Here is a 57,588-nt window from a genome sequence, read left to right as displayed (position 1 = left end):
GCTCGGTGGCGCGCATCGCTTTCGTCGGCGGCTGAATCGCGACTTGCGTCGCTCCTACGAAAACCGTCGTGCTCATCGTTGCTGCTGGCGGCTGGGCGGTCTTGTGGGAGCGATGCGAGTCGCGATGCGTCTTGTCGTCGGGTCACGCGCGTGGCTTGCCGTACCACTTGAAGCGCTCGATCACCTCGGCCATCTCCTCTTCCGACAGCAGCACCGGCTCGCCCAGCTGCAGGGTGCGCCAGTACTGCTCGCAGAGGGTCTCGAACTCGATCGCCATCGCCAGCGCGTGCTCGAGGTCGCGGCCGAGGACGACCATGCCGTGGTTGGCGAGCAGGCAGGCGCTGCGCTCTTGCAGCGCCGCCACGGTGGCGTCGGACAGCGCCTGGGTGCCGAAAGTGGCGTAGCGCGCACAGCGCACCGTGGTGCCGCCGAAGCGCGCGATCATGTAGTGGAAGGGAGGGATGTCGAGGCGCTGGCAGGCGAGTGCGGTCGCGAAGGGCGCATGCGCGTGCAGCACCGCGCCGGCCGCCGGGAAGGCGGTATAGACGTCGTGGTGCAGCGGCCATTCGGACGAGGGCGCGCGCGCGCCGGCGTAGCGGCCGTCGGCCTCCACGACCACCATGTCCTCGGTGCGGCAGCGCTCGGCGGGGATCCCGCTCGGGCTGATCAGCATGCGCCCGCCCTCGAGGCGCTGGCTGGCGTTGCCCGAGGTGCCGACGTTGAGCCGCGCCGCGCCCATCGCGCGCAGGGTGTGGAGCAGGCTGGCGCGCGCGTCGTCCGCGCCGCGCCAGCCGGCTTCCTCGTGGATGCAGCCGGGCGTGCCGGCGCTCACCGTGCCTGCTCCGGGTAGAGGCGGGCGAGCTCGCCCGGGCGGGCGATGCCGCGCTCGGTGACGATGCCGGTGATGAGCGCAGCCGGGGTGAGGTCGAAGGCGGGGTTGGCGGCGCGCGTGCCCGCGGGGGCGAGCGCGAGCTCGGCGGTGGCGCCGTCGGCGGCCTCGCCACGTACATGCAGGACCTCGTCGGCGCCGCGGTCCTCGATCGGGATGGCGGCACCATCGGCGCTGGCGAAGTCGAGCGTGGAGTGCGGTGCGGCGATGTGGAAGGGCACCTCGGCGACGCGGGCGGCGAGCGCCTTGAGGTAGGTGCCGACCTTGTTGGCGGTGTCGCCGTTGGCGGCGATGCGGTCGGCGCCGGTGATGACGAGGTCGACCTCGTGGCGCATCAGCAGCAGGCCGGCGGCGTTGTCGGCGATGAGGATGTGCGGCACGCCGGCAGCGCGCAGCTCCCAGGCGGTGAGCAGACCCTGGTTGCGCGGCCGCGTCTCGCTCACCACGACCTCGACCGCGATGCCCTCGGCCTGCGCCGCATACACCGGCGCGAGTGCGGTGCCGGCGCCGCAGGTGGCGAGCCAGCCGGCGTTGCAGTGCGTCATCAGCCGCACCGGGCCGGGACGGCGGGCGGCGATCTCGCGGATCAGGCGCACGCCGTGGCGGCCGATGGCGTCGCAGGTCGCGGTGTCGTCGGCGCGGATCGCCTCGGCCTCGGCCCAGGCCGCCTCGACGCGCGCAGGGGGCGGCAAGGGCTGCAGCGCGAGGCGCATGCGCTCGAGCGCCCAGTGCAGGTTCACCGCGGTGGGCCGGGTGGCACCCAGGGTGGCGAGCGCGTGCGCGAGCGTGGCGTCGTCGGCGCCCTCGTCGGCGAGCGCGAGCGCCACCCCGAAGGCCGCGGTGGCGCCGATCAGCGGCGCGCCGCGCACCTGCATGCTGCGGATCGCGTGCGCGGCCTCGGCAAGGGTGCGCAGCGCGACGGTCTCGGTGCGGAAGGGCAGCAAGGTCTGGTCGAGGACATGGACGACCTCGCCGTCGCGGCGCAAGGTGGGGATGGGTTGTTCGAACATCGGGGCGCTCTCGTGGAGGGGGGGCGGGGCGACTTAGAGCGCCACCAGTTTGGCGCAGGCGGCGGCGAGCGTGGCCTCGTTCTTGGCGAAGCAGAAGCGGATCACGTGTTCGTCGCGGCCGTCGGCGAAGAAGGCCGACACCGGGATCGCGGCGACGCCGACATTGCGGGTCAGGTGCTCGCAGAAGGCGGCGTCGCCCAGGTCGGAGATCGCCGCATAGCGCGCGAGCTGGAAGTAGGTGCCGTGCGAGGGCAGCAGCTCGAAGCGCGAGGCGGCCAGCGCGGCGCGGAAGAAGTCGCGCTTGGCCTGGTAGAACGCGGCCAGGCCGAGGTGGCGCGAGGCGTCGGCCATGTAGTCGGCGAGCGCGAGCTGTACCGGAGTGTTCACGGTGAACACGTTGAACTGATGCACCTTGCGGAATTCGGCCATGAGCTCGCGCGGGGCGAGCACGTAGCCCACCTTCCAGCCGGTGATGTGGTAGGTCTTGCCGAAGCTCGACACCACGAAGCTGCGTTGCGCGAGCTCGGGGTGCGCGGCGCAGGAGGCGTGCGCCGCGCCGTCGAAGACGATGTGCTCGTAGACCTCGTCGGCCACCACGACGATGCCGGTGCCGCGCACCAGCGCCGCGAGGCGGTCGAGATCGTCCCGCGTCCATACCGTGGCGGTGGGATTGTGCGGGGTGTTGATCATGATCATGCGCGTGCGCGGCCCGATCGCCGCCGCCACCGCGTCCCAGTCGGGGCGGTAGTCGGGGGCAGCCAGGCGCATGCGCACGACCTTGCCGCCGGCGAGCTCGATGGCGGGGACGTAGGAGTCGTACACCGGCTCGAACACGATGACCTCGTCGCCCGCGCGCACGCAGGCGGTCACCGCGGTGAACAGCGCCTGGGTGGCGCCGGCGGTGACGGTGATCTCGCGCTCGACGTCGTAGGCCGTGCCGTAGAGCGTCTCGACCTTGGCGGCGATCGCCGCGCGCAGCGCCGCGGTGCCGGCCATGGGCGCGTACTGGTTGTGGCCGGCACGCATCCAGTGCGCGACGCGCTCGAACAGCAGGTCGTCGGCGTTGAAGTCGGGGAAGCCCTGCGAGAGGTTGATCGCGCCGCATTCCTGGGCGAGGCGGGACATCACGGTGAAGATCGTCGTGCCGACGTGCGGCAGGCGGGACTCGATCGGCGCGGGGAAGTTCGGCATGGCGGCGGCTCGGTGCGGTGCGGACCGGCATTGTCGCAAACCGGCCGGGTGCGCGGTAGGCACGGCGTGCGCGGCCGAGGGCGCCGGGGGGCGCATGTTAGAATCCGGGTGTTCTCGACTTCCATCCGGCCCCCAACGTGCGCAACCTGCTCATCCTGATCCTTGTCGTGTTCGGCATCTGGTGGGCGCGCGGCGCGGTGCGCCGCCTCAAGGCGCGTGGCGGACTCGGGCGCAAGGCCGAGGACGGGCGCCTGGGCAAGCCAGAGGTCATGCTCGAGTGCCGACACTGCGGGCTGATCGTGCCCGAGTCCGAGGGCGTGCGCGCCGGCGAAACCTTCTATTGCTGCGACGAACATCGCCGTGCCGGCCCGCGACCCGATTGAAGCGGCCGCCTTCGCGGTCGATGCGGCCGACCGCGCGCGCCGGCGTGCGCTGCGTTACCTCAACGTCTTCCGGCTGATCCTGGGCGGTCTCTTCCTCGTCGCCGGCGAGGCGCTCGGCCTCGGCAGCGAGAGCCCGCGCCTCTACCTCGTGGCGGTGGTCGGCTACCTCGCCGCGGTGCTCAGTCTCGGTTTCCCCGACGCGGTGCGACGGCTCGGCTTCGAACGCGTCGTGACCCTGCTCGCGCTCGCCGACATCGTCGCGCTCGCGGCGATCATGTGGGTGAGCGGCGGCTACCGTAGCGGCATGCCGGTGCTGATGATGGTGATGCTCGCCGGTGCAGGCCTGATCGGCGAAGGGCGCATGGTGATGTTCTCGGCCGCGCTCGCCACCCTGGCAGTGCTGGTCGAGAACGCCTCGCGGCTTTTCGGTGGGGGGCAGTCGGTCGAGTTCCTGCAGGTCGGCATCTTTTGCGCCGGCTTTTTCGGCATCGCGGCGATCGCGCGCCTGCTCGCGCTGCGCGCCCAGGCCAACGCCGCGCTAGCGGCCGAGCGCGGCGTGGCGCTCGCCAAGCAGCAGGCGGTGAGCGCCCACATCCTGCGCGACATGCAGGACGGCGTGATCGTGGTCGGCGCGCGCGGCCGCGTCCTCCACGCCAACGCGCAGGCGCTCGAGATGCTCGGCCTGACCCGTGCCGGCGACGGGGCGCTCGACGGACTCGCGCTCGCCGATCTCGACGCCGGGCTGGAGGACATGCTGCAGCCGGCGGTGGGCGAGGACGGGCGTCTGATGCGGGTGGGCGCGGCCGGCCGCCTGCTGCGCTGCCGCCGCGTGCAGGGCGACCGGGGGAGCGCGGCCGAGGGCGACACCCTGCTGTATCTCACCGACTACGAGGAGATCCAGCGCCAGCTGCAGCAGATCAAGCTCGCCGCGCTCGGCCGCCTCACCGCAAGCATGGCGCACGAGATCCGCAACCCGCTGTCGGCGGTGACCCAGGCCGCCGAGCTGCTCGGCGAGGAAAAACGCGCCGACATGCAGGCGCGCCTGGTGCGCATCATCAACGATAATGCGCGCCGCATCGAGCGCATGATCCGCGACGTGCTCGCCCTCGGCCGGCGCGAGCAGACCATGCCCGAGGCCCTGCCGCTGGCCGCCTTCGTGCGCGAGATCCTCGATGCGCGCGTGTTCCGCGAGCCCGCCGAGGCGCAGCTGTACGAGCTTGCGATCGACCCTGCGCTGACCCTGGCGATGGACCGCGCCCACCTGCACCAGATCCTCGACAACCTGCTGTCGAACGCGGCCCGCCATGCCTCGGGCGCGCCCGGCGCGGTGCGCCTGTGGGCGGAGGCCCTGCCGCACGCCAAGGTCGTGCTGCACGTGCAGGACGACGGTCCGGGCTTCGACGAGGCGATGCGGGCGCACCTGTTCGAACCTTTCTTCACCACCCATCCCAAGGGTACCGGCCTCGGACTGTACATCGCGCGCGAGCTGGCCGAGGCCAACGACGCCACCCTGGCGCTCGCCCCGAGTACCCCCGGTGCCGACTTCATCCTCACCGCGAGCCAGCAGCCATGACCCAGGTCGACCGCCGCAACCGGCCCCGTGCCGCCGACGTCCTCGTCGTCGATGACGAGGACGACATCCGGGAACTGCTCGAGCTCTCGCTGATGCGCATGGGACTGGCCTGCGACACGGCGGGCTCGGTGGGCGCGGCGCGTGCGCTGCTGGCCGAGCGCAGCTACCGGCTGTGCCTGACCGACATGCGCCTGCCCGACGGCGACGGGCTGGAGCTGGTCGAGTACATCCAGACGCTGCGGCCGGGCCTGCCGGTGGCGGTGATCACCGCCTTCGGCAGCATCGAGACCGCGATCCGCGCGCTCAAGCTGGGTGCCTTCGACTTCGTCACCAAGCCGGTCGAGCTCAAGGCCTTGCGCGAACTCGTGCAGCACGCGCTCAAGCTGCACGCGGTGGAGCCGGTCGAGCATGGTGCGGCGTCGGCGGAGCGCAGCCTGATCGGCCACTCGGCGGCCTTCGTGCAGCTGCGCGCCCAGGCCGGGAAGCTTGCGCGCAACCAGGCGCCGGTGTTCATCCATGGTGAGTCCGGGACCGGCAAGGAGGTGATTGCGCGCTACATCCACGCGCTCGGTGCGCGCGCCGCCGGCCCCTTCGTGCCGGTCAACTGCGGGGCGATCTCGCCCGAGCTGATGGAGAGCGAGTTCTTCGGTCATCGCAAGGGCAGCTTCACTGGCGCCACCGCGGACAAGAGCGGGCTGTTTCAGGCCGCGGGCGGCGGCACCCTGTTCCTCGACGAGATCGGCGAACTGCCGTTGGCGATGCAGGTCAAGCTGCTGCGCGCGATCCAGGAGCGCGCGGTGCGCCCGGTGGGTGCGCATGCCGAGGAGCCGGTGGATGTGCGCATCCTCTCCGCGTCGCACCAGGATCTCGGCCGCCTGGTGGCCGAGGGGCGCTTCCGCCAGGACCTGTTCTTCCGCATCAACGTGATCACCTTGCGCGTGCCGCCGTTGCGCGAGCGCCGCGAGGACATCCCCGACCTGGCCGCCCACATCCTCGCCCGCCTCGCCGTGCGCGAGGGTGGGGCGCCGCGCCGGCTTTCCGCGGCGGCGCTCGAGGCGCTGCAGGCCTACGCTTTCCCCGGCAACGTGCGCGAGCTGGAGAACCTGCTCGAGCGCGCCTGTGCGCTGTGCGAGGGTGAGGAGATCGGTGCCGGCGACCTCGGGGTGGAGGACGATTGCGGCGCGCTCGCGGCGCCGGGGGGGGGCGAGAATGGTGCATCGCCGGCGACCGAGGCCGAAGTGGCCGGCGAGGGCCGGGATGAGGTCGAGCGCCTGCGCATCATCCGCGCGCTCGAGCAGACGCGCTGGAACCGGTCGGCGGCCGCGCGCAACCTCGGCATGACCTTGCGTCAGCTGCGCTACCGTTTGCAGAAGTGGGGAATGGACTAGCGGGCGCAGGCCGCGGACGCTGGTGCGGCGGGGCCGCCGCGGGTGGACGCCGGCGCATGGGCGTCTAGAATGACGTCATGAACCCGACCATCCTGCACCACGGCGCGCGCGACGGCGTCACCGGTTCCTGTCACCAGCTCTTCGTCGAGGGGCGCAACAGCCTGCTGGTCGACTGCGGCCTGTTCCAGGGCGCGGAGACCGCGCCCGACGGGCGCTCGGCCGCCGACCGGCTGGAGATCGATTTCCCGCTCGAGGGTGTTGGCGCGCTGGTGCTGACCCACGTCCACATCGACCATTGCGGCCGCCTGCCGTGGCTGCTCGCCGCTGGCTTCAAGGGGCCGATCCTGTGCAGCGAGCCCTCGGCACGCCTGCTGCCCACCGTGCTCGCCGACGCCTTCGCGGTGGGCGTGAGCCGCGACCGCGCCCTGATCGAGCGCTACCTCGGCAAGGTGGAGGCGCGCATCCGCGCGCTGCCCTACGGCAAGTGGCACCTGGTGTATCGCAGCCCGGACGCGAGCTGCAGGATCCGCCTGCAGCGCGCCGGCCACATCCTCGGCTCGGCCTACGTCGAATGCGAGCTCTCGGGCGCGGCGTGGCCGCAGCCGCTCCGGGTGGTGTTCTCGGGCGATCTCGGGGCGCCGCACGCGCCGCTGCTGCCGGCGCCGCGTCCGCCCTGGCGGGCGGACGTGCTGGTGTTGGAGACCACCTACGGCGACCGCGTCCACGAGAATCGCCGCGACCGGCGTGCGCGTCTGCAGGCGGTCGTCGAGCATGCGCTCGAGGACGGCGGCACGGTGATCGTGCCCGCCTTCAGCATCGGGCGCACGCAGGAGCTGCTCTACGAGTTCGAGGACATCCTGCATCGCCAGCGCTTGCGGCCCGGGCCGCATGCCGCAGCCTGGGGCGGGCTGCGGATCTTCCTCGACTCGCCGCTGGCGCAGCGCTTCACCGCGCTCTACCGCGAGTTGCAGCCGTTCTGGGACGCCGAGGCGCGCGCGCGCGTGCGCGCCGGGCGCCAGCCGCTGTCCTATGATCAGCTGGTGGCGATCGACAGTCACGAGGACCATCTCGCCAACGTGCGCAGGCTCGCACGCAGCCGCGAGCCTGCGGTGGTGATCGCCGCGAGCGGCATGTGCGCGGGCGGCCGGGTGGTGAATTACCTCCGCGAGATGCTCGGCGACCCGCGCCACGACGTGCTTTTCGTCGGCTATCAGGCGCGCGGCACGCCCGGCCACGCCATCCAGGCCTACGGGCCGCGCGGCGGCTACGTGGAGCTGGACGGCGAACGCGTGGACATCCGCGCCGGCATCCATACGCTGTCGGGCTACTCGGCGCATGCCGACCGCGACGATCTGACCCGCTTTGTCACCCGCATGCGCCATCTCCCGGGCGAGGTGCGCCTGGTGCATGGCGAAGATGGGGTGCGTGCGGAATTTGCCCGCCACCTGCAGGAGGCGACCGGCGGGCACGTGCGCGTGGTGGTGTGAAGACCTGCCGGCTCGGCGCACACCCTACTGCTGCAGGCGGCGCAGGTACTCGCGGGTGAACATGCGCTCGGGGAGGTCGCGCACGTTCATGTTCTCGTAGGTCAGCACCGAGATCTCGCCCTTCTTGAGCGCGTCCTCCATGACCAGCCGGGTGGGGCGGATCGCGCCGGCCATCTGGCGGAATTCTTCGTAGCGTGCGGTCTTGAGCAGACGACCGGAGAGTGCGTAGAACTCGGCCTTGAGCGGGCGCTGGTCGCGCTCGCCCACCCAGTAGCGCACGCGTGCATAGGTGACGCCGCGATCGACCGCCTTGAGGTCGAGCACCACCACGGGCTGGCCGTCGATCGTTTCGCGGCCGGCGATGGTCGGCGTGTAGTCGCCAGCCAGGTTGGCCCGTGCGAGGTCGCCGTTGGCCACCTGCCCGGTCAGGCGCTGGGCCAGCGACAGGCGCACCGGCTGCGACACGCTCGGCATGAAGATCCACAGGTCGCGGGCGCGCATCAGCAAGGCCTGGCCACGCTCGGTGGCCGGCTCCATCGTCAGCACGATGGTGTTTTCGTTCCCGCGCGAGAGGATGCGGTAGGTGCGCGAGTCGCCTTCTGCACCGTCGGTATAGTTGCGCACGACGACCTCGGTCTGGAAGCTCTCGCGCGGGAAGCGGATGGCGTCGGCGCGCTGGACCAGATCGATCGCCACCGCGTCGACCGGCTCGGGGGGTGCGGGCTCGGCAGGCGCGGGGGCGTCGGTCGCATGCGCCAGCGTCGGCAGCAGCAGGCTGCCGGCGAGGCAGGCGACGAATCGGCGGCGGGATCGTAAGCTTGGCGTCATGGGTGCTATCCTTTCGAAGTTATCTTCATTCTCGATCGTCCTGATGGCCATCGTCCAGATCGAACACGTGAGCAAGAGTTTTCGTCTCGGCGAGCAGATGGTGCTGGCGCTGGACGACGTCTCGCTCGAGATCGAGCCAGGGGTGTTCCTGGCGATCGCAGGGCCTTCGGGCAGTGGCAAGTCGACCTTGCTGAACATCATCGGCTGCATCGACACGCCGAGTTCGGGGCGGGTGGTCGTGGACGGTCACGACGTGTCGAACCGTACGCCCGACGAACTGGCCGACCTGCGTGCCCGTACCATCGGCTTCATCTTTCAGACCTTTAATCTGCTCCCTGTCCTGTCGGCCGCGGAGAACGTCGAGTATCCCCTGCTGCAGATGCCCGAGCTCACGAAGAAGGAGCGCGCGGAACGGGTGCGCCATTATCTCGGGGTAGTCGGCCTGAAGAAATACGCCGAGCATCGGCCGAACCAGCTCTCCGGCGGCCAGCGCCAGCGCGTGGCGATCGCGCGCGCGCTGGCCACGCACTCCAAGATCGTCCTTGCCGACGAGCCCACCGCCAACCTCGACAGCAAGACCGGCACCAGCATCCTCAAGCTGATGCGCGACATCAACCGCCAGTCGGGGACGACTTTCGTCTTTTCCACCCACGACCGCAAGGTCATGAACATGGCCGACCGGCTGGTGCGCATCGCCGACGGCCAGATCATCGCGCTCGGCATGAAGGCCGACGACCGCTGGGTGTTCGTCGATGGGCGGACGCCGCGCGACGAGGATATCCGCGAAATCTAGGAACGAGTGCAATGCCACTGTCGAAGAAGCTGCCTTGTCTGACCGTTCTTGCCCTTGTCCTGGGGGCCCTCTCCGTGCCGGCGACTGCGGCGGGGCCGCAGCTCGCGCCAAAACCGGTGTCGGTGGAGGTGGAAGAAGGGGAGCCCGCTGCCGAAGAACCCGTGACGGACGCGGACGCGGGTGAGGCCGACGCCGAACTCGACGCGCTGCTCGACGTCGGAGCGCCGGCGTCCGGTGCAGAGGGCGCGGACGGCCTCAAGTGGAACGGTTACACCGAACTCGGGGCGGCATACACATACCGGGATCCGGAGCGCTGGTCGCGCCTGCGCGCGCGTGGGGAACTCGGTGTCGCCGGGCAGCTGGCGCCGCGGGCGCGATGGAAGCTGAGCGCGCGCGCCGAGGCCGACGGTGCTTTCGACCTCGAGGACGAACATTATCCGGCCGCCGTGCGGCGCGACCGCCGCACGGATTTCGTGTTGCGCGAGGCTTATGTCGATCTGGGCCATGGCGACTGGGAATTCCGTGCCGGGCGGCAGCAGATCGTATGGGGCGAGATGGTCGGCTTCTTTTTCGCCGACGTCGTGTCCGCACGCGACATGCGGGATTTCCTGCAGCCGGAACTCGAGGGCATGCGGATCGGGCAGTGGGCGCTGCGCGCCGAGCATTTCGGTGCCGAAACGCACCTAGAGTTCCTGTGGGTGCCGAAGCCCTCGTTCGACGAGATCGGCGAGCCCGGCGACGATTTCTTCGTCTTCCCGTGGTTGCCTGCAGGTACGGTGCTGGACGAGGATCGTCCGGGGAAGGATCTGGATGGCTCGAACTGGGGTGCGCGCGTCTCGCGACTCGTCGATGGGTGGGATCTCAGCGCCTTCTATTACCGCAGCTACGATGTCTCGCCGACGCTATACGCCCTGAACCAGGGTGTGGCCCGCCTGCGACACGACCGGATCGGGCAGCTTGGCGGCACTTTCAGCAAGGATCTCGGCAGCTTCGTGCTGAAGGGCGAGGCGGTCCATACGCACGGTCGCAGCCTGAATACGTTCTCGAGCGGTCCGGGCCTCTCCATCGGGCTGCTGCCGACCGACATGGTCGACTATGCGCTCGGGGTCGATGTGCCCGCGGGCGACTGGCGCTTCAACGTGCAGTACTACGGGCGCTGGCTGGAGGAGCATGTTCCGGCCTTGATGGCCGATCGGCACGAGCAGGGCGTCACCTTGCAGGTCGTTCATGGCGCGGGCACGAACCTGGAGGCGGAAGTCCTCGCGCTGTCCAGCATTAACCGCTCGGATCACCTGATTCGACCGAAACTGACCTGGAAATTCGCCCCGGCATGGAGGCTCGTCGGTGGCGTCGACGTCTTCGGCGGGAATGGAAGGGGGTTTTTCAGCCGTTACGATCGGAACGATCGTGTCTATCTCGAACTGCGCCACATGTTCTGAGTGCCCCGGGCGGGCTCAGGCCGCCTTACCGGTCATCGCCTGGATCAACTGCCTGGACTGGACGGGATCCGGCAGCAGGCGATGAACCCGATCGCCGTTCATGTGCATCAGGCGTTCGTGGCGGGCGACGCGCTCCTCGAACTCGGACAGGGGCAGATGGAGGAGCACGGCCGGAGCGTTGACCCTGGGGCAGATCTTCTCCACGCCCACGCGACGAAAGCCGAATACGCGCTGATGGAATCCCGCATGGCGCGGATTGACCTCGGCGAAAATGTCGGTGACGCGCCGCGTCGCCTGGGTGATCACGAACACGGCCTGCATCACGCCAGCCAGCGCTTCGTGCGATCCGCGCTCGGGATCGATCGCCAACTGTGTAATTTCGCACACTCGACCCCCGGTCGCGCGCACGTGGTCGATCTCTTTGCTGTACAAAGTGTCCGCGAGCAATCCACCACCGTGATCGACGCGGATCGTCGCCGTCGCGACCGCTTCCCCGTCGAGGAGAGCGACCACGGTGATGTCGCGCGGGTCGATGTTGGCGTGCATCCCGTAGGGAAAAAGGCCGCGCGCCGAGTACATGCGCTCGATCAGCTTGGCCGTCTGGCGCTTGAGCGCTTCACTGCCGTTGGCGATGCAGACCTGGAAGCCGCTGCGTTCGAACGAAAGGCCGCGCAGTGCGGCGGTGTTCTCGTCGAACCACTGATGCGGCGACGTCTCCGGCGATTGGAATCCGGCGCCAGACAACGCTAGGTAGGCGAGGTCGCGTACGGGCGGGGGGCAGTTTGTGCCCCGCGAAGAGTGGATCTGGCGCATTGGAGTGGCCCAATTCGTTTACGTTCTGGGTGGTCTGGAGTGCGCGCGCGGCGAGCGCGGACGACTCCCATCGGATCAATGATAATCCGGAACGGGCGAGCCGTGAATCTAGCCGACTTCATGTCTCCTGAAATGTAGGCGCTTGTGTGCAATCCTGCCTGGCGTCGCGGCGGGCGGTGCCCGTACGATGGCCCTCGCATTCGCGTCGTCGTATATCATTCGCCGTCCGGGACTTACGAAGGGGCTTGTCATGTTCAGAAGCGTCAAAAGCGCATCATCCGCGGTGTTGCATTTCCTCGTTCTCGCTGTGGCGGCGGGACTGCTCGGTGGTTGTGCCTCTTCCTTCCCGCCTGCCCCCGCGTCCGCGGCCGATGCGGACTACAACTACGTGATCGGGCCCGGGGATAGCGTCAATATCGTGGTCTGGCGCAACCCCGAGCTGTCCACCTCCGTCCCGGTCCGGCCGGACGGGAAGATCACGGCACCGCTGGTCGAAGACCTGCCCGCGATGGGCAAGGATTCGAGCACGCTGGCCCGCGACATCGAGAAGCAGCTTGCGAAGTTCATCCGCGATCCGGTCGTGACGGTGATCGTCGGTGGCTTCGTCGGTCCTTACAGCGAACAGATCCGCGTGATCGGCGAGGCGGCCAATCCGCAGACGCTGGCGTACAAGCAGAAGATGACTCTGCTCGACGTGATGATCGCAGTCGGCGGGCTCACGGACTTCGCCGACGGTAACGGCGCGAGCATCCTGCGCACCGCCGAGGGCAACAAGCAATACAGCGTGCGCATCCGTGACCTCGTCAAGCGCGGCGACGTCTCGGCGAACGTCGAGATGCGCCCTGGCGACGTGTTGATCATCCCGCAGAGCTGGTTCTGACCTCCATCCATACACGCCCGCAAGCCGATCGCAGAAGGTCGGTGGCGGGCGCTCAGCACGACCGTGACCCATGGAAGAACTCGTAACACAGATCATCGGCTACCTGCGCGGCATGTGGCGGTTCCGCTGGTGGGGGCTTGCGCTCGCGTGGGTCGCAGGTATCGCCGGTAGCCTGGCGATCTACTTCATGCCGGACCACTACGAGTCGTCCGCACGCATCCACGTGGATACCCAGTCGGTGCTGCGCCCGCTGATGTCCGGGCTCGCCGTCCAGCCCAACATCAGCCAGCAGATCGACTTGCTCAGCCGCACGCTGATCAGCCGGCCCAACGTCGAGAAGCTGATCACCATGGCCGACCTCGACCTCACGGTGCAGAACGCACAGCAGCGCGAGGCCCTGATCACCTCGGTGACCAGCCGGCTGCGCATCCAGTCCGGCCGCGGCGACAACCTGTTCACGCTCTCGTACGAAGACGTCGAGCCGCATCGTGCGCAGCGCGTCGTGCAGTCGCTGCTGTCCCTGTTCGTCGAATCCGGTCTCGGCGGCAAGCGTCAGGATACCGACGCGGCACGGCGCTTCATCGAGGACCAGATCCGCAGCTACGAGCAGAAGCTGACCGACGCCGAGAACCGGCTCAAGGACTTCCGCCTGCGCAACATGGCGCTGCTGGGTACCGGCGCGCGCGATTACGTCACCCAGATCGCCGAGACCAACGAGCAATTGCGCGAAGCACGCCTGGAACTGCGCGAGGCCGAGAACTCGCGCGACGCGCTCCGCCAGCAACTCTCCGCAGCGCCGTCCGATGCGGGCGTCGCGCCGCCGCCGATGGTGGCGACGCCCGAGATCGATGCCCGCATCGACCTGCTCAAGAGAAACCTCGACGAGATGTTGCAGCGCTACACCGAGATGCACCCGGACGTGGTCGGTGCACGCCGCGTCATCGAGGATCTCGAGAAGCAGAAGAAGGCGCAGCTGGCCGAGCTGAGCGCGAGCATGGCGGGCAGTACCTTCGGTGCTCCCGGCGCCATGAGTGCGGGGGTCGAGCAGACCCGGCTCGCGGTGGCGCAGGCCGAGGCCCGGGTCGCGTCGCTGCGTGCGCGGGTGGCCGAGTTCGAGAGCCGCCTGGCGAGCCTCTCGGAGGACGCCAAGCGGATCCCCGAGCTCGAGACCGAGATGGCGCAGCTCAACCGCGATTACAGCGTCCACAAGAGCAACTACGACCAGCTGGTATCGCGGCGGGAGTCGGCGAACATCGCCGCCGAGATGAGCACCCAGTCGGGCATCGCCGACTTCCGCATCATCGATCCGCCCACCCTGCCCACCAAACCCTCGGCTCCCAACCGGCTGCTGCTGCTGCCGCTCGCCGCGCTGGTGGGTCTGGGGGCGGGGTTCGCGCTCACCTTCCTGATCAGCCAGCTGCGACCGGCGTTCAGCGATGCGCGCCAGCTGCGCGAGATCACCGGCCTGCCGGTGCTCGGCACCGTCTCCATGCTGACCACTTCGGAGCGTCGTCGTCGTCGCCGCAACGGGCTGTTCGCCTTCGGCAGCGGTCTGGTGGCGTACGCCGGGGTGTTCGCCGCGGTTACGGTCGCGATCGTGTTCCTGCAGAGTTGAACGGGGTGCCCGGATGAGCATTATCGAAAAAGCAGTCAAGCGCCTCGACCAACTCAAGAGTGCGGCGGGCGAGGGCGCCGTCGAATCCGCTCCGGTGCCGGAGGCGCTCGTCCTGCCCGAGGACAAGCCGCTTGCGCCCAAGGTGGAGTCGAATGCGCCGGTGGTCGCGACCCCCGCGCCGGTGCGCGCCCAGCCCAAGAGCGTCCATATCGATCTCGCGCGCCTGGCCGCTCGCGGCTTGGTCACGCCCGACCAGCCGCGCTCGGCCATTGCCGAGGAGTTCCGCCTGATCAAGCGTCCCTTGCTGGCCAATGCCGTCCTCGAGGGGCCGGCGGCGGTCGATAACGGCAACCTGATCATGATTTCCAGCGCGCTTCCTGGCGAGGGCAAGACCTTCAACGCGATCAATCTCGCGATCAGCATGGCGATGGAGCTCGACTACACGGTGCTGCTGGTGGACGCCGACGTGTCGCGTCCCTCGGTGCTGCGCGAGTTCGATCTGCCGCCGCAGCCGGGACTGATGGACGTGCTCGCCGGCGAGGTCGAGGACCTCTCCGAGGTCCTGCTCAAGACCAACATCGACAAGCTGTCCATCCTGCCGGCGGGCATGCCGCACCAGCGCGCGACCGAACTGCTCGCCTCGGACGGCATGACGCAGTTGCTCGAGCAGATGGCGCATCGTTACGCCGACCGGATCATCGTGTTCGACTCGCCGCCGCTGCTGGTCACGACCGAATCGCGCGTGCTTGCCACCCACATGGGACAGGTGGTCCTCGTGGTGGAGGCCGAGCGCACCACCCACGCCCACGTTCGCCAGGCGCTCGCAGCGATCGAGCCCTGCCCGATCCGCATGATGGTGCTCAACAAGTCGCGTGATCGCTCGGTGGGGGGCTACTACGGCTATGGATACGGATACGGATATGGGAAAGCGCCCGAAGCCAGTTCCGAGGCGGCCTGAGCCCCGGCGTACCGGCCTCGTCGCCGGTGCGTGCGTGCTCGCGCTCCTGTGCCCGGCCACCGGAGCGGTCGCGCAGTCGACCCGGGTCACGCCCACGTTCGACACTGAACTCACCTGGACCGACAACGCCGGCCTCGATCGCGAGGGCGGTCGGGACTGGCTGCTCGAGGTCTCGCCCGGCGTGTCGGTGAGCCGCAGCGCAGGGCGTCTCAACGGCAGCCTGAGCGCGCGCCTGCGCAACCTCGTCCATTCCTCTGCGAGCGAGGACGACTCCACTTACCTCTCCTTCGACGGCAGGGGCGCCTACGAGGCGCTGGAGGATCTGCTGTTCCTCGATTTCAGCGGGGGAATCACCCGCAACAACTATTCCGCCTTCAGCGGGCGGGCGCCCGGCGACCCGTTCGGTTTCGACAAGGACAACGAAGTCCGCTATTGGTCGATCACCCCGCGGCTCGAGTCCGACCTGCGCTTCGGCGAGGCTGCACGCGGTTCGGTGAGCTATTCGTCCAGCGGCGTGCGATCCAACAGCAGCGGTCTCGGCGACCAGAGCGCGGACACCGTGGAGGCCAGCCTCGCCGATCCGGGCGGCTTGCGGTTTTTCGGCTGGGGCCTGGCCTATGCCCGCACCGAAAGTGATGGCGGCACCGCCGCCACCGGCCAGCGTGGCGAGGAGTCGGTGCGTGGCACGCTGTACGCCAACGTCTCCCCGCAGCTGCGCCTGCGCGGCATCGTCGGGCACGAGTCCAACGACTACGCGGACGGCAGGAAGGACAGCAGCGGGATCGTTGGCGCCGGGGTGGACTGGTACCCGACCGACCGCACCTCGCTCGCCGCGACGGTCGAGGATCGGGTGTTCGGGCGCGGCTACGATCTCGCCCTCAACCACCGCATGCGCCGCGCGGTCTTCTTCCTCGGTGCGACGCGCGACGTCTCCTCGCTCGCACAGACGCTGGGCACGGTGGTGCTCGCGGATCGGGACTGCTTCATGCGCGTACGCGACATCGCCGATCCGATCGAGCGCGAGCAGGCCCTCAACGAATGTCTCACCTTCGGCGTGCTGCGCTCCAATGCCGCCTACGTCGAGCGCGCGTTCCGTGGCGGCGTCTCGCTGCTCGGGGTGCGCAACACCTTGAGCTTGTCCGCCAGTCGCAGCGATCGCAGCCGCATCGGTTCGACCACCGGCCTGCTTCCGGACGACGACCTGCGCGACACCGAGCGGGTGCGCATCACCACCACCACGCTCGCCTGGAGCCACACGCTCAGCGGCACGAGTTCGCTGTATGCCACGCTCGCGCGCTCGGATTCCGAGAGTGCGGCCGACGCCGACCTCGCACTGCGTCGCCTGACCGGCACGGTGGGCGTCGATCGTACGCTCGGCCCCAGGACGCGCGCGGGGCTGCGCTACCGATATGAAAAGACCGAGGGCGAGAGCGACTACACGACGAATTCCGTCACCGCCATCCTCGGCATGCGGTTCTGAACGGACACCCGATGTACGAAACCTTCTTCAAACTCAGCGGCAAGCCTTTCCAGCTCAACCCCGACCCGGCCTTCTTCTACGGCAGTCGGGGGCACCGGCGCGCGATGGCCTATCTCGAATACGGCCTGCACCAGAGCGAGGGCTTCATCGTCATCACCGGCGAGGTGGGTGCGGGCAAGACCACCATCGTGCGCAGCCTGCTCGAGCAGCTCGATCCGGCCAAGGTCGTAGCCGCCACCATCGTCAGCACCCAGATCGACGCCTCCGACATGCTGCGCATGGTCGCCGGCGCCTTCGGCGTACCCAGCCGCAACCTCGACAAGGCCGGCCTGCTGCTCGCGATCGAGACCTACCTCGTGTCGCTCGCCGCCGCCGACAAGCGCGCGCTGCTGATCATCGACGAGGCGCAGAACCTCTCCGCAGCCGCGGTCGAGGAACTGCGCATGCTGTCGAACTTTCAGCTCGAGGATCATGCGCTGCTGCAGAGTTTCCTCGTCGGTCAGCCCGAGTTCCGCGAGATGATGCAGCGCGCCGAGATGCAGCAACTGCGCCAGCGCGTGATCGCCTCCTATCACCTCGGCCCGCTCGACCTGCAGGAGACGCGCGGCTACATCGAGCACCGCCTGCGCCACGTCGGCTGGAACGAGGACCCGCGCTTCGAGCCCGGGTCCTTCAACGCGATCTACGGCCACACCGGCGGCATCCCCCGCACCATCAACACCTTGTGCGACCGTCTGCTCCTCGCCGCCTATCTCGGCGAGAGCCATGTGGTCACCGAGGCGCAGGTGCGCGAGGTGATCGCCGAGCTCAAGGAAGAGTTCGCGCCGCCGCGTACGCGCCCGGTGGCCGGCATGGGACGCGCGGTGCTGAGGGACGCCGAGCCCGCTGCGGCGATGCCGCCGGTCGAGGCGCTGGCAGTCGAGCGCCTGCGCGTCTCGCCCGAGCTTGCCGACCAGGTCGCCGGCATGGCCGGCAGCTACGACCTGCAGCGCATCGAGGCACGTCTGGCCGGCCTGGAGCAGTCGGTGTCGGCCACGCTCGCAGTGCTCAACCAGTTGCTGCAGGCGGTGCGCCGCGATGCCGCGACCGAGGAGGAAGGTCGATGAGCGCGCATCGCCTCTCGGCCGCGCCGGTGATCTGCATCGTCGGCGCACGTCCCAACTACATGAAGGTGGCGCCGATCATCCGCGCCTTCGCCGCCCACCAGCCGCCGATCCCCACGCTGCTGGTGCACACCGGGCAGCATTACGATCCCGCGATGAAGGACCGCCTGTTCGCCGATCTCGACCTGCCCGAGCCCGACGTCAACCTCGCGGTCGGCTCCGGCTCGCACGCGGTGCAGACCGCCGAGGTGATGAAGCGCTTCGAGCCGGTCATCGACGAGCATGGCGCGCGCGCGGTGCTGGTGGTGGGCGACGTCAACTCGACGCTCGCCTGCGCGCTGGTGGCGAGCAAGCGCCACATCCCGGTGGTCCATGTGGAGTCCGGTCTGCGCAGCAACGACCGCCGCATGCCCGAAGAGATCAACCGCATCCTCACCGACCAGATCTCCGACGTGCTCTACACCACCGAGCGATCCGCCCACGACAACCTCGTCCGCGAAGGCATCCCCGCCGAGCGTGCGGTTTTCGTCGGCAACGTCATGATCGACAGCCTGCGCGCGAGCCTGCCGCGCGCGGTGCCGGCCGACGTGCTGCTCGCCGCGGCCGGCCTGGACGCGAGCCGGATCGCCGGCGGCTACGGCGTCGTCACCCTGCACCGTCCGTCCAACGTCGACAGCGCCGACACCCTCGGCCCGATCATCGACGCCCTGCGCACGGTGAGCGAGGCGTTGCCGCTGGTTGTCGCGCTGCATCCGCGCACACGCAACAACCTCGAGCGCTTCGGCATGCTCGATCGCCTCGCCGGCTCCGGCTTCCTGATCCTGCCGCCGCAGGGCTACCTCGAGATGCTCGGCCTGATGTCGGGTGCGCGCATGGTGCTGACCGACTCCGGCGGCATCCAGGAAGAGACCACCGCGCTCGGCGTGCCCTGCGTGACCATCCGCGAGAATACCGAGCGCCCGATCACGGTGGAGCAGGGCACCAACACCCTGGTCGGCATCCGCCCCGAGGCGATCGTCGCCGCGGCGCGCGAGATCCTCGCCACCGGTGGCAAGGCCGGGCGGGTGCCCGAATACTGGGATGGACGCTGCGCCGAGCGCATCGCTGCCCATCTGCACGACTGGCTCGTCGAGCACGAGACGGTCCACGCCGCGCCGGGGGGTTGAGGTGGCCGCACGCATCACCAACGCCTTCACCTGCGACGTCGAGGACTACTTCCAGGTCTCCGCGCTCGCGCCGCATTTTCCGCGCGAGCAGTGGGACAGCGTGCCCTGCCGCGTCGAGCGCAACGTCGATCGCATCCTCGCGCTGCTCGACGGCCACGGCGCGCGCGGCACCTTCTTCACCCTGGGCTGGCTCGCCGAGCGCTATCCCGGCCTGGTGCGCCGCATCGCCGCCGCGGGCCACGAGGTGGCGAGCCACGGCTACGCGCACCAGCGCGCGAGCGACCTCACGCCCCAAGCCTTCACGGCCGACATCCGCCTGGCCAAGGTGATCCTCGAGGACATCACCGGTAGTGCGGTGACCGGCTACCGCGCGCCCAGCTTCTCGATCGGCGAGGCCAACCTGTGGGCGCACGACTGCATCGCCGAGGCGGGCTACCGCTACAGCTCGAGCGTGTATCCGGTCCGCCACGACCACTACGGCATCCCCGACGCGCCGCGCTTCCCGTGGCGCCTGCCCAACGGCCTGGTCGAGGTGCCGATCACCACCGTGCACATGCTTGGACGCAACTGGCCCGCGGGTGGCGGCGGTTTCTTCCGCCTGTTGCCCTATGCGCTGTCGCGCTGGCAGATCGCGCGCGTCAATGCCGCCGACCGCCGCCCGGCGATCTTCTACTTCCACCCCTGGGAAATCGATCCCGAGCAGCCGCGTGTGACCGCTGCCACGGCAAAGACCCGCTTCAGGCACTACATTAACCTGCAGCACACGGAAGCCCGGCTCGACCGGCTTCTCTCCGATTTCTCCTGGGGGCGCGCCGACGAAGTCTTCCGCGACGCCGCCTGAACCCGACTGGATCCGGATGCGCGCCATGGACCGATTGCCGATCGTCGTGAACCTGCTCAAGGCCGAGGACGCCCTGCGCTGGGACGAATTCGTGCGCCGCTGCCCGCAGGCCACCTTCTTCCACCTGTCCGCCTGGCGCGAGCTCATGGAAGAGGTGTTCGATCACCGCACCTTCTATCTGTATGCCGAGCGCGCCGGCGACATCGTCGGCGTGCTGCCGCTCGCCGAGGTGCGCAGCCGCCTGTTCGGTCATGCGCTGGTGTCGCTACCCTTCTGCGTCTACGGCGGCATCGCGGCGGCCGAGGATGCAGGCCCGGAGACGCTGTACGCGCTCGAATCCAAGGCCGAGACGCTGGCGCAGGCGCTCGGCGTGCAGCACCTCGAATTCCGCAACCTGAAGCCGCGCCACGAGGACTGGCCGCGCCAGGAACTCTACGTCACCTTCCGCAAGGAGATCCTGCCCGAGGTCGAGGCCAACCTGCTCGCCATCCCGCGCAAGCAGCGCGCCATGGTGCGCAAGGGCATCAAGAACGGCCTGGTCGGCGAGGTGGACGCGGGTGTCGAGCGCTTCTTCGCGCTCTACGCCGACAACGTGCTTCGTCACGGCACGCCGGCGCTGCCGAGGAAGTTCTTCGAGCAGCTCAAGAAGCGCTTCGGTGAGGCCTGCGAAGTGCTCACGGTGACCTCGCCCGAGGGCAAGCCGCTGTCGAGCGTGCTCAGCTTCTACTTCCGCGACGAGGTGCTGCCCTACTACGCGGGCGACGACCTTGCAGCGCGCGAGCTCGCCGCCAACGACTTCAAGTACTGGGAGCTGATGCGGCGCGCCTGCGAGCGCGGCTGCACGGTCTTCGACTACGGTCGCAGCAAGGTCGGCACCGGCCCCTATGCGTTCAAGAAGAACTGGGGCTTCGAGCCGCAGCCGCTGTCGTACGAGTTCTGCCTGTACAAGCGCGACAGCATCCCGCAGAACAACCCGATGAACCCCAAGTACCGGGCCTTCATCGCCCTCTGGAAGCGCCTGCCGATCGGCGTGGCGAACCGGCTCGGGCCGCACATCGTGCGCAACCTGGGGTAGGGCGGTGCAGGACAGCCGGCCGCCGCTCCTCTACCTCACGCACCGCATCCCCTACCCGCCCAACAAGGGCGACAAGCTGCGGTCGTTCAACATCCTGCGCCAGCTCGCCCGCACGCACCGGGTGTGGCTGGGCAGCTTCGTCGACCATGCGGACGACCGCCGCCACATCCCGGCGCTGCGCCAGTGGTGCGAGCAGACCTGCGTGATCCCGATCGAGCCGGGCATCCGCCGCCTCGCGAGCCTGCGCGGCCTGCTGCGCGGAGAGGCGCTGAGCCTGCCCTATTACCGCAGCCCGCGCCTGGCGCGCTGGGTGGATCAGGTGGTGGCGGAGAACGGCATCCGTTCGGCGGTGGCCTTCTCGGGGCCGATGGCGCAGTACCTCGACGTGCCCGGGCTGAGCCGCCGCGTGGTCGACTTCTGCGACGTCGATTCGGCCAAGTGGACGCAGTACGCCGCCGACCGGCGCTGGCCGATGTCCTGGCTGTACCGGCGCGAGGGCGAGCGCCTGCTCGACTTCGAGCGCCGCGCCGCAGCCGGCGTGGAGGCGAGCCTCTTCGTCACCGAGGCCGAGGCCGAGGTCTTCCGGCGCGCGGCGCCCGAAGTCGGCGACCGCGTCGGCGTCATGCAGAACGGGGTCGACGCCGAGTACTTCGCGCCTGCCAACGCGGGGGCTTCGCCCTATCCGGCGGGCGCTCCGGTGATCGCCTTCAGCGGTGCGATGGACTACTGGCCCAACGTCGACGCGGTGTGCTGGTTCGCCACCGAGCTCCTGCCGGCGATCCGTCGCGCCATGCCCGGCGTGCGCTTCTGGATCGTGGGCATGAACCCGGCGCCGGCCGTGCAGGCGCTCGCCGGCGAGGATGTCGTGGTCACCGGTACCGTGCCCGACGTGCGCCCCTACATCGCCCACGCCGACCTCGTGGTGGCGCCCCTGCGCATTGCGCGCGGCATCCAGAACAAGGTGCTGGAAGCGATGGCCATGGCGCGCCCGGTGGTGCTCTCGGCCGCGCCTGCCGTGGGTCTGGCGGCGCGCGACGGGGTGGAGTGCAGCATCGCCGAAGATGGCGACGAGCTGTGCCGGCGCGTGGTCGAGCTGCTTGGGGATCCGTCGCGCCGCGCCGCGATCGGCGCGGCGGCGCGGGACTGCGTGCTGCGCGCCTACAGCTGGTCGGCGCACCTGCGCACCCTGGACTGGCTGCTCGATGCGCAGGGCACGGATGCAGGCCTCGCGCAGGCGGTGCAGGCCCGCGAGGGCGCCGCGCCGAACGCGGCGGCGCTCGTGCGGACACCATGAAGGACGTCGCCCGGCCGCTGGTGCTGCACCTCGTGTACCGCTTCGACGTCGGCGGCCTGGAGAACGGGGTGGTGAACCTGATCAACCACCTCCCTGCCGAGCGCTTCCGTCATGCGGTGGTGGCGCTCACCGAATGCACCGAAGGCTTCTCGCGCCGCATCGAGCGCGCGGACGTGCGCTTCGTGTCGCTGCACAAGCCGCCCGGCCACGGCCTCAAGCTCTATCCGCGCCTGTACCGGCTGTTCCGCGCGCTGCGTCCGGCGATCGTGCATACGCGCAACCTCGCCGCGCTCGAGGCCGTCGTGCCGGCGCGGCTCGCCGGCGTGCCGGCGACGGTGCATGGCGAGCACGGCTGGGACGTCTCCGACCCCGGCGGCACGCGGCGCAAGTTCCAGTGGCTGCGGCGTGCCTACAGCCCCTTCGTGAACCGCTACGTGGCGCTCTCGGGCCACATCGAGTCCTATCTCGTCGAGCGCGTGGGCATTTCCCCCGCGCGGGTCGCGCGCATCTGCAACGGCGTGGACGCGCGGCGCTTCCACCCCCGCCTGTCGGCGCAGGCGCGCAGCCTCGCCGGTCTGCCGGAAGGCTTCGCCACCCCCGGCACGGTCATCGTCGGCACGGTCGGGCGGCAGCAGGCGGTCAAGGATCCGCTCGCCCTGGTGCGCGCCTTCGCGCTCGCGCGCACACACGGCGGGGTCGGGGGCAGGCTGCGCCTGCTGCTCGCGGGCGACGGGCCGCTGCGCGCCACGCTCGAGGCCGAGATCCGCAGCAGCGGGCTGGAAGACGCCGTCTGGCTGGCCGGCGAGCGTGCCGACGTGCCCGCGGTGATGCGCGCGCTCGACGTGTTCGCGCTGCCGTCGCGCGCCGAGGGCATCTCCAACACCGTCCTCGAGGCGATGGCGAGCGGGCTGCCGGTCGTCGCCACCGCGGTCGGCGGCAATGCGGAACTGGTCGTGCCCGGCGAGACCGGCGCGCTCGTGGCGGCCGAAGACCCGCGCGGCATGGCGGAGGCGTTGCTGTGCTACGCTGCGGATGCTGCATTGCGGCAAGAACAGGGCCTGGCTGCGCGCCGGCGCGTCGAGGCGGAGTTCAGCATCGAGCGCATGGTGGCCCGCTACGCCGAGCTCTACGAATCCCTTCTGCGCCCGCAGGGCGCAGCCTGACGAGGACACGCGATCATGTGCGGCATTGCCGGCCTCTTCGACACCCGTGGCAAACGCGACTTCGAGCGCGCCCTGATGCAGCGCATGAACGACGTCCAGCACCATCGCGGCCCGGACGAGGGCGGCTACCACTTCGAGCCGGGCGTCGCGCTCGCCCACCGCCGCCTGTCCATCATCGACCTTGCCACCGGCCAGCAACCGCTGTTCAACGAGGACGGCTCGGTGGCGGTGGTGTTCAACGGCGAGATCTACAACTTCCAGGAGCTCGTACCCGAGCTCGAGGCGCTCGGTCACGTCTTCCACACCCGCAGCGACACGGAGGTCATCGTGCACGCCTGGGAGGCCTGGGGCGAGGACTGCGTGCAGCGCTTCCGCGGCATGTTCGCGTTCGCGCTGCACGACCGCAACCGCGACACCTTCTTCATGGCGCGCGACCGCCTCGCGGTCAAGCCGATGTTCTACGCGCTGCTGCCCGACGGCACGCTCGCCTTCGGCTCCGAACTCAAGGTGCTGATGCAGCACCCGGCGCTCGACCGCCGCATCGACCCGCTCGCGGTCGAGGAGTACTTCGCCCTCGGCTACGTCGCCGAGCCGCGCACCATCTTCCTCGGCGCCAGGAAGCTCGGCCCCGGCGAATCGCTGTGCATCCGCCGCGGCCAGCCGATCCCCGCGCCGAAGCAGTACTGGGACGTGCGCTTCACCCTCGACAACGACATCGGCCTCGCCGACGCCACCGGCGAGCTGACCGAGCGCCTGCGCGAATCGGTGCGGCTGCGCATGATCGCCGAGGTGCCGCTGGGTGCCTTCCTCTCCGGAGGGGTCGATTCGAGCGCGGTGGTGGCGACCATGGCGGGGCTCTCGGACGATCCGGTCAACACCTGCTCGATCGCCTTCGACGATCCCAAGTACAACGAGTCGGCGTTCGCGCAGATGGTCGCCGACCGCTACCGCACCCGCCACTTCGTCGAGACCGTCAAGTCCGACGACTTCGACCTCATCGACACCCTGGCCGCGCTCTACGACGAGCCCTACGCCGACAGCTCGGCCATCCCCACTTACCGCGTGTGCCAGCTCGCGCGCAAGCATGTCACCGTGGCGCTGTCGGGCGACGGCGGCGACGAGAGCTTCGGCGGCTATCGCCGCTACCGCATGCACCTGATGGAAGAGAAGATGCGCGCCGCGCTGCCGATGGGCGTGCGCCGACCGCTCTTCGGCCTGCTCGGCCGCGTCTATCCCAAGGCCGACTGGGCGCCGCGCGTGTTCCGCGCCAAGACCACCTTCCAGGCGATGGCGCGCGACGCCACCGAGGCCTACTTCCACAGCGTCTCCATCCTGCGCGGCGACATGCGGCGCAAGCTGTTCAGCGCCGAATTCCGCAACAGGCTCGGCGGTTACGACGCGCTCGAGGTCTTCCGCCGCCATGCCGCAGCCGCCGGCACCGACGATGCGCTCGCGCTGATCCAGTACCTCGACCTCAAGACCTACCTGGTCGGCGACATCAACACCAAGGTCGACCGCGCGAGCATGGCGCACTCGCTCGAGGTGCGCGAGCCGCTGATGGACCACAAGCTGGTCGAGTGGCTGGCGACGCTGCCCTCCGGCCTCAAGATCCAGGGCAACGAGGGCAAGTACCTGTTCAAGAAGGCGATGGAGCCGCTGCTGCCCGACGACGTGCTCTACCGCCCGAAGATGGGCTTCGCGGTGCCGCTCGCGCGCTGGTTCCGCGGCCCGCTAAAGCAGCGCGTGCGTGACGCAGTGCTGGGCGAGACCCTGGCCGCTACGGGTATCTTCGAGCGCAGCTACCTCGAGCATCTGGTCGACGCCCACCAGTCCGGCGCGCGCGACTACAGCGCCCCGCTGTGGACGCTGCTGATGTTCGAGGCTTTCGTCCGCAACACCGCAGCCGGCGCCACCCTGCCGGTCGCGCTCGCCGAGGCGGTCTGAACGCGACGTTCCGAATACTCCATGCGCATCCTGCACATCCTCGATCACTCGATCCCGCTGCACAGCGGCTACACCTTCCGCACCGCGGCGATCCTGCGCGAGCAGCGCGCGCTCGGCTGGGAGACCTTCCACCTGACCTCGCCCAAGCAGGGCGAGACGACGGCCATGGTGGAGGAGATCGAGGGCTTGCGTTTCCACCGTACCGCCGTGCCGACGCCGGCGAGCAGCGGCATCGCCGAGCTGCGCCAGATCCGTGCGGTGCAGGCGCGCATCGAGCAGCTCGCGGCCGAACTGCGCCCCGACATCCTCCACGCCCACTCGCCGGTGCTCAACGCCATTCCGGCCATCCGCGCCGGGCGCAAGCTCGGCATTCCGGTCGTCTACGAGATCCGCGCCTTCTGGGAAGACGCCGCGGTCGATCATGGCACCACCACCGAGGGCAGCCTGCGCTACCGCGCCACCAAGGGGCTGGAGACCTGGGCGATCAAGCGCGCCGACCATGTGTTCACCATCTGCGAAGGCCTGCGCGCCGACATCGTCGGCCGCGGCATTCCGGCGGCCAAGGTCACGGTCATCCCCAACGCGGTCGACATCGAGTCCTTCCAGCTCTCGGGCGACGCCGACCCTGCCTTGCGGGAGCAGCTCGGCCTCGCCGGCACCACCGTGGTGGGCTTCGTCGGCTCCTTCTACGCCTACGAGGGCCTCGATCTGCTGCTCGAGGCCTTCCCCGCGCTGCTGCAGAAGCGCCCCGAGCTGCGCCTGCTGCTCGTCGGCGGCGGGCCGCAGGACGAAAACCTCAAGGCTCAGGCCCTGCGCCTCGGCGTGGCCGACAAGGTCGTCTTCACCGGCCGCGTGCCGCACAAGGACGTCAGCCGCTACTACGACCAGATCGACCTGCTCGCCTATCCGCGCCACTCCATGCGACTCACCGAGCTGGTCACCCCGCTCAAGCCGCTCGAGGCCATGGCGCAGGGTCGGCTCTTCGTCGCCTCCGACGTCGGCGGCCACAAGGAGCTGATCCGCGACGGCGAGACCGGCAGGCTGTTCAAGGCCGGCAGCGCCGAGGCGCTCGCCGCCGCCATCGACGACCTGCTCGCGCACCGCGAGCGCTGGCCGGCGATGCGCGCGGCGGGGCGGCAGTTCGTCGAGGACGTGCGCAACTGGACGAACAGCGTGGCGAACTACACGCCGGTGTATCGCAGACTGGTCGCGAAGCCTCGCGCCGCGGCATGAATTTCTCCGCGCTGCGCGTCCTGCTCGTCGGGCCGCTGCCGCCGCCTGCCGGCGGCATGGCCAACCAGACCCGCCAGCTCGCCGAGCTGCTGCGCGGCGAGGGCGCGTCGGTCGAGGTCGTGCAGGTCAATGCGCCGTATCGTCCGGCTTGGGTCGAAAGGCTGAAGGGCGTGCGCGCGCTGTTCCGGCTCCTGCCCTACCTGCTGCGGCTGTGGCAGGCCGCAGGGCGGGCGAACCTCATGCACGTGATGGCCAACTCCGGCTGGTCCTGGCATCTCTTCGCCGCGCCGGCGGTGTGGATCGGCTGGCTGCGCGGCGTGCCGGTGGTGGTCAATTACCGCGGTGGCGAGGCGGCCGGCTTCCTTGCCCGCTCGGCGGCGGTCGTGCGTGCCACCCTGCGCCGCGCGTCCAGCCTGGTGCTGCCGTCCGGCTTCCTGCTCGAAGTCTTCGCGCGCCACGGCATGGCCGGGCGCATCGTCTCCAACATCGTCGACCTCGAGCGTTTCCATCCCGCGACGGCGCCGCGCGCGGCCGGCGAGGGCCCGCATCTGGTCGTCGCCCGCAACCTCGAAGCCCTCTACGGCAACGACACCGCGCTGCGCGCCTTCGCGCGGCTGTGCGCGGCCTGGCCGGCGGCGCGCCTCTCGATCGCCGGCAGCGGGCCGGAGGCCGCGGCGCTGGCCGCGCTCGCACAGGAACTCGGCATCGCCGAGCGGGTCCGCTTCACCGGTCGCCTGGACCGCGAGCAGATGGCTGCGCTCTACCGTGACGCAGATCTCATGCTCAACCCGAGTCGGGTGGATAACATGCCCAATGCCATCCTCGAGGCGCTGGCGAGCGGCCTGCCGGTGGTCACCACCGACGTCGGCGGCATTCCCTTCATCGTCACGCAAGGCCACACGGCCATGCTGGTTCCACCCGACGATCCGCAGGCGATGGCCGACGCCGCGCACAAGGTGCTTGCCGACACCGGCCTGCGCGCCGCGCTGGTCGCCGCCGGGCGCGCCGAGGTGCAGCGCTACCGCTGGAGCTCGGTGCGCGCACAACTGCTGTCCGCCTACGCGGATGCGATTGCCGCGAAGAGGGCCACATGAACATGAAAGGAACCGCGATGCTTCAATCCGTGCGGCCGGGCGCGATGCCGACCCACCTGCAGGCGACCGACGCCCGCCCTGCGACGCTCGGTGATCCGCGCACGCGCAGGCTTCACCTGGCGGTGCTTGCGCTGGGACTGCTGTGGCTGCTGTTCTGGTATCGCGACACCTTCCTGGCCATGGTGGGCATCTGGGACCGCTCGGACACCTTCGCCCACGGCTTCGTGATCGCGCCGATCTCGGCCTGGCTGGTATGGCGGCGCCGGCACTTCATCGACCATGTACCGATCGCGCCCTCGCTGCTCGGCATCTGCGCCGGACTCGTCGCCGGCGCGGCCTGGTTGCTCGGCGAGCTCGCCAGCGTCGATGCGGTGTCGCAGTTCGCCTTCGTGGGCATGCTGGTGGGCTTCGTCTGGGCGGTGATGGGCAGCGCGGTGGTGCGCACCTACGCCTTCCCGATCGGCTTCCTGTTCTTCATGGTGCCGTTCGGCGAGTTCCTCTTCCCCACCATGATGCAGTGGACCGCCGACTTCATCATCTGGGCGGTGCGCGCCTCCGGCGTGCCGGTGTACGCCGAAGGCTTCCTGCTGGTGATCCCCTCCGGGCGCTGGCAGGTGGTGGAGGGGTGCAGCGGCGTGCGCTACCTGATGGCCTCGATCGTCGTCGGCAGCCTGTACGCTTACCTGAACTACCGCAGCACGCAGAAGCGCCTGCTTTTCGTCGCCGCCTCGATCGTGCTGCCGGTATTCGCCAACTGGCTGCGCGCCTACGGCATCGTGATGCTCGGCCACCTCACCGACAACCGCCTCGCTGCCGGGGCCGACCACCTGATCTACGGCTGGGTCTTCTTCGGCATCATCATCCTCGCGCTGTTCTGGATCGGTTCGCGCTGGCAGGAGGACGAGGAAGAGGCCCCGGCCATGCCCGTCGGCTCCGCGCGATCGTCGGGCGTACGCACCGGTGGCCTGGGCTGGCTGGCCGTGGCGGTGGTCGCGGTGGGGCTGTGGGTGCCGGTCCTCGGCCACCTCGAGCGCCAGGGCGAGCAGGGGCCGGTGCGCTTCGCCGCGCTGGAGGGGCAGGGCGCGTGGCAGCGGACGGAAGCGGGCGAATTGCCGCCGTGGTCGCCGAGCTATTCCGGCATGCGCGACACCTTCCGTTCGACCTGGCGCGCGGGGAGCGTTCCGGTGGGGGTGTACATCGGCTATTACCGCGACCAGGGACCGGGCAGGGAGTTGATCAATTCCGAGAACCGCGTGCTGATCAGCAAGGACCCGGTGTGGCGCATGACCGCCGCGGGTCCGGTCCGGGTGCAACTCGGCGACCAGGCGCAGGCGTGGCGCACGCTGGAGATGGCGAGCGAGCATGCACGCATGGTCGTCTGGTACGCGTACTGGATCGGCGGCCGGTGGACCACCAGCGATCATCTTGCCAAGGTCTATCTGGCGCTGAGCCGCCTGCGCGGCGAAGGGGACGATTCGGCGGTGGTCATGCTGCATGCGCCGCAGGGTCAGGGCGGGCACGCCGGCACGATCGCCGCGCTTGAAGACTTCGCACGCGAGATGGGCGGGCCCCTGCAGGCCATGCTGGATCGCACCGCGAACCCTTGAGGCGGAGGAAAACGAAATGTCCGGCCTCTACACCCGCCTGGTCTCGGGCCTGCTTTTCCCGCTCCACGAGCGCCTCAAGCAACACGACAGCGTCGCCCTGCGGCGCGGCCTGGAGGATAGCCAGTGGTGGCCGCGCGAGCGCATCGAGGCCCTGCAGCTCGAGCGCCTGCGTGCGCTGCTGGTGCATGCGCGCGACCACGTGCCCTATTACCGCGAAGGCTTCGCGCGCATCGGCTTCGACCCCGCGGCGATCGCCAGCCTGGCCGAGCTGCAGCGCCTGCCCTTCCTGGGCAAGGCGGAGATCCGCGCCAATACCGAAGCCTTGAAGGCCGACGACGCGGTCGGACTGGCTCGCTTCAACACCGGCGGCTCGAGCGGCGAGCCGCTCATCTTCTTCATCGGCGACCGGCGTGTGAGCCACGACGTCGCCGCCAAGTGGCGCGCGACGCGCTGGTGGGGCGTCGACATCGGCGATCCCGAGATTGTCGTGTGGGGCTCGCCGATCGAGCTCGGCGCGCAGGACCGGGTGCGCGCACTGCGGGATCGGCTGTTCCGTACCGAGCTGCTGCCCGCCTTCGAGATGTCCGCCACGAAGCTGGACGGCTTCGTCGCCCGCATCCGCGCGCGCCGCCCGAAGATGGTCTTCGGCTACCCTTCGGCGCTGTCCCATATCGGCCTGCACGCCGAAAGGCGCGGGATTCGCATGGACGACCTCGGCATCGAGGTGGCGTTCTGCACCTCCGAGCGCCTCTACGACCACCAGCGCGAGGCCATCGAGCGTGTCTTCGGCTGCCCGGTCGCCAACGGCTACGGCTCGCGCGACGCCGGCTTCATCGCCCACCAGTGCCCGCAAGGCGGCATGCACCTCACTGCCGAGGACCTCATTGTCGAGATCGTCGATGGCGAGGGCAGGGTGCTGCCGCCCGGGCAGGCGGGCGAGATCGTCGTCACCCATCTCGCCACCGGCGACTTCCCCTTCATCCGCTATCGCACCGGGGACGTGGCGGTGATGGACACCGCGACCTGCGCCTGCGGGCGCGGCCTGCCGATGCTGAGGGAGATCCAGGGACGCGCGACCGACTTCGTCGTCGCCCGCGACGGCACCGTGATGCACGGGCTGGCGCTGATCTACGTGCTGCGCGACCTGCCCCAGGTGGCGGGCTTCCGCATCGTGCAGGAGTCGCTGGAGCACACTCGGGTGCAGGTGGTGCCGGGCGTGGGGTTCGACGCCGACACTGTCGGTCGGATCGAGCACGGTCTGGCGGCCCGGCTCGGCGAGGGGGTGCGGATCGACGTGGAGCAGGTTGCCGAGATTGCGCCGGAGAAGTCCGGAAAGTATCGCTACGTCGTCAGCAAGGTCGACGCCTCGGAGGTGTCATGCGCGACCTGATCGTCACCCTCGCGGTGTTCGGCACGCTGCCCTTCATCCTCAGATACCCGTGGATCGGCATTCTCGCGTGGTCGTGGCTGAGCTACATGAATCCGCACCGGATGGCCTGGGGCTTCTCGACCTCGATGCCCTTCGCATTCATGGTCGCGCTCGCCACTTTCGTCGGCATCCTGTTCTCGCGCGAGAAGAAGGAGATCGTGTGGTCGCGCGAGACCTGGCTGATGCTGGTGTTCACCGGATGGATGTTCCTGACCACGGCTTTCTCGTGGTATCCGGGCCTGGCCTGGCCGCAGTGGGACAAGGTGTGGCGGATCATGTTGATGACCTACGTCACCCTGATGCTGATCCGCGACCGCGACCGCGTTCACTGGCTGGTGGTCGTGATCGCCTTCTCGCTGGCCTTCTACGGGGTGAAGGGCGGCATCTTCGTCCTGACCGGGGGCAGCGGAAACAACGTGCGCGGCCCCGGCGGCTCCTTCATCGAGGACCGCAACTCGATCGGCCTCGCCCTGCTGATGACGGTCCCGCTGCTCTGGTACATCCGCCTGCAGCTCAAGGTGGCCTGGCAGCGCCTGGGGCTGCTCGCCATGTCCGTCCTCACTCTGATCGCCGTGATCGGCACGCATTCGCGCGGTGCGCTGGTCGGGCTCGGCGCCATGGGGGTGTTCTTCCTGCTCAAGGCGCGCAACCGGCTCGGGGTCCTGATCGGGATCATCCCGGTGGTGCTGGTCGTGTTCTACGTGATGCCGCCGGAGTGGTTCGAGCGCATGCACACGATCCAGACCTATGATGAGGACGGCTCGGCACAAGGGCGCATCTACGCCTGGGGGAATGCCGTCTACATCGCCAACTCCAGCCTGCTCGGCGGGGGTTTCCGCGCGGTCACGGGCTTCGGAGGCACCGATTCGCACAGCAACTGGTTCGGTACGCTCGGCGAGCAGGGCTGGCCCGGTCTCGTCATGTTCGTGCTGCTGCACATCTTCACCTGGCGGTCGGCGACACAGATCATCCGCATGGTGAAGCCGCACAAGGAACTGACCTGGGCGCGGGACCTCGCCGCGATGATCCAGGTCAGCCTGATCGGCTACATGTCGGCCGGCTCTTTCCTGGGCCTGCAGTATTTCGACCTGTTTTACCACCTGATCGTGATCATCGTGGCGGTGCGTGCGATGCTGGAAAAGGAGCTCGCGGGGCAGTTCCCCACCGCCGCTCCGTCGACGCTGGGGCATCGGAAGACTCCCCCCATGACGGCTCGAAGCTTGGGGACGACCACCCCGCCGGCCTCAACCGGTCTGCGCAGTCAGGAGTTGGCGCGCAGCCAGAGCTCGAGTTCGACGAGCACCCAGATCATCACACCGTAGTAGCTCGCGTGGCCGCTGGCGTGCTCGCGGCGCAGCAGTGCGAGATAGTCGGGCTTGACAATGCCGCGTCTCCCCAGACTGTCGATTGCGTCGTCCGTCAGCGCCTTGAGCGGCGCATGGTCCTCAAGCCAGATCCCGAACGGCAGGCCGAAGCCGTGCTTGCTCTTGGTGATCGTCGCATCGGGCAGGAAGCCGCGCAATGCATCTTTGAAGAGCACGCGCAGGCGTCCCTTGTCCACCTTCTGACGCGGCGTCAGATGTCCGGAGAACTCGACGAGGTCGTCATCAAGGAGCGGGAAACGAACCTCCACGCCTGCCGCCTCGCACATCCGCGTAACCTTGCGCAGATCGTTGTCGGCGAGCGTGATCTTGTGGTCGAGGTGCATCATGCGCTCGACCATCTCCGGCGAGGCGCAACGGAAGTAGGCTTCGCGCGCCAGTTGAAGTGGGCGTCCGGTATCGACCGAGACGAGAAATTCCGGTTCGAAGATCTCCTGCAGTGGGTTGCGATGCAGGAAGTTGTAGGTTTCCATGCGGTCGGGCAGCGGAATGCGGGCCTGCCTGACATAGCTCTGCGCCTTTCGTACCGGCAGAATCGACTGGCCGAGCGGAAAATTCATCACCATCGGCTCGAGCAGTCTGCGCAGCGGTAACGGCACACGGTGGTAGTGCTCGAAAACACCCTGTTTGGCGTAGCGCTCATTGCCGCCGAAGAATTCGTCTCCGCCGTCCCCGGCGAGCACCACCTCGATACCCCGCTCGCGCGCCATCTTTGCGCAGAAGTAGGTGGGTGCGGCCGACGCGTTGCCGAAGGGTTCGTCGTAGGCGGCGGCGATCAAGGGCATCGCCTCGATCAGATCGTCCGCAGTCACGTAGTACTCGTTCGTTTCGGTTCCGAAATGGCGGGCGGTGAGGCGCGCGTATTCGAGCTCGTCGAAGCCTTCGGCCTCGAATCCGATCGAGAATGTCTTGGCCGGAACGCCGGCGACCTTGCCTAGCATGCCGCTTACGGTCGAACTGTCCGTGCCACCGGACAGGAAGGCCCCTGTGGGTTGTCGGGCGTCGTACTGGCGTGCCACAGCTTGTTCGGTCAGATCCAGGAAGCGCTGGCGCAGCATAGCGTCGTTGGCGCCCCCACCCGCATCGTAAGCCAGTTGCCAGTAGAAGGAGCGCTTTGCCGGCGTGCTACCGGTGAAGGTCGCGCATTCGGCGGGCAGCAGTTTCTCGACGCCAGAGAACGCGGTATCCGGACTGGGCACCATATGGCAGTAGAGATATTCGTAGAGAGCCTGCGGGTTCACCGCTGCTGCGGTCAGGGGGTGGCGGGCGACTGCGCGGGCGCTGGTCGAGAATACCAGCGCGCCACCGACTCGCGCGAAGCACAGCCGCTCGATCCCGGTGCGGTCGATTGCGAGCAGTGCGCAGCGCTGGCGGGTGTCGATCAGGACGAGGGCGAAATTGCCGCGCATGGCCTGCAGCATGTCGTTGCCGGATTTGCGCCAGGCGACGAGCGCGGCGGCAGCGTGACCTTCGGTTTCTGCCCGCTCGCGCAGATCCGCGTCGGGCCAGCGCGGACGGCCAAGGACCGCAGCCACGCAGCCTGCCCCGAGGTCGGTCGCGGTGGAGCAGGCGGGATAGGTGCACGCGATCATGCCGATCTCGCTCGCCTGGATCTGGACGTCGGTCAGCCCCAGCCCTTCGGCAGCCAGCATCGCGCGTAGCGGGTCGTGCGATGTGACCCGCTCGTCGAAATTCACCCAGCCGCACAGTACTCGTCGTTTCGTCATCGCTCTAGAATGCTCTGGCTCGTCGGAATGCCCTAATGGTAGCCGAGGTGAACGAAAGCAAGTGCAATGCGGATCACGTCGGGATGGGGTTATGGGACGCAGGATGGAAGTCTGGCGAAGCATCGGCCTACCAGGGCTCGGGATGGTCATCGCCGTGGTCATGCTCGTTGGTGTCGAAGCGCTGTTGCACTCCGACTCTTTCATGTATCGCCTACGCGCGGTGTTCGCGGTCGGTCGGGCGTTCGAGAAGGTGCTGCACGTCGAGCGCGACACTCCGCGGTGGCTCGTCCTCGGCAACAGCCGGGTCGATAACGGCATCGATCCTCGCACCTTGGCACGCGCAATGCCGACAGGGCCGAGCGTCTTCAATCTGGGCCTGCCCGGAGCCGGCGCTACGACCCTGCTCGGCATCGCTCGGCGTCTCGATGAAGGAGGCCTGCTTGGGCCAGAACGCATCGGCAACGTCCTGATCGGGCTGGACGAGTCCTTGTTGCAGGGAGGCGATGCGCTCGGCTACGAGGTCTTCTTCGTCGCGCCCGTACTGCGGGATGACGGCTTGCACGCCTTCCTGCGCACCCGCATCAGGCTGTGGGGCTACGCCGACAACCTCAAGCAGTTGCGCGAACCGGCCAGGTTCCTGCAGTTTCTCCAGTCGCTTCAGGTCGAGATCGAACCAGCCGGAGGCGGTGCTGCGGAGCGCCAAGGTTATCGGCCCGGTTTCGGTGGGCAGCAGGACGCCGGACAGGTGGCGCGTCAGGAGGCCGGCTCCACCGCTCCGCCGAGCGCCGCGGAGGTGGCGAATCTGTTCAGGCTGGTTGACCTGCTGCGGACAAGAGGCGTTGAAGTTGCGGTGATTTTTCCCCCACTGTCGAACCGGAACGTGCTCTATCTCGAGCTCGAGCACCCCGCAGCCGGACCCTACCTGAGCGTGCGCCGGGCGCTCGAGCAACGGGGGGTTCCCTTGTTCGCTCTCGATCGGGGGCACCGCATGGCGCCTGGCGAGTTCGTCAACGCCGGCCATCTGAACGATCGTGGCGCACAGCGGTTCAGCGCCGAGCTAGGTGCCGCTCTCGCGGGGTCGTCGACCAGCGAAATCCAGCGAGTACCCATACAATGATCTTCAGCAGCGCCAGCTTCATCGTCTTCTTCATCGCTGTCCTGGCCGTGTATGCAGGTGCGCGCACGCATGGCCAGCGGGCGGGCGTGCTGCTAGCGGCAAGCATCCTTTTCTATGCCAGTTGGAAACCGGTATACCTCCTGCTGATCGGTTTTTCGATCACAGCGAACTGGTACGCCTATCGGGGCATGCTCGCAACCCGTTCGCGCGCGTTGATGATCGTGGTCATCGCGGCGAATCTGGGGGTCCTGGCCGCGTTCAAGTATCTTGGACTGCTGATCGAGTCTGCGCTGTGGGTGGCGAGCGCAGTGGGCGGGGAGGTCGCGGTCGCCCGCCCGGGCTGGATTGACTGGGCACTGCCCTTGGGCATCAGCTTTTACACCTTCCAGATGCTCAGCGCGATGATCGACGTGTATCGCGGCTCATGCACCAAGGAGATCGGTTATCGCGACTGGTTCCTTTACGTGACCTTCTTTCCGCAACTGATCGCCGGACCGATCCTCCATGTCCACGAGCTTGTCGACCAGCTTCAGACGCTCAAGCCGATCGCGTGGGAGAACCTGCGCATCGGAGCGTTTATCTTCGTCGGCGGCCTGATCAAGAAGGCCTTGTTCGCCGACAACCTCGCGCCGGTGGTCGACGATCTCTATGCCCACCCCGAGCGCCTCGATCTCATGCGTGCCTGGCTGGCGACCGTAGCTTTCGGCATGGAGATCTACCTCGACTTCTCCGGCTACAGTGAAATGGCGCTGGGGCTTGCACGCATGTTCGGCGTGGTCATGCCGCTAAACTTTCAGTTTCCCTACATCAGCCGCAACCCGTCCGAGTTTTGGCGTCGGTGGCATATCACGCTCTCGCGCTGGCTGCGGGACTATCTCTATGTGTCATTGGGGGGCAATCGGGAAGGTCGCTTCAACACCTACCGCAACTTGATGCTGACGATGTTGCTTGGCGGCTTGTGGCACGGTGCGAACTGGACCTTCGTGTTCTGGGGTTTCCTGCACGGAGCCTTGCTGGTTCTCCATCGTCTGCTGAATGGCGCACTGCGACTGCTGGACGTGCGCCAGGGCTGCCGGATCGATCGTGTGATCTCCTTGCTCGGCTGGCCGACGATGTTTATCGCGGTGCATTTCACCTGGGTGTTCTTCCGCGCGTCCGGCTTCGACCAAGCTTGGCAGATTTGTGCGGCGATGCTCGGGATGGCGCAGCCGGCCGTGCTCGCACCGTTGCGGATGTACGAAGTCGCCGGGGTATTGCTCACGGTGGGGCTCGTGCTGGTCGAGCCGCGTATCGTTGACGTGTTCCGACGCGCCGGCGTCGTCTGGTGGTGGCGTGTGCCCTTCCCGATAAGGGGCACGGCCTACGCGGTATTCGTGCTGATGCTGGTGATGTTTGGTGGTCCGACGCAGAAGTTCATCTACTTCGATTTCTAGCGGATTAAAGGTGCTCCGCGGGCCTGCAGATCATTCGGGCGTGCGGGGGGACGCACTGGCTGCTCGCCACCGTACACGTGGTTATGCTGGGGTAGGGGCTGACCGTCGTGATTGAAGCGCTTCTTAGGAGTCGTTGAGTCAATGTCGTTCGTGTTGGCCCTTTTCGTGTCGTGGTGGATCGGCGCCACCGTGTCGGTGGTCGTTGTGCACCGTGCCGCTCTGCGAGCCCTGTGGAACGAACCCGTGCTCGCACAGCCCGTGCTGATCGTCGAGAGCGACGACTGGGGTCCCGGGCCGGTGGCGGACGCCGACGCGCTTGCAGGGCTCGCTTCCCGGCTCGCCGCGGTGCGCGACCAGCGCGGGAGGCCGGCGGTGATGACCCTCGGTGTCGTGTGCAGCCTGCCGGACGGGGCCGCCATGCTGGCCGACGGCCTTGCGCGCTACCACCGCAGGGCGCTCGATGCGCCCGAGTTCGCGCCGATGGTCGAGGCGATGCGTGCCGGCTGCGGCGCGGGGGTCTTCGCCCTCCAGCGACACGGCATGGAACATTTCTGGCCCGATGCGCTGCTTGCGCGAGCCCGCGTCGATGCCTCGCTGCGCGACTGGCTGGCCGATCCGCAGGCGCGCAGCGAAGGGCTGCCGTCGCATTTGCAGAGCCGCTGGATCGACGCCTCGGTGCTGCCCAGCCGGCCCCTGGATCCCGCGGCGGTGCAATGTGCCGTCGATGAGGAGGCGCGGCTGCTCGAGCGCCTGTTTGGTGCGGCGCCGGTGGTGGCGGTGCCGAACACCTTCGTCTGGGACGACGCGGTCGAGCGTGCGTGGGCGGGGAGCAGCGTGCGCTGCATCGTCACCCCGGGGCGTCGCATCGAGGGGCGTGACGGCCAGGGGGCACTGATGCCGCCGACGCGCGTCATCCGCAATGGAGAGCGCACCGCCGACGGACTGATGCAGTTGGTGCGCGACGACTATTTCGAACCGATCCGCGGCCATCGGGCGGAACAGGTCTGGCAGGCCGTGGCGGCGAAGCGGCGCCTCGGCCGCCCGGTCCTGCTCGAGACCCATCGCGAGAGCTTCGTGGGCGCCGCAGCGGTCGCGCGCGCGGCGAACGACGAGCTGGAGCGGGCCTTGCGCGGGGTGCTCGAACGCCATCCGGACGTGCGCTTCCTGTCCACCGCCGAGCTCGCCGACGAACTGGCCGCTGCGGCCACGGGGCTCGTCACCCGTTCCTTGCCGCACAGGGTGGCCGTCTTCTTGGCCCGGGTCGAGCACGAGCCCGCGCTGCGGCGCTTCCTGAAATACAGCGGCCTGCGGTTCGCGCTCGCGCCGGTCTTCCTGATCGCGGGCGTGATGCATGGCCGCTGCGCCGCGCGGGCACGGTGATACGATCTGGCGCGCTTCGATCCCGAGATCTCCCATGCGGAACCGCTACCTGGTCCTCACCGAGCTTTTCCTGCCCACCAAGGGTGGCACCGCCGTCTGGTTCGACGAGGTCTATCGCCGACTCGGCGGGAAGGAGATCCACATCCTGACGGCGCAGGTTCCGGGCGCCGCCGAGTACGACCGCGATCACCCCAACAGCGTGCACCGCCTGAACCTGCAGCGCGTCGGCTGGCTGCGGCCGGAGTCGCTCGGCATGTACCTCAGGTTCCTCGTCTGCGCGCTGCGGCTCGCGCTCACGCGGCGATTCGATGCGATCCACGCCGGGCGTGCCCTGCCCGAGGGGCTGGTGGCTTGGCTCGTCGCCCGCCTGACCTTGCGCCCGGTCGTGATCTACGCCCATGGCGAAGAGCTCACCGGCTGGGGCCGCGGCAACAAGTACAAGGCGATGTGCTTCGCCTTGCGCCACGCGGACCGGGTCATCGCCAACAGCGATTTCACCCGCGACACCCTGATCGGGATGGGGGTCCGGCCCGAGCGCATCGTGCTCATCCATCCGGGTGTCGACAACGAGCGCTTCCGCCCCGGGCTGCCCGCGGGCGACCTGCGCGCGCGCCTCGGGCTGGGCGATTCGGCACGGCTGATCCTGTCCGTCGGACGCTTGAGCCGGCGCAAGGGTTTCGACACCCTGATCCGCAGCCTGCCGGCGCTGCGCGCGCGCGGCGTCGACGTGCATCTGGCGATCGTCGGCATCGGCGAGGACGCCGACTACCTCGACGGCGTGGCGCGGGAGGCGGGGGTCGCGGAGCGGGTGCATCGGCTCGGCCACGTGCCGATGGAGGACCTTCCGCGCTGGTACAACGCCTGCGATGTGTTCGTGCTGGCCAATCGCGAGATCGGCGGCGACACCGAAGGCTTCGGCATGGTGTTCCTCGAGGCGGCGGCCTGCGGCAAGGCGGCGATCGCCGGACGTGCCGGCGGCACCGGCTCGGCGGTGCTCGACGGGGTGACCGGCCTGCGCGTCGACGCGAGCACGGGGGCCGAACTGGTGGACGCCCTCGCGCGCCTGCTGGACGACCCCCCGCTGCTCGAGTCGATGGGACAGGCGGGGCTCGCGCGCGTGCGCCAGTCGCTGAGCTGGCAGGCGGTGGCCGAGCGCACCCGCAACTGCCTGCGCGCCTGAGCGATGCTGTTCAATTCGCCGCAGTTCATCTACCTGTACCTGCCGATCGTGCTGGTCGGCTTCTTCTGGCTCGCCGCCACGAGCCAGCGCCTCGCCGCGGCATGGCTGGCGGCGGCGTCGTGCTTCTTCTACGCCTGGTGGAACCCCATCTACCTCGGCCTGCTCGGTGCGTCGATCGTCTTCAACTACGGCATGGGCGTCCGCCTGGCGCGCGAGTCCGCACGTCCGGCCGGCCAGCGTCGGCGTGCGCTCCTCGTCTTCGCGGTGGGCGCCAACCTGCTCCTGCTCGGCTACTTCAAGTACTTCAACTTCTTCGCCGAAAGCGCCCGCGTCATCTTCGACGGCCACTGGCATTTCGACGCCATCGTGCTGCCGCTGGGGATCTCCTTCTTCACCTTCACCCAGATCGCCTTCCTGGTCGATGCCTGGCGAGGCGAGGCGAGGGAGTTCAACTTCGTCCACTACACCTTGTTCGTGACCTACTTCCCCCACCTGATCGCCGGGCCGGTGCTGCATCACCGCGAGATGATGCCGCAGTTCGCGCACGCATCCACCTACCGGCTCGACTGGGAGAACATTGCGGTCGGGCTGGCGATCTTCGGGCTCGGCATCTTCAAGAAGGTGGTCCTCGCCGACGGCATCGCGCCGCATGCCAACGCCGTGTTCCAGGCCGCCGAGGCCGGGCAGGCGCTCAGCCTGCTCGACGCCTGGGGCGGCGCGCTGGCCTACACCTTCCAGCTCTACTTCGATTTCTCCGGCTATTCCGACATGGCGATCGGCCTGTCCCGCATGTTCGGCGTCAAGCTGCCGCTCAATTTCGATTCGCCCTACAAGGCGGGCAGCATCTCCGAGTTCTGGCGGCGCTGGCATATGACCTTGTCCCGTTTCCTGCGCGACTACCTGTACATCGCGCTGGGCGGCAACCGCAAGGGGCCGTTGCGGCGCCACGCCAACCTGTTCGTAACGATGGTGCTGGGCGGGCTCTGGCACGGCGCGGGCTGGACCTTCGTGGTCTGGGGGGCGCTGCACGGGTTCTACCTGATGGTGAATCATGCCTGGCGCTGGCTGGTGGGCCGCCTCGGCCTGCGCGGCGGCCGGGCGTGGCGGGTGCTCGGCTGGGCGCTCACCTTCGTGGCGGTGGTCGTCGCGTGGGTGTTCTTCCGCGCGAACTCCTTCGATGCCGCGCTCGCCATGCTCGGCGCGATGACAGGCGCGAATGGCGTGGCCGTGCCGCCCGACTGGCTCAACGCGCTGCACTGGCGGCTGAACCGCCTCGCCGGCGAGATGGGGGTGGGCGCGGGACTGCTGGCCGGGCAGTTCGCCGATGCCTGGGTCTGGCGGGACCTCGCCATCCTGGCGGCGATCGCCTTCTTCGCCCCCAACACGCAGCAGATCATGTCCCGCTACCGGCCCGCGCTCGATTTCCGTGGCGGAGTCGATGAAGCGGGGCTGCTGCGTTTCCGCATCGGCACCCCCTGGCTGGTCGCGACCGTGCTGCTGCTCGCCACGGCGCTGACGCGGGGCGATGCGATTTCCGAGTTCCTGTACTTCCAGTTCTGATGCAGCCGCGCGCCTTTTCCCTCTTCGTCGTCGGACTCACCCTGGTCCTGGTCGCGGCCGCGTGGATGCTGGCGTGGTGGTTGCAGCCGGTCTATGGCGACCTGACCCGCCTCGGCGGGTACGCCGAGCGCACGCATGGCTGGAACGAGCCGGTGCTCGAATTCGATCCGCTTCCGACCTCGTTCGGCGAATGGACGCGGCCGGTGGACATCCTGGTGGTCGGCGATTCGTTCGCGAACCTGCGACCGGCCCAGCAATGGCAGAACCACCTCGCCGCAATGACCGGCTGGAGCGTGCATACGCTCGACGTCCATCGCGTAGACGTGGACGCCTTGCGCGCGTCGCCCCTGTTCGTGGAACATCCGCCGAAGGTGGTGATCTGGAACGTGGTCGAGCGCGGCCTGGCTGCGGATCACGCGAAGGTGGAGGGGCTGTGTCCGAGCTCGCGCCCCGCGCCGCCGCTCGCGCTGCCGCCGCCGATGGCGGTCGTGGCGCATGCCCGCGCGGTGCCGCGGCCGCATGCGCTGGCGGAGGCCAACCCCGGGTTCGCGCGCAGCTGGCTCTACCGCAGTGCCATGCGTGGTCTCTTCGGTGTGCAGGCCGGCAACACGGTGGAGGTCGAACTCGTGCGTGCCGACCTCTTCTCGTCGCGCGCATCCGCCCGCCTGCTGGTGTACGGCGACGATTTCAACAAGGCCGCCTGGAGTGCGGAACACCTGCGCCGGATCCGCTGCGCCCTCGCAGACCTGGCGACGCGCTTTCAGGCCGACGGACGGACGGTGTTCATGACCGCGCTGGCGCCGGACAAGTCGAGCGCGTATCGTCCCTGGGCGCGCGATCCCGCCCGACTGCCAGCCGAGCGGCTGGGCGAGCTCTTCGACGGACTCGATGTGCCCGACGCCCGGCTCGACCTCGCCATTCGCGACGCCGTGGAGCGCGGTGTTATCGACGTCTATATGCCGGACGATACGCACTGGAGCGGAGCAGGGCATGCGCTTGCGGCGCAGGTGATATTCGAGCGCCTGTCGCGCTTGCGTGCGCAGGCGGATGTCGCCAGGGGCGGTGCGCGGGCGCAAGGACCCGAAGCGCCGAAATGACAGGAGACGATGATGGTTAAAGTGCTGCGAGCAGCCGTGTTGCTTGCCGGGTCGATCGCGATGACGGGCGCGAGCGCCGGAACGGAGGCCGACTATCAGGCGCTGCGCGCCTGGTGCGTGCAGCGCCTGCAGAACCAGAACAATGCCGCCTGGCAGGCGGCCAACAATCCGCAGAAATACTTCCACTTCCATCACTTCTGCTTCGGGATGCAGTGGGAGAACAAGGTGGTCGGCTCCGCCTCGCAGAAGGAGCGCGAGCGCTACGTCGGTTCGATCGTCAACGAGACCAGCTACATCATCAGCCATGCGGCACGGTCGCACTTCCTCATGCCGGAGGTCTATTTCCTGCGCGGCTGGGCCCAGTACTACGGCAAGCAGCACATCGAGGCGGAGTCCGCCCTGCTCAATGCCCTGCAACTGGACCCCCGCCATGCACGGGCGGCCGCGCAGCTGGCCACCCTGTACCGGGCGACCGATCGGCGCGCCAAGGCGGCCGAGGTCGTGCGCACGGCCCTGAAGCTTTCGCCGAACGACTTTCGGCTGCGCAAGATGGGCGAGGAGTTCGGCGTCGAGCTGCCGCCGCTGGTGCGCCCGCCTGCACCGAAGCCGGCAGCGCCCGACGAGCCGTCGCAGGCGGAGCCTGCAGACGCCGCTCCGGCCACCTCCGAGGCGACAGTGACGCAGGAGGCGGCGACCGCGGCGCGTTCGGCGGCGCAGGTCGACCAGGATGCCGGCACCGCCGAGGGCGCTTCCCAAGGCTGCCGGTTCTGTCCGCCGGCCGAGATCCAGAAGCGCTGGCGCGAGTCGTTCGGCGAGCCGCAGAAACCCTGACCGCCCCCTGAAGACGACCATGTCCATCGATATTTCCGCCATCGTTCCGGTCTATCGCTCGCAGGCCATGCTGCCCGAACTGCATCGACGGCTCGTCGGCGCGCTCGAGCAGATCGGCCGGCCGTTCGAGATCATCCTCGTGGAAGACTGCGGCGGCGACGACTCCTGGAGCGTCATCGAGCAGCTGGCTGCGGCCGATCCCCGCGTGCTCGGCCTGCGCCTGGCGCGCAACTACGGCCAGCACAACGCCCTGCTGTGCGGCATTCGGGCCGCGCGCGGCGAGCTCGTCGTGACGCTGGACGACGACCTGCAGAATCCGCCGGAAGAGATCCATCGCCTGCTGGCCAGACTGGATGAAGGCTACGACGTCGTCTATGGTTCGCCACAGGCCGAGACGCACGGCTTCCTGCGCGACCAGGCCTCGAGGATCACCAAGCTCGCGCTGCAGGGGGCGATGGGCGTGGAGTCGGCGAGCAAGGTGAGCGCGTTCCGCGTCTTCCGCGCCCGCCTGCGCGAGGCCTTCTCGGCCTACCGCAGCCCGTCGGTCAATATCGACGTGCTGCTCACCTGGGGCACGACGCGTTTCGGCTCCGTTCTCGTTCGCCAGGACGAGCGTGCCGTCGGCGATTCCGGCTACACCCTGCGCAAGCTCATCAATCATGCGATCAACATGATGACCGGCTTCTCGGTGCTGCCGCTGCAGGTCGCCAGCGTGCTCGGGCTGGCTTTCGGGTCGATGGGCTTCCTGGTGCTCCTGTACGTGCTCCTGCGCTATCTCGTCGACGGAAGCGCGGTGCCCGGATTCCCCTTCCTGGCCTCGATCATCGCGATCTTCTCGGGCGTCCAGCTGTTCGCGCTGGGGATCTTCGGGGAGTACCTGGCGAGGATGCATTTCCGCTCGATGGAGCGTCCGCCCTATGCGCTGCGATCCTCCACCGCTGCGCAGTGCGACACGGAGACTGTCCATGACCAGTGCTGCTGAAGCCGCCCCCTCCCACCCCCTGCACGGCCGCATCGACATGGCTGAGCTCCGCCTCGAATGGGCGGAGGCCCCCTGGGACACGGCGGTATTCGGCCATCCGGTGGTGCAGGTGTCGCGCATCGAAGCCCGCACGGGCGCCAGCGCGGCGGATCTGGCGCCCTTCGTCGCCGCATGCGAGGTCGGGGGCGTGGGGCTGGCGAGCTGCCGGCTCCCCCATGATCGGCTGCGCGAATCGATGCTGCTCGAGGAGGTCGGCTTTCGTTTCATCGAGATGGTCTTCCAGCCCGAGTTCGGCGACCTGCAGTCGGCCGGGCCGCGCGATGCACAGGGACTGGTGGTCGAACGAGCGCGACCTGAAGATCTGGAGGAAATCGTCGAGGTGGCGGGAGGCGCCTTCCGGAACGAACGTTTCCACGTCGACCCGCGGCTGCCATCGCGGCTTGGCGACCTGCGCTACCAGAACTGGGTGCGCAGCAGCCTCGAGCATCCCTCGCAACGCCTCCATGCCGTGCGCGAAGGGGCCGAACTGGTCGCCTTCTTCGTCACCGAGCAGCTTGCCGACGGCACCTGCTACTGGCATCTCAACGCGGTCGTGCCGCAGCGGCAGGGCAGGGGCTACGGCTTGCGCGCCTGGCGCGCGATGATGAACCAGGCGCGCCTCGAAGGGGCGACCCGGGTGCGTACCAGCATCGTGGCGCGCAACCATCGGGTGCTCAACCTCTATGCGCGTCTCGGCTTCAGCTTCCCGGCGCCCTCGATGACTTTCCACAGGGTTCGGCTTGCATGAGCGCGCAAGCCACCCTGGGCCAGTTCGTCCGCTACGCGACGGTGGGGCTGGCATCGAACGTGGTGCTCTACCTGGCTTATCTCGCGCTGACGGCGACAGGCGTCGGGGCCAAGCTCGCCATGAGCGTGCTCTATCTGCTCGGGGTGGTGCAGACCTTCGTCTTCAACAAGCGCTGGTCCTTCCGACACGGCGGGATGCACGGGCCGGCGTTCGTGCGCTACTGTCTCTCCTACGCAGCGGGTTACCTGCTCAACCTGGTCGCGCTGATGGTGCTGGTCGACCGCATGGGCCATCCCCATCAGCTCGTCCAGGGCGTGTCGATCGTCGTGCTCGCGATCCTGCTGTTTCTTCTGCAGAAGTTTTGGGTCTTCCGTCCGAATTCCGTTCCTCACTCGCACTCGACCGGGCCGCAGCCATGAACATCCCCTTCAACAAGCCCCACATGACGGGCAAGGAACTCTGGTACATCGCCCAGGCCCACGCCAACGGCCACCTTGCGGGCGACGGGAACTTCACCCGCCAGTGCTCGCGCTGGCTCGAGGCGCGTACCGGTGCCTCCAAGGCCTTGCTGACCCATTCGTGCACCGCCGCGCTCGAGATGGCGGCGATCCTCGCCGACCTGGAGCCGGGCGACGAGGTCATCATGCCGGCCTACACCTTCGTGTCCACCGCGAATGCCTTCGTGTTGCGGGGCGCGGTGCCGGTGTTCGTCGACGTCCGCCCGGACACGCTCAACATCGACGAGCGTCTGATCGAGGCGGCGATCACCGCGCGCACGCGCGCGATCGTGCCGGTGCACTACGCGGGCGTCGCTTGCGAGATGGACACGATCATGGACATCGCCCGCCGCCACGACCTGCTCGTCGTCGAGGATGCCGCGCAGGCGGTGATGGCGAGCTACAAGGGCCGGCCGCTCGGCGCGATCGGGCACATGGGGGCGCTCTCCTTCCACGAGACCAAGAACATCATCTCGGGCGAGGGTGGCGCCCTGCTGGTCAATGCTCCGGGGCGCGCCGAGCGCGCGGAGATCATCCGCGAGAAGGGCACGAACCGCTCCCAGTTCTTCCGTGGCCAGGTGGACAAATACACCTGGGTGGACATCGGCTCGTCCTACCTGCCCGGAGAACTCATCGCCGCCTTCCTGTGGGCGCAGATGGAGGAGGCCGACAGCATCACCCGTCGCCGCCTGGGCATCTGGAACACCTACCACCAGTGGTTTGCCGAGGCCGAGCGCCAGGGCAGGCTGCGGCGCCCGGTGATCCCCGCACATTGCGGGCACAACGCCCACATGTACTACCTGCTGCTGCCGGGGCTGGAGCAACGCACGGCCTTCATCGAGCGCCTGCGCGGCCTCGGGATCCACTGCGTGTTCCACTACATCCCGCTGCACGATGCGCCGGCGGGCCGCCGCTTCGGTCGTGCCCACGGCGAACTGAGCGTCACCGAGAACATCGCCGACCGTCTGGTGCGGCTGCCCCTGTGGCTGGGCATGGAGGACGCGCAGGCCGAGATCATCCAGCAAGTGCTCGCCGCGCTCTGAGCGCCGCCTGCCACCCGCACGACGCATCCGCATGAGTCACCATCGAGCTTGCCTGCCGGGCGCGGGCGGGGGCTGCGCGTCGGGTGGGGGGCGCGGCCGGGTGGCGGGCAGGACCCGCGTACTCTGGCTAGCGGTCGGGCTCGCGATGCTGCTCGTCGCGCTGTCGCGCGCACCGCTCGCGGACGTGCACTGGGACGCGCCGATCTACCTCTATCAGGCCAAGCGCTTCGCCGAGACCGCCTACCTCGTCGATGTCGCACGCAATGCGCAGGAGATCGTCGCCCAGCTCGCCGGTGCCTGGCCCGAGGACGAGAGCTACTCGGAGGCTTTCTGGCGATCGAGCCGTCTCGGCCACATCGCGCTGCTCGGCGCGCCGGTCGCCGCGTTCGGAAGCACGGATGCGGCGATCACGGCCGCCCACTGGATGTTCGTCCTCGCCATGCCGCTCGGCCTGCTGGCCTGGTGCCGGGTGAGCCATCTCGCCGGACGAGCACTCGAGCCGGGTGCGGTCGGGGCCGGTGGGCTGGCGTCGAGTGCCCTTCTGTTCGTGCTGTCCGATGTCCATGGTTACCTGAGCGGCAACCTGGTGAGCGAGGTGCTCAGCTTCGGGCTCGGCGCTGCGGCGGTGTGGGCCTTGCTGGCGTCGACCGCCACGGCCGCGGGCTGGCTGGCGGCGGTCTCCGGAGGGTTGGCCTTCCTCGGCTACACCGTGCGGGTGGAGAGCGTGTGGATCTGGCTGGCGTTCATGCTCGCCTATCTGCCTTTTGCCGGCGCCGCGGAGGCACGCGCACGGACGCTGCGCCGCTTCGTCCTCGCAGGGGGGACGGCCCTGCTCGGCTACGCCACCTATGCGTTCGTCTTCCACCCGCTGGCGGACCCGCGCAGCTATCTGGCCTTCGCCGCAAGCCTTGCACAGCGCGCGCGCGAGGGGGTGCATGCGGGAAACCTGGTGTTCGTCGCCGGCGGCATGCTCTGGCTCGGGGCCGTGTTCGCGCTGCCGCGGTTCCGCGGCTCGCGGGTGGTGCGTTTCGGCGTCCTGTGGCTGCTGCTCGCGGGCCTGCCCTCATGGGCGCTGATCGCCTCCGACTCCGCCGTCCAGACCCGCATGCTGATCGGCCTCGTCCCTCCCCTGATCCTGCTGTCGGCGGCGGGCTGGACCTTTGTGCTGGGGGCGCGGCAGAGGTGCGCGGCCCTCGGCCTGGCGGTGGTTTTCGTCCTGATGTCGAGACCCCCGATCTATGGCTGGTTCGTCGAGCAACCGGGTCTCTGGCGGATCCAGCGCCTCGGTGCGGCGATGTTCGTGCCGCGCTACGAGCGCGTCGATTACGTCCCCCGGGAGATGGCGGCGATCAGCGCGCAGGTGTTCGGCGGAGAGGGGCGGCCGGGAATCCTGATCGCAGCCCCGTCCGTCAAACAGGAATACCTCAACCTGGTGCGCTTCTACGGGCCGGCCTATCCGGCCGATGCGCACATGGCACTGGCGGGCGACCCCACCAACCCCGGGCGCTGCGAGCTTCGCCGCGACCGCGCCCACGAGCCGGTACGCTTCTGCACCGGCTTCGGAGATGCCGCGGCCTTGCGCACCAGCCTGGTCGGGCATCGCGTGCTCCATCTGCGGCGGGTCGGCGATCCGCCCCTGGCCGGTGCCGCGCCGCTGCTGCAGACCACCGGCTTCGTGCTCGAGCAACTCGGGCCGCTGCCCGTTCCCGATCCATCTCCCGAGGGCTCCCCGCCATGAGATCCTGGCTTCCCTGTGCGCTCCTCTTCGCCCTCTCCGCGCTCTTTCTCGCGCCCGCGCTGGGTGGGAGCGGATTCTGGTGGACCGACGAGACGCGGCATGCGATGGGCGGGGTGTTCATCCTCGACCTGCTGCGCGACCTGCCGCTCGACGACCCGATGGGCTACGCCCTGCGCTATTTCGCGCAGTATCCTGCGCTCGCGCTCAACTGGTACCTGCCCGGCTTCTATTTCGTCGAGGCCGGTTTCTTCGCGCTCTTCGGGGTCAGCGAGACGGTTGCGCACTGGACCGTGTTCGCCTTCGTCCTGCTCGCCGCCGGGCTGTGGTTCGACTGGGTGCGCACGGGCTGGAACCCCCTGATGGCCTTCATGGCGACGGCACTGTTCATCGCGGTCCCGGAGTGGAACCATTGGGCGCGCAGCGTCATGCTCGAGGCGCCGGCGATCGCCTTGCTCGTCCTCGTGGTGTGGACCTTCGAGCGCTATCTCGACCGCCCGGCATGGTCGCGGGCCATCGCGGCCGGGTTGGCGATCGCCGCCGCACTGGCGGTCAAGCAGACCGTCGCGCTCCTGCTGCCGGCGCTGCTGGCGTACGGCCTGATCTCGTCGCGGCGTGCCGCCCTGTGGCGCGTGCAGGCCGTGCCCGCCTATCTGATCGCGGCGCTGGCGATCGCCCTGGTCGCGCTGCATGCGCTCAAGTTCGGCAATCTCGGCCTCGCGGCCACCGTCGGGGACAGCCGGGTCGAAGTCGGACAAAGTGCGGCCCGCCTCTCGCTCGAACGCTGGCTGACCTATCCGCGGGCCCTGATCGAGGTCTGGGGCTGGCCGCTGGCGCTGCTGTCGCTCGCGGGGGCGCTGCTTCCGGCCCGCCAGGGCGAGGGCCGGCTGGCCCTGATCCACGCCTGGCTGCTGTGCTGGTACGTGGTGATGACGCTGGTGCTCGGCGGTGCGGGCAATGCGCCGCGCTACACGCTATATGCCCTGCCTGCGCTCGCCGTGCTGGCCGCCCGTCCGCTGTTCCTGCTGCGGGGGCGGCGATCGCACGACGGCTTCCTCGTCCTGCTCGTGGTCATGCTCGCTTTCCAGGGCTGGCGAACGCTGACGCAGCCGGTCCCGCGGATCGACGGCTATCGCGAGGTGGCGCAGGCGGTCCACGAGCGGCGGACAGGCGCTCCCGTGCTGTTTGCCGGCAAGCATGACGGCAGCTTCATCTTCCATCTGCGGCAGCTCGACCATGCGCGCGAGGCCGTGGTGTTGCGCGCGGACAAGGTCCTGGTCTCGCTCGCGGTACACAAGTACTTCGGCATGAGCTCGCACGTCTCCGGCATGGACGACATCCGCGCCTTGATTCGACGCTACGGAATCGAATACGTGGTGATCGAGCGCCCGGACATCGTCGGCGTTCCCGAGTTCGAGATGCTTGCCGAGCTGCTCGCGCAAGCCGATTTCGAACGCGTCGCCGAGTTTCCCGTGCATGCCGCCGGCGGGGCCGAGGCGCCGGAGCGGATCGTCCTCCATCGCTACCGCGATCATGTTCCCGCAGCCGATGCGGAGATCGTGATCCCGCTACCGCATCTCGGGCGCGAGATCCGCTTCCGGCGTGCTGGCGGCTGAGGTCGCCGCGGGCGTCGGCGGCAGATCCAGGCGGGGATCCCCGCGCAGCGCCGGGTCGTTCGCCATCCAGGCGCGCAGCTGCGCCCACAGGCGCTCGACCTCTGCGGGATGCCGGGACGCGACGTCCGCGGTGCACCCGGGGTCGCTCTCGACGTCGTACAGGCTGAGAAGCCTGCCGTGCTCGAGCGGCTGGTAGACGAGCTTCCAGCGCCCGTCCCGCACCATGCGGTCCTTGGCGACCAGTACCGTCTGGCGGTAGCGCTCGCGCAGCGACAGGCTGCCCGCCGCGATGTCCGGAACGTCGAGCAGTTCCAGCAGGTTGGGATAGCTCAGGTGTCCTTCGGGCAGACCGGGGACCGGTGCGATCCAGATCCCGGTCTCGTTGAACGCGCGCAGGTGCAGGTCCGTCGTCGGATCGGCGATCGCCGGGCGCAGCGACACCCCGTCGCAGCCGACCGAGGGCGCACCGAGCAGATCGAGCAGGGTCGGCATGATGTCCACGCTGCGCACCACCTGGTCGACGCGCTGGCCGCCCGGTCGGGCCGGGTCGACGACGATCAGCGGCACGCGCGCGCTGAAGTCGCCCAGGGCGGAGTTGCCCTGGCCCCAGGTGCCGTGCTCGAAGAACTCCATGCCGTGGTCGCTGTAGAGCACCACGATGGTGTCCTCCGCGAGGCCGCTGTCGTCGAGCTGGCGCAGCAGGCGCCCGACCTCGTCGTCGAACTGGGCCACGCAGCCATCGTAGAGATCGAGGATCTGGTCGAGGTCGAATTCCTCGCGCGGCTCGCCCTGGCGGCGGATGATCTCGAACGGCTCGGTCAGCCGGGCCATGGCGAACTTGGACGCGCCGGAATAGGCAGGATCGGAGAACCGGGTGTAGTAGGGGTGCTCCGATGCGAAAGGCGGATGCGTGGTCGAATAGAAGAGGTTGAGCAGGAAGGGTTCGTCGCCCGCAGCCAAACGCGACAGCGTGCGTCGCGCGCGGCGTCCGAGCATGCCGGTCTGGGGCACGCCGCCGAGGTAGTGAATCTCGGGAAGAAGGTGACGGCCGAGACGATTGTGCAGGAACAGCGACAGGAACAGGCGGATGTCCTTCGGGCCCTGGCGGATGAGGTACTTCAGGTTCCACTGATCCTCGGGCAGATCGGTGATGTCGAAGCCGAAATCGAACTTGCCCAGATCGGCGCCGCACCAGTCGGAAACCGCCGCGGTGCGATAGCCCAGTGCGCGCAGGATGTTCGGCAGGGTCTTGTCTTCGAGCCGCGTCTCGGCGCCGGCCACGTAGTTGTCGCGCACCCCGTGGTGGTGCGGCCAGGTCGCGGTGAACAGCGAGATCAGGCTCGGCGCGGTGCGCGCGCAGGGGACGTAGCAGGCGCCGAAGCGGGTGCCTCGTGCGGCCAGCGCGTCGATGTTCGGGGTGATCGACGCGCCTTCGCGTTGCGCGCCGATGCGGTCGGCCCGGAGCGTATCGCTGCCGATCATCAACACGTTGCGCCGCGCGCGCCGTCGCGGGGTGGGGGCGTGTGTGCCGTCGGGCTCCCAGATCGCCCAGGCGAGCAGCGCGATGTAGCCGCAGGTGACGAGCAGCATGGCCCCCGCGTCCGCGCTGCCGCCCTGGTGGTAGCGCAGCAACGCGATCGCCCCGACCAGGCCGATTCCGGTCGCCAGCACGATGCGCGCGATGAGGTCGAGACCGCGCTGCGACAGCGCGCGCCACAGGCGATGGATGCGGACGGTGCGATATTGCCAGGACGCGATCACCAGGCCCGGGTTTTGCGAAAGTGCTCGGCAGCCGGCATACACCGTCGCGAGCGCGAGGGTGAGGGCGCCGCCCGCGGCAGTCGTCCACAGCGGCGGTTCCCGACCGAGCGCTTCCGCCGCAGTGATCCACAGCGCGGTGCCCGGGAAGGCCCAGAACGCGGCGAGGCCGAGGGCCGCGAGCCCCAGGCGGGCGATGGCGAAGACGACGTAGCCGCGATAGCGCGCGAGGATCTCTTCGCGCAGGCCCGGTCCGGTGCGCGAGAAATCCCGCACCGACTTGGCTACCAGCACCGCGCTCGTCAGCGCGCCCACCACGCCGGCGCCGAGCAGGGCTTCGCCCAGCCAGTGGCGCGCGAGCACCGCCGCCAGCGCGAGCGTGAGCGCGGCGGCCACCAGCAAGGCCGCCGATCCCGCTTCCGCCCCGAGCATCGGCAGTGCCGCACGCCTGCGCTTGCGCCGGTGGCGGTCGCGGATGCCGGAGATCTCGCCCATCGAGGAAGCCAGGCGGACCAGATAGAAGCGCCGTGCCTGCAGCCGCCACGAGAACGCCAGCCCGAGGGCGTAGCCCGCGGCCTTGCGCCACATGTAGCGCGGCACCCGGTCGAACTCCGCGCGCACCCGCGTGACCGATTGCGAGCGCTGGTACCCCTTGCGTGCGACGTAGGACAAGGTCAGGCGTTCGCTATCGACATAGTGGTACTGGAGGATCTGCGGTGCGTAATGCAGGCGGGCCCCCTTGCGCAAGGCGCGCAGGATCCAGTCGGCGTCCTCCGATCCGCCGAGATCGTGTCCGGTCGGCCCGAGTTCGATCGCGAACGGTCCCGTCGCACCGATCACCGGCAGGCGGGCGACGAGATTGCCGCCTCCCGGGATCGGCCCCTCGAGGTCGATCGGGAAGTCCTCCATGCCCTGGTCGTAGCGCGGGACCGGCAGCGGGTAGATGCGATAGGGGCCTTCGTCGTGCACCCAGGCCGGCTCGCTGCCGTCCCAGTCGGGCACGATCCGCCCGCAGAAGAGATCGGCCTCGGGCCAGCGCTCCGCGGCGGCGGTGACCCCGAGCAGGTAGTCGGCGTCCACGCGGTGGTCGTCGTCGACGAAGGCGACCAGCTCGTCCTCCAGCAAGGGCAGGGCGCGGTTGAGCGCATGCGACTTTCCCGGCGTGGGCTCCGCGATCCACGACAGCGCCAGCCGATCCGCGCGGTCGCTGCGCCCGGCCAGGAACTCGTGCGTGCCGTCGGTGCAGGCGTTGGCCACGACGAACAGGCGGACACTCCAGCCGGCAGGCTGGCGGGCGGACTCGAGCGAATCGATGACGCGTGCGAGCAGGTCCGCGCGGTTGTGCGTGCAGATCAGGATGGTGAGGCCGGGGGTGGCGGCAGCTGCGTTCATAGCCTTCCTCCGGCGAGCACGGCGAGCGCGATTGCGGCGATCAGCCGCCCGCGACTCAGTGGCGCGTGCATGAAAGCGCGCGCGAGATCGGCGAGCGCGGCGCCACGATCGCCCTCGCGGCAGGCCCACTTGGCGTAGTCGCACAACGTGCCGGCATAGAGTGCGCGCCAGTAGGCGCCGCGCTTGTCGGCGGGCAGGAGAGGGCGGTTCTTGCGCGTCATCGCCAGTGCGCCGGCGCGCATCCGCGCGCGGTTCCGGCTCACGCTGCCGGGGCGCTTGAGTACCACCACCAGCGCCTCGGGGATGCATGCGAAGCCGCCGCATGCGGCCAGACGGATCCACAGGTCGGTATCTTCCGCGCCGAACAGGGCCTCGTCGAAACCGCCGAGCGCCTGCACCGGCTCGCGTCGCGCGAGCACCGACGAGGCGCCCCCCGCGATCAGCGCATGGGCGGCGAATACCTCGGCCACCGAGGCGGTGCCGTCGCCCTGGCAGGCCCAGATGCCGACTGGCTTGCCGTCCGGGTCCTCGAGGCTCGCCGTCGCGGCGCAGAAGGCCAGCTCCGGGCGCTGATCGAGCAGTGCGACCTGGCGCCCGAGCTTGGCGGGGAGCCAGCGGTCGTCGGCGTCGAGGAAGGCGATGTAGCGCCCGCGTGCGAGGCGGATGCCGGCGTTGCGCGCCCGGCTCATGCCGCCGTTGGGCTGGGAGACGAGGCGCAGCACGTCGCCGTAGCCGCGCAGGACCTCCGCGGTGTCGTCGGTGCTGCCGTCGTCCACGACGATCAGCTCGAAATCGGTGAAGTCCTGCGCCAGCACGCTGTCGACCGCGCGCCGGATGCACCAGGCGGCGTTGAAGGCCGGGATGACGACGCTGACCGTCGGCTCAGTCGTCGAGCGCATAGCCCAGCTCGCGCATCAGCGGAGCGATCGCCGGCAGGATGCGCGCGATCGCCTCGGGGTTGCTCTCCTTCCATTTCTGCTTCTTCGGCGTGCCCTTGACGATGCTGGTCGGGCGCCCCGAGAGTCCTGCGCAGTGGGCCTCCATGCGCGCGTCGAAGGGCAGGCCGAGGCGTTCGAACACGGTGCGGAACATCTCCACCGGGCGCTCGAAGATGTCTTCGTAGCGCACCTGGATCCACTGCGCCGCCGGCACGTCGCGCGCCGCGTCGAGGGCGAGCCGGTTGGCGCTGATCCACTGGAACGCGCATACCTCTTCCAGGCTGGCCCGGTTGTAGTCGCGCCACCCCGGCGGCAGGAAGAAGTGCCATTCGCGGAACTCGCCGCCGTTGATCTCCACCGGCACCGGCGACGGGCCGAAGAATTTCTCCAGGCCGAAGCCGCCATCGGTACGGCCCAGCCGCCAGCCGTCTATCATCGAGCTGATGTTGTCGCGTCCATCGCGGTGGATGAAGACGAACTTCGCGCGCGGGAACAGCTTGTGCAGGTAGGCCACGCGCAGCGTGTTGATGCAGGTCTTGTCGAGCACCGGGCCGGCGCCGAGGCGCGCATAGAAGTAGGCGAGCGCGCGTTCGCGGTGCGCGTGGTCGGCATGTTCCGGGCCTGCGGCTTCCGATGCCCAGCCGTTGTTCAGCGGCCCGTACAGCCCGTCCCAGAGCTGCGGCAGCTCGTAGTCGAAATGCAGGTACTGCCCGGACGCGGCGAGCGTCTCGAAGGTGACGGTGGTGCCCGAGCGCGAGCAGCCGATCACGAAGACCGGGTCGGGCATGGCCGGATGGGCGGCCGACCAGTAGAGCTCCCGGGCCCGCCAGCGCAGCCACTGGAGGTTCTTGGCGCGGATCTCGGGGTCGAGCAGCTTGTGCAGGTGCGACAGCCGGAACGATGACATCGGGGCAGGTCCAATCAGAGAGACAGGGGGGCGCTGCGGCGGCTTAGCCGCGGTCGCGCATCCAGCCGAGCAGGAAACCGCAGAAGTAGGCCGCGTTCATCTCCATCCGCAGCGAATGGTCGGCGCCTGTGCGTAGCCTGAGTCCGGCGGCGCGGCCGAGGGCGCGCAGCCATTGCGCGATCAGGTAGGGGGGCGGGATGCGTCGGCCGCTGCCGCGCTTCGCCGACCCTTCGGTGCGTCCCTGGCGGAAGTGCAGGTCGAGGAAATAGCCGCGGCGCAGCTTCGGGGTCTGGATGCGGTGGTGGATGATCGCCTGCGGAACCCAGCGCACCCGGCAGCCGTGCGCCAGCAGGCGACGGTAGATCTCGGTGTCCTCGCCGCCGATGTTGGCCTTGCCCATGCGTCCGAGGCGGGCGTCGAAATCGCCGATGGTGTCGAAGACGCCGCGGCGGAAGGCGAAGTTGCCGCCGAAGATCGGCGTCCCCGGCGCATCCAGCCAGCGTGCCTCGCCGTGGTCGAGCTTGCCGAGGAAGCCGAGCAGCTCGTCCTGCAGCCAGCGCGGCCGGACGCCATCCTCGAAGAAGACCTCGATGCGGCCGCCCAGCGCGTCGGGCTCGAACGCTTCCATCGCCTGTTCATAGGCGCGCAGCCACTCGGGGTCTGGCGTCTCGTCGTCGTCCATGAACAGCAGGTACTCGCCGCGTGCCTCGCGCAGCGCGCGGTTGCGCGCGTTCGACAAGCCGAGGCGTTCTTCCCGCACCACCCGCACCGCAACCCCCGCGGGGTGCCATGCGGTGCGCGCGAGCAGCGTGGGCGTGGCGTCCGTGCAGCCGTTGTCGATCACGAGCAGCTCCCACGGCCGTCCGGGAGGATGCAGGTCGGCGAGCGTCTCGAGCGTGCGTGCGAGGCGGTCGGCGTGGTTGTGGGTGCACAGTGCGACCGTGATGAAGGGCGTGGAGCCGTCCATGATCCCGCCTCAGTGACGAATGCCGAGCCGGGCGAGGACCCGGCCGGCGTTGTAGCGCAGCGCGGCCGTCAGGCGGCCGTCGTTGCTGCCCAGGGTGATCTTGCGGCGCAGCATCGCCGGGGTGTCGGTGCCGAACACGTCGAGCCGGCGCAGGCGGAAGCGGTCGACCTCGGGACGGTTGAACCCGGGCTGCACCGAGAACGCGGCGCGGTAGCCGGCCTGCCGCGCCTGGTGCAGGACGCGTTCGTCGTAGCGCCCGTACGGGTAGGCGAGGTAGTCGACCGGCGCACCGAGCAGGGCCTCGAGGTCGTCGCGCGCACCGGCGAGCTGGGCCTGGAGCGCCGCGTCGTCGAGCGTCGGCAGGTCGGCATGGTCGCGCGTGTGGGAGTGGAAGGCGAAGCCCTGGGCGCGCAGCGCGAGGATCTGTGCGCGATCCATCAGCGGGTAGGTGTGGCCGTCCGGATTGTGCTTCTCGCACCAGGCGTCGCGCTCGCCGACGAGCGCGCTGACCAGGAAGACCGTTGCCGGCCAGCCGAGCCTGCGCAGCACCGGACCGGCGTGGTCGTGCACGCCGCGGAAGCCGTCGTCGAAGGTGAGCAGGAAGGCGCCCTCCGGCAGGGACGCTCCGCCGTCCAGCCAGGCGAAGAAGGCGTCGATGGACACCGCCTTCCAGCCGGCGCGCGCGAGCGTGTCCATGTGTGCCGCAAAGGCTTCCGGGCTCACGCAGTACTTGCGTTCCCAGTCGTTGTGTGCAGCGCCGATGCGGTGGTACATCAGGACCGGGACGCGTTGGGCGGGGGAGGTCGTCATCGTGTTCGAGCGGAGAGGAGCGATTCGGGCGGCAGGGTAGCGGGTGTGCGGGTGTTGCGGTAGACCCCATGCTGGCGGGCTGGCTGGGCCGCCGCCCTCATCCGGTGCTCCCGGCGAGTCCGACGAGGCGGCGGAAGAGCGGGGCGGGCAGCAGGGCCGGCAGGATGTACTTGAGGTCGCGCACCCCCCAGGCGCCCTCGCGCAGGGCCGCGCGCAGCAGCACCTGGGCGTCGTCGAGCTCGCGCCGCCAGTACGCGCGGTAGGCCTCGCGCAGCAGGTAGCCGTCGGTCAGCTCGGCCAGGCGGGCGGCGGGCAGGTGGGCGATGCGCTCCGGGTGCGCGGCGACGAAGTCGCGCCGCACGCGCAGGGCGTCGAGGACCTGCTTCCAGCGCGTCTTCGAGATCTGCCCGCCGCCGTGCCAGCGGTAGAAGGCCATCACCTCGGGCACGCGCACGATCTTCTGCGTGTGGGCGTAGAGGCGCAGCCACAGATCGTAGTCCATCGCCGAGAAGCAGCGCTCCGAGAAGCCGCCGACGGCGTCGATCGCAGCGCGACGCACGAGGGCGGCGTGGATCGGCCAGGGGCAGGCGCGCAGGAACTCGGCCGCGGTGTCGAGCGCCGCATAGTCGGGCGGCACATAGGGCGTGGTGCCGGGCGCACCCTCGCCGACGTTCTGCCAGCCGCAGTAGGCGATGTCCGCATCCGTGCGTTCGAGGGCGTTGGCCAGCTTGTCCAGGCAGTCGGGGCTCAGGTAGTCGTCGGCGTCGAGAAAGGCGACCAGGCCGCCGCTCGCGTGGCGCAGGCCGAGGTTGCGCGCGGGGTAAGGGCCCTTGCGGTCCTGGTGCAGCACCCGCATGCGCGGCCCGTGCGCCGCCGCCAGCGCGTGCAGGAGGTCGCGGCTCGCGTCGGTCGAGCCGTCGTCGACCACGATGAGCTCGACGTCGCCACGGGTCTGCCCCATCACGCATTCCACCGCCTCGCGCACGAAAGGCGCGGCGTTGTAGCAGGGCATCACCACGCTGATGCGTGCGCTGGTGGCGGGCGGGATCGGATCGGGCTTGGTTTCCATGGGGCGGACGATGAAGGGCGGGGTCGGGCGGAGCTGGTTCAGTTGCGGATCAGGGCCTTGCCTGCCGGGTGGCGGCTCAGCAGCGTGTAGGCCCAGCGCCGGCCATCGGACATGCGCGGGTGGCGCAGCGCGGGCAAGGACTTCCACGCATCGAGCCCCGGATGGTGGCGCAGCCAGCGCCAGGTGGGAACGACGAAACCACTCTTGGGGCGGTTCAGGATCTCGTCGGGCAGGCCGCGTGCCAGCGTCCGCGGCAGCATGCTCTTGCCCGGGCCGAGGCGTCCGCTCGCGGCGAGACCGAGCAGGGCCTCGCTGAGCAGGTGGTCCACCAGCGGCACCCGGATCTCCAGCGAGTGCGACATGCTGACCCAGTCGGTGTCGCGCAGCAGCTGGTTGCGCATGTAGCGCACCGACTCCAGGCAGGCGACCTGGCCGAAGTCGTTCAGCCCCGCAAGCGCCTCGGTGTGAGCCGCATCGTGTTCGGCGAGGGCTTGCAGGCCTTCGCAGAGGACGTCGGCATCGACCACGCCGTCCAGTTCCCAGGGCATGAACACGCCCTTGAGCAGATGGTACGCGCCCTCCGGATCGGCGCCGCAAGCCGGGATCCCGGCCGCGTTGGGCGGCCAGCCGAGGCGGGCGCCGAGCAGGCGGTGGGCGCCGCGGTAGAGCCGGGGTGCGTGCCGCCAGGGGCTGGCGTGGGCGCG

Annotated in this window: 48 protein-coding genes; 35 read left to right on the top strand and 13 right to left on the bottom strand. The window is 69.2% G+C overall.

Annotated features, from left to right (window positions below; translation table 11 throughout):
* Nucleotides 1–142: 142 nt before the first annotated feature.
* The 3 genes from C665_RS02965 to C665_RS02955 are packed head-to-tail and all read right to left on the bottom strand — an operon-like array spanning nt 143 to nt 3,090.
* Nucleotides 143–832, bottom strand: coding sequence for a class II aldolase/adducin family protein (locus tag C665_RS02965; protein WP_004299660.1), 690 nt, complete (start codon nt 830–832; stop codon nt 143–145).
* Nucleotides 829–1,899, bottom strand: coding sequence for an S-methyl-5-thioribose-1-phosphate isomerase (gene mtnA, locus C665_RS02960; RefSeq protein ID WP_004299659.1), 1,071 nt, complete (start codon nt 1,897–1,899; stop codon nt 829–831). The genes C665_RS02965 and mtnA overlap by 4 nt, the downstream gene beginning before the upstream one ends.
* A gap of 33 nt (nt 1,900–1,932) precedes the next feature.
* Nucleotides 1,933–3,090: a pyridoxal phosphate-dependent aminotransferase gene (locus C665_RS02955; protein WP_004299657.1), complete on the bottom strand. Its 1,158-nt coding sequence runs from the start codon at nt 3,088–3,090 to the stop codon at nt 1,933–1,935.
* 137 nt (nt 3,091–3,227) lie between these two features.
* On the opposite strand from C665_RS02955, the gene C665_RS02950 reads away from it, so the two are divergent.
* The 4 genes from C665_RS02950 to C665_RS02935 all read left to right on the top strand — a co-directional run bounded on the left by C665_RS02950 (nt 3,228) and on the right by C665_RS02935 (nt 7,921).
* Nucleotides 3,228–3,473 (top strand): PP0621 family protein, encoded by a 246-nt coding sequence (locus C665_RS02950; RefSeq protein WP_004299655.1) that lies wholly within the window; start codon nt 3,228–3,230, stop codon nt 3,471–3,473.
* Complete coding sequence (locus tag C665_RS02945; protein ID WP_004299653.1) at nt 3,451–5,046, top strand: two-component system sensor histidine kinase NtrB; 1,596 nt, start codon at nt 3,451–3,453, stop codon at nt 5,044–5,046. The genes C665_RS02950 and C665_RS02945 overlap by 23 nt, the downstream gene beginning before the upstream one ends.
* A complete protein-coding gene (locus tag C665_RS02940) occupies nt 5,043–6,434 on the top strand; it encodes a sigma-54-dependent transcriptional regulator (RefSeq protein ID WP_004299651.1) in 1,392 nt (463 codons plus the stop codon). Before C665_RS02945 ends, C665_RS02940 begins: the two co-directional genes overlap by 4 nt.
* Before the next feature lie 77 nt (nt 6,435–6,511).
* Nucleotides 6,512–7,921: an MBL fold metallo-hydrolase RNA specificity domain-containing protein gene (locus tag C665_RS02935; RefSeq protein ID WP_004299649.1), complete on the top strand. Its 1,410-nt coding sequence runs from the start codon at nt 6,512–6,514 to the stop codon at nt 7,919–7,921.
* Nucleotides 7,922–7,945: 24 nt separating this feature from the next.
* Here C665_RS02935 and C665_RS02930 read toward each other — a convergent pair whose 3' ends face one another.
* The gene (locus tag C665_RS02930; protein WP_004299647.1) at nt 7,946–8,749 is read right to left on the bottom strand and encodes an outer membrane lipoprotein-sorting protein; all 804 of its coding nucleotides are present in this window, start codon (nt 8,747–8,749) and stop codon (nt 7,946–7,948) included.
* Between the two features lie 43 nt (nt 8,750–8,792).
* Between C665_RS02930 and C665_RS02925 the strand changes: the two genes are divergently transcribed.
* Both C665_RS02925 and C665_RS02920 read left to right on the top strand, forming a co-directional pair.
* Nucleotides 8,793–9,542, top strand: coding sequence for an ABC transporter ATP-binding protein (locus C665_RS02925; protein ID WP_004299645.1), 750 nt, complete (start codon nt 8,793–8,795; stop codon nt 9,540–9,542).
* 11 nt (nt 9,543–9,553) lie between these two features.
* Entirely contained in the window at nt 9,554–10,981 is a 1,428-nt protein-coding gene (locus C665_RS02920) for a DUF1302 family protein (protein WP_012585901.1), read from the top strand.
* 15 nt (nt 10,982–10,996) lie between these two features.
* On the opposite strand, the gene C665_RS02915 is transcribed toward C665_RS02920, so the two are convergent.
* On the bottom strand, nt 10,997–11,794 hold the full coding sequence (locus tag C665_RS02915) for an N-acyl amino acid synthase FeeM domain-containing protein (RefSeq protein ID WP_004299642.1): 798 nt from the start codon (nt 11,792–11,794) through the stop codon (nt 10,997–10,999).
* A gap of 250 nt (nt 11,795–12,044) precedes the next feature.
* On the opposite strand from C665_RS02915, the gene C665_RS02910 reads away from it, so the two are divergent.
* From C665_RS02910 to C665_RS02835, 16 genes are all read left to right on the top strand, one after another.
* The gene (locus C665_RS02910) at nt 12,045–12,674 is read left to right on the top strand and encodes an XrtA/PEP-CTERM system exopolysaccharide export protein (protein ID WP_012585900.1); all 630 of its coding nucleotides are present in this window, start codon (nt 12,045–12,047) and stop codon (nt 12,672–12,674) included.
* 70 nt (nt 12,675–12,744) lie between these two features.
* Nucleotides 12,745–14,289 (top strand): XrtA system polysaccharide chain length determinant, encoded by a 1,545-nt coding sequence (locus C665_RS02905; protein WP_004299639.1) that lies wholly within the window; start codon nt 12,745–12,747, stop codon nt 14,287–14,289.
* Nucleotides 14,290–14,302: 13 nt separating this feature from the next.
* Nucleotides 14,303–15,247, top strand: coding sequence for an XrtA-associated tyrosine autokinase (locus C665_RS02900; protein ID WP_004299637.1), 945 nt, complete (start codon nt 14,303–14,305; stop codon nt 15,245–15,247).
* A gap of 34 nt (nt 15,248–15,281) precedes the next feature.
* Nucleotides 15,282–16,727 (top strand): TIGR03016 family PEP-CTERM system-associated outer membrane protein, encoded by a 1,446-nt coding sequence (locus C665_RS02895; RefSeq protein WP_004299635.1) that lies wholly within the window; start codon nt 15,282–15,284, stop codon nt 16,725–16,727.
* Nucleotides 16,728–16,738: 11 nt separating this feature from the next.
* Complete coding sequence (locus C665_RS02890) at nt 16,739–17,833, top strand: XrtA/PEP-CTERM system-associated ATPase (protein ID WP_004299632.1); 1,095 nt, start codon at nt 16,739–16,741, stop codon at nt 17,831–17,833.
* Nucleotides 17,830–18,996 carry a non-hydrolyzing UDP-N-acetylglucosamine 2-epimerase gene (wecB, locus tag C665_RS02885; RefSeq protein WP_004299630.1) on the top strand — a complete coding sequence of 389 codons (1,167 nt, stop codon included), beginning with the start codon at nt 17,830–17,832 and terminating at the stop codon, nt 18,994–18,996. Before C665_RS02890 ends, wecB begins: the two co-directional genes overlap by 4 nt.
* 1 nt (nt 18,997) lies before the next feature.
* Nucleotides 18,998–19,837 carry an XrtA system polysaccharide deacetylase gene (locus tag C665_RS02880; RefSeq protein ID WP_004299628.1) on the top strand — a complete coding sequence of 280 codons (840 nt, stop codon included), beginning with the start codon at nt 18,998–19,000 and terminating at the stop codon, nt 19,835–19,837.
* Nucleotides 19,838–19,862: 25 nt separating this feature from the next.
* Complete coding sequence (locus C665_RS02875; RefSeq protein WP_004299625.1) at nt 19,863–20,912, top strand: FemAB family XrtA/PEP-CTERM system-associated protein; 1,050 nt, start codon at nt 19,863–19,865, stop codon at nt 20,910–20,912.
* A gap of 4 nt (nt 20,913–20,916) precedes the next feature.
* Nucleotides 20,917–22,206 carry a TIGR03087 family PEP-CTERM/XrtA system glycosyltransferase gene (locus tag C665_RS02870; RefSeq protein ID WP_004299623.1) on the top strand — a complete coding sequence of 430 codons (1,290 nt, stop codon included), beginning with the start codon at nt 20,917–20,919 and terminating at the stop codon, nt 22,204–22,206.
* Nucleotides 22,203–23,369, top strand: coding sequence for a TIGR03088 family PEP-CTERM/XrtA system glycosyltransferase (locus C665_RS02865; protein WP_004299621.1), 1,167 nt, complete (start codon nt 22,203–22,205; stop codon nt 23,367–23,369). The genes C665_RS02870 and C665_RS02865 overlap by 4 nt, the downstream gene beginning before the upstream one ends.
* Before the next feature lie 15 nt (nt 23,370–23,384).
* Nucleotides 23,385–25,313 (top strand): XrtA/PEP-CTERM system amidotransferase, encoded by a 1,929-nt coding sequence (locus tag C665_RS02860; protein ID WP_004299619.1) that lies wholly within the window; start codon nt 23,385–23,387, stop codon nt 25,311–25,313.
* Nucleotides 25,314–25,334: 21 nt separating this feature from the next.
* On the top strand, nt 25,335–26,546 hold the full coding sequence (locus tag C665_RS02855) for a TIGR04063 family PEP-CTERM/XrtA system glycosyltransferase (protein WP_004299617.1): 1,212 nt from the start codon (nt 25,335–25,337) through the stop codon (nt 26,544–26,546).
* A complete protein-coding gene (locus tag C665_RS02850) occupies nt 26,543–27,640 on the top strand; it encodes a glycosyltransferase family 4 protein (protein WP_004299616.1) in 1,098 nt (365 codons plus the stop codon). Before C665_RS02855 ends, C665_RS02850 begins: the two co-directional genes overlap by 4 nt.
* On the top strand, nt 27,637–29,247 hold the full coding sequence (xrtA, locus tag C665_RS02845; RefSeq protein WP_004299615.1) for an exosortase A: 1,611 nt from the start codon (nt 27,637–27,639) through the stop codon (nt 29,245–29,247). Before C665_RS02850 ends, xrtA begins: the two co-directional genes overlap by 4 nt.
* A 16-nt stretch (nt 29,248–29,263) precedes the next feature.
* Nucleotides 29,264–30,637 carry a phenylacetate--CoA ligase family protein gene (locus C665_RS02840; RefSeq protein WP_004299614.1) on the top strand — a complete coding sequence of 458 codons (1,374 nt, stop codon included), beginning with the start codon at nt 29,264–29,266 and terminating at the stop codon, nt 30,635–30,637.
* Nucleotides 30,625–31,998 carry a putative O-glycosylation ligase, exosortase A system-associated gene (locus C665_RS02835; RefSeq protein WP_004299613.1) on the top strand — a complete coding sequence of 458 codons (1,374 nt, stop codon included), beginning with the start codon at nt 30,625–30,627 and terminating at the stop codon, nt 31,996–31,998. Before C665_RS02840 ends, C665_RS02835 begins: the two co-directional genes overlap by 13 nt.
* Here the strand turns inward: C665_RS02835 and C665_RS02830 are convergent.
* Complete coding sequence (locus tag C665_RS02830; protein WP_245537129.1) at nt 31,938–33,755, bottom strand: asparagine synthetase B family protein; 1,818 nt, start codon at nt 33,753–33,755, stop codon at nt 31,938–31,940. The genes C665_RS02835 and C665_RS02830 overlap by 61 nt on opposite strands.
* 172 nt (nt 33,756–33,927) lie before the next feature.
* Here C665_RS02830 and C665_RS02825 point away from each other — a divergent pair, with 172 nt between their 5' ends.
* The 13 genes from C665_RS02825 (at nt 33,928) to C665_RS02765 (ending at nt 49,043) form a co-directional block, all read left to right on the top strand.
* Nucleotides 33,928–34,902 (top strand): hypothetical protein, encoded by a 975-nt coding sequence (locus C665_RS02825; protein ID WP_245537128.1) that lies wholly within the window; start codon nt 33,928–33,930, stop codon nt 34,900–34,902.
* A complete protein-coding gene (locus C665_RS02820) occupies nt 34,899–36,335 on the top strand; it encodes an MBOAT family O-acyltransferase (protein WP_004299610.1) in 1,437 nt (478 codons plus the stop codon). The genes C665_RS02825 and C665_RS02820 overlap by 4 nt, the downstream gene beginning before the upstream one ends.
* Before the next feature lie 141 nt (nt 36,336–36,476).
* The gene (locus tag C665_RS02815; protein WP_004299608.1) at nt 36,477–37,715 is read left to right on the top strand and encodes a hypothetical protein; all 1,239 of its coding nucleotides are present in this window, start codon (nt 36,477–36,479) and stop codon (nt 37,713–37,715) included.
* 34 nt (nt 37,716–37,749) lie between these two features.
* A complete protein-coding gene (locus C665_RS02810; protein ID WP_004299606.1) occupies nt 37,750–38,895 on the top strand; it encodes a glycosyltransferase family 4 protein in 1,146 nt (381 codons plus the stop codon).
* 3 nt (nt 38,896–38,898) lie between these two features.
* Entirely contained in the window at nt 38,899–40,455 is a 1,557-nt protein-coding gene (locus C665_RS02805) for an MBOAT family O-acyltransferase (protein WP_004299604.1), read from the top strand.
* Nucleotides 40,455–41,552: an alginate O-acetyltransferase AlgX-related protein gene (locus C665_RS02800; protein ID WP_004299602.1), complete on the top strand. Its 1,098-nt coding sequence runs from the start codon at nt 40,455–40,457 to the stop codon at nt 41,550–41,552. The genes C665_RS02805 and C665_RS02800 overlap by 1 nt, the downstream gene beginning before the upstream one ends.
* 12 nt (nt 41,553–41,564) lie before the next feature.
* On the top strand, nt 41,565–42,383 hold the full coding sequence (locus tag C665_RS02795) for a tetratricopeptide repeat protein (protein ID WP_040828379.1): 819 nt from the start codon (nt 41,565–41,567) through the stop codon (nt 42,381–42,383).
* A gap of 19 nt (nt 42,384–42,402) precedes the next feature.
* A complete protein-coding gene (locus C665_RS02790; RefSeq protein WP_004299598.1) occupies nt 42,403–43,365 on the top strand; it encodes a glycosyltransferase family 2 protein in 963 nt (320 codons plus the stop codon).
* A complete protein-coding gene (locus C665_RS02785; protein ID WP_004299596.1) occupies nt 43,349–44,152 on the top strand; it encodes a GNAT family N-acetyltransferase in 804 nt (267 codons plus the stop codon). Before C665_RS02790 ends, C665_RS02785 begins: the two co-directional genes overlap by 17 nt.
* Nucleotides 44,149–44,571, top strand: coding sequence for a GtrA family protein (locus C665_RS02780; RefSeq protein ID WP_004299595.1), 423 nt, complete (start codon nt 44,149–44,151; stop codon nt 44,569–44,571). The genes C665_RS02785 and C665_RS02780 overlap by 4 nt, the downstream gene beginning before the upstream one ends.
* The gene (gene rffA, locus C665_RS02775) at nt 44,568–45,692 is read left to right on the top strand and encodes a dTDP-4-amino-4,6-dideoxygalactose transaminase (RefSeq protein ID WP_004299592.1); all 1,125 of its coding nucleotides are present in this window, start codon (nt 44,568–44,570) and stop codon (nt 45,690–45,692) included. Before C665_RS02780 ends, rffA begins: the two co-directional genes overlap by 4 nt.
* 31 nt (nt 45,693–45,723) lie before the next feature.
* Entirely contained in the window at nt 45,724–47,430 is a 1,707-nt protein-coding gene (locus C665_RS02770) for a hypothetical protein (protein WP_245537127.1), read from the top strand.
* Nucleotides 47,427–49,043 (top strand): ArnT family glycosyltransferase, encoded by a 1,617-nt coding sequence (locus C665_RS02765; RefSeq protein WP_004299587.1) that lies wholly within the window; start codon nt 47,427–47,429, stop codon nt 49,041–49,043. Before C665_RS02770 ends, C665_RS02765 begins: the two co-directional genes overlap by 4 nt.
* On the opposite strand, the gene C665_RS02760 is transcribed toward C665_RS02765, so the two are convergent.
* The 7 genes from C665_RS02760 to C665_RS02730 all read right to left on the bottom strand — a co-directional run.
* The gene (locus tag C665_RS02760; protein WP_004299585.1) at nt 48,996–52,193 is read right to left on the bottom strand and encodes a sulfatase-like hydrolase/transferase; all 3,198 of its coding nucleotides are present in this window, start codon (nt 52,191–52,193) and stop codon (nt 48,996–48,998) included. The genes C665_RS02765 and C665_RS02760 overlap by 48 nt on opposite strands.
* Nucleotides 52,190–53,092, bottom strand: coding sequence for a glycosyltransferase family 2 protein (locus C665_RS02755; RefSeq protein ID WP_004299584.1), 903 nt, complete (start codon nt 53,090–53,092; stop codon nt 52,190–52,192). Before C665_RS02755 ends, C665_RS02760 begins: the two co-directional genes overlap by 4 nt.
* Entirely contained in the window at nt 53,076–54,038 is a 963-nt protein-coding gene (locus C665_RS02750) for a sulfotransferase family protein (RefSeq protein WP_004299582.1), read from the bottom strand. Before C665_RS02750 ends, C665_RS02755 begins: the two co-directional genes overlap by 17 nt.
* A 43-nt stretch (nt 54,039–54,081) precedes the next feature.
* The gene (locus C665_RS02745; RefSeq protein WP_004299580.1) at nt 54,082–55,005 is read right to left on the bottom strand and encodes a glycosyltransferase family 2 protein; all 924 of its coding nucleotides are present in this window, start codon (nt 55,003–55,005) and stop codon (nt 54,082–54,084) included.
* 9 nt (nt 55,006–55,014) lie between these two features.
* Entirely contained in the window at nt 55,015–55,815 is an 801-nt protein-coding gene (locus tag C665_RS02740) for a polysaccharide deacetylase family protein (protein WP_012585877.1), read from the bottom strand.
* Nucleotides 55,816–55,912: 97 nt separating this feature from the next.
* Entirely contained in the window at nt 55,913–56,884 is a 972-nt protein-coding gene (locus C665_RS02735; protein WP_004299576.1) for a glycosyltransferase family 2 protein, read from the bottom strand.
* Nucleotides 56,885–56,922: 38 nt separating this feature from the next.
* Nucleotides 56,923–57,588, bottom strand: a 666-nt coding sequence (locus tag C665_RS02730) for an asparagine synthase-related protein (protein WP_004299574.1), incomplete at its 5' end; no start/stop codon positions are given.

Origin of the sequence: Thauera aminoaromatica S2 (assembly GCF_000310185.1) — a bacterium.
GTDB lineage: Bacteria > Pseudomonadota > Gammaproteobacteria > Burkholderiales > Rhodocyclaceae > Thauera > Thauera aminoaromatica.
The sequence above is the reverse complement of the archived record's forward strand: the minus strand, read 5'-3'. Positions and strand labels throughout refer to the sequence as shown.

Excerpts from the sequence above, each read along its gene's own strand:
- C665_RS02790 (WP_004299598.1), top strand. The coding sequence starts at position 42,403 with ATGTCCATCGATATTTCCGCCATCGTTCCGGTCTATCGCTCGCAGGCC.
- C665_RS02825 (WP_245537128.1), top strand. The coding sequence starts at position 33,928 with ATGGTCATCGCCGTGGTCATGCTCGTTGGTGTCGAAGCGCTGTTGCAC.
- C665_RS02920 (WP_012585901.1), top strand. The coding sequence starts at position 9,554 with ATGCCACTGTCGAAGAAGCTGCCTTGTCTGACCGTTCTTGCCCTTGTC.
- C665_RS02820 (WP_004299610.1), top strand. The coding sequence starts at position 34,899 with ATGATCTTCAGCAGCGCCAGCTTCATCGTCTTCTTCATCGCTGTCCTG.
- C665_RS02815 (WP_004299608.1), top strand. The coding sequence starts at position 36,477 with ATGTCGTTCGTGTTGGCCCTTTTCGTGTCGTGGTGGATCGGCGCCACC.
- C665_RS02750 (WP_004299582.1), bottom strand. The coding sequence starts at position 54,038 with ATGTCATCGTTCCGGCTGTCGCACCTGCACAAGCTGCTCGACCCCGAG.
- C665_RS02905 (WP_004299639.1), top strand. The coding sequence starts at position 12,745 with ATGGAAGAACTCGTAACACAGATCATCGGCTACCTGCGCGGCATGTGG.
- C665_RS02785 (WP_004299596.1), top strand. The coding sequence starts at position 43,349 with ATGACCAGTGCTGCTGAAGCCGCCCCCTCCCACCCCCTGCACGGCCGC.
- xrtA (WP_004299615.1), top strand. The coding sequence starts at position 27,637 with ATGAACATGAAAGGAACCGCGATGCTTCAATCCGTGCGGCCGGGCGCG.
- C665_RS02900 (WP_004299637.1), top strand. The coding sequence starts at position 14,303 with ATGAGCATTATCGAAAAAGCAGTCAAGCGCCTCGACCAACTCAAGAGT.
- mtnA (WP_004299659.1), bottom strand. The coding sequence starts at position 1,899 with ATGTTCGAACAACCCATCCCCACCTTGCGCCGCGACGGCGAGGTCGTC.
- C665_RS02910 (WP_012585900.1), top strand. The coding sequence starts at position 12,045 with ATGTTCAGAAGCGTCAAAAGCGCATCATCCGCGGTGTTGCATTTCCTC.
- C665_RS02835 (WP_004299613.1), top strand. The coding sequence starts at position 30,625 with ATGCGCGACCTGATCGTCACCCTCGCGGTGTTCGGCACGCTGCCCTTC.
- C665_RS02765 (WP_004299587.1), top strand. The coding sequence starts at position 47,427 with ATGAGATCCTGGCTTCCCTGTGCGCTCCTCTTCGCCCTCTCCGCGCTC.
- C665_RS02795 (WP_040828379.1), top strand. The coding sequence starts at position 41,565 with ATGGTTAAAGTGCTGCGAGCAGCCGTGTTGCTTGCCGGGTCGATCGCG.
- C665_RS02875 (WP_004299625.1), top strand. The coding sequence starts at position 19,863 with ATGGACCGATTGCCGATCGTCGTGAACCTGCTCAAGGCCGAGGACGCC.
- C665_RS02810 (WP_004299606.1), top strand. The coding sequence starts at position 37,750 with ATGCGGAACCGCTACCTGGTCCTCACCGAGCTTTTCCTGCCCACCAAG.
- C665_RS02760 (WP_004299585.1), bottom strand. The coding sequence starts at position 52,193 with ATGAACGCAGCTGCCGCCACCCCCGGCCTCACCATCCTGATCTGCACG.
- C665_RS02805 (WP_004299604.1), top strand. The coding sequence starts at position 38,899 with ATGCTGTTCAATTCGCCGCAGTTCATCTACCTGTACCTGCCGATCGTG.
- C665_RS02755 (WP_004299584.1), bottom strand. The coding sequence starts at position 53,092 with ATGCGCTCGACGACTGAGCCGACGGTCAGCGTCGTCATCCCGGCCTTC.
- C665_RS02930 (WP_004299647.1), bottom strand. The coding sequence starts at position 8,749 with ATGACGCCAAGCTTACGATCCCGCCGCCGATTCGTCGCCTGCCTCGCC.
- C665_RS02860 (WP_004299619.1), top strand. The coding sequence starts at position 23,385 with ATGTGCGGCATTGCCGGCCTCTTCGACACCCGTGGCAAACGCGACTTC.
- C665_RS02940 (WP_004299651.1), top strand. The coding sequence starts at position 5,043 with ATGACCCAGGTCGACCGCCGCAACCGGCCCCGTGCCGCCGACGTCCTC.
- C665_RS02850 (WP_004299616.1), top strand. The coding sequence starts at position 26,543 with ATGAATTTCTCCGCGCTGCGCGTCCTGCTCGTCGGGCCGCTGCCGCCG.
- C665_RS02955 (WP_004299657.1), bottom strand. The coding sequence starts at position 3,090 with ATGCCGAACTTCCCCGCGCCGATCGAGTCCCGCCTGCCGCACGTCGGC.
- C665_RS02780 (WP_004299595.1), top strand. The coding sequence starts at position 44,149 with ATGAGCGCGCAAGCCACCCTGGGCCAGTTCGTCCGCTACGCGACGGTG.
- C665_RS02865 (WP_004299621.1), top strand. The coding sequence starts at position 22,203 with ATGAAGGACGTCGCCCGGCCGCTGGTGCTGCACCTCGTGTACCGCTTC.
- C665_RS02915 (WP_004299642.1), bottom strand. The coding sequence starts at position 11,794 with ATGCGCCAGATCCACTCTTCGCGGGGCACAAACTGCCCCCCGCCCGTA.
- wecB (WP_004299630.1), top strand. The coding sequence starts at position 17,830 with ATGAGCGCGCATCGCCTCTCGGCCGCGCCGGTGATCTGCATCGTCGGC.
- C665_RS02740 (WP_012585877.1), bottom strand. The coding sequence starts at position 55,815 with ATGACGACCTCCCCCGCCCAACGCGTCCCGGTCCTGATGTACCACCGC.
- C665_RS02855 (WP_004299617.1), top strand. The coding sequence starts at position 25,335 with ATGCGCATCCTGCACATCCTCGATCACTCGATCCCGCTGCACAGCGGC.
- C665_RS02925 (WP_004299645.1), top strand. The coding sequence starts at position 8,793 with ATGGCCATCGTCCAGATCGAACACGTGAGCAAGAGTTTTCGTCTCGGC.
- C665_RS02840 (WP_004299614.1), top strand. The coding sequence starts at position 29,264 with ATGTCCGGCCTCTACACCCGCCTGGTCTCGGGCCTGCTTTTCCCGCTC.
- C665_RS02770 (WP_245537127.1), top strand. The coding sequence starts at position 45,724 with ATGAGTCACCATCGAGCTTGCCTGCCGGGCGCGGGCGGGGGCTGCGCG.
- C665_RS02800 (WP_004299602.1), top strand. The coding sequence starts at position 40,455 with ATGCAGCCGCGCGCCTTTTCCCTCTTCGTCGTCGGACTCACCCTGGTC.
- C665_RS02745 (WP_004299580.1), bottom strand. The coding sequence starts at position 55,005 with ATGGACGGCTCCACGCCCTTCATCACGGTCGCACTGTGCACCCACAAC.
- C665_RS02735 (WP_004299576.1), bottom strand. The coding sequence starts at position 56,884 with ATGGAAACCAAGCCCGATCCGATCCCGCCCGCCACCAGCGCACGCATC.
- rffA (WP_004299592.1), top strand. The coding sequence starts at position 44,568 with ATGAACATCCCCTTCAACAAGCCCCACATGACGGGCAAGGAACTCTGG.
- C665_RS02935 (WP_004299649.1), top strand. The coding sequence starts at position 6,512 with ATGAACCCGACCATCCTGCACCACGGCGCGCGCGACGGCGTCACCGGT.
- C665_RS02890 (WP_004299632.1), top strand. The coding sequence starts at position 16,739 with ATGTACGAAACCTTCTTCAAACTCAGCGGCAAGCCTTTCCAGCTCAAC.